General features: G+C 53.0%; 48 protein-coding genes, 3 tRNA genes and 1 pseudogene (1 of these 52 running past the window's edge). 38 read left to right on the top strand and 14 right to left on the bottom strand.

The features are described 5' to 3' along the window. The 3 genes in view from ACR0E2_RS07570 to ACR0E2_RS07560 are tightly spaced (at most 20 nt apart) and all read left to right on the top strand, a layout consistent with a single transcriptional unit that may run on beyond the window. Positions 1-296 carry the final stretch of a glycosyltransferase family 2 protein gene (locus ACR0E2_RS07570; protein ID WP_171228897.1) on the top strand. 619 nt of this gene lie to the left of the window's left edge, so the window shows 296 of its 915 coding nt (coding positions 620-915); the start codon falls outside the window, past its left edge; the stop codon is at positions 294-296. Between the two features lie 20 nt (positions 297-316). Beyond that, positions 317-1,303, top strand: coding sequence for a glycosyltransferase family 2 protein (locus ACR0E2_RS07565; RefSeq protein WP_480445942.1), 987 nt, complete (start codon positions 317-319; stop codon positions 1,301-1,303). Positions 1,304-1,316: 13 nt separating this feature from the next. Next, positions 1,317-2,228, top strand: coding sequence for a glycosyltransferase (locus tag ACR0E2_RS07560; RefSeq protein WP_480445941.1), 912 nt, complete (start codon positions 1,317-1,319; stop codon positions 2,226-2,228). Between the two features lie 394 nt (positions 2,229-2,622). Here ACR0E2_RS07560 and ACR0E2_RS07555 read toward each other — a convergent pair. Further along, positions 2,623-2,697, bottom strand: a tRNA-Thr gene (locus tag ACR0E2_RS07555). A gap of 83 nt (positions 2,698-2,780) precedes the next feature. On the opposite strand from ACR0E2_RS07555, the gene ACR0E2_RS07550 reads away from it, so the two are divergent. The 18 genes and pseudogenes from ACR0E2_RS07550 to ACR0E2_RS07465 all read left to right on the top strand — a co-directional run bounded on the left by ACR0E2_RS07550 (position 2,781) and on the right by ACR0E2_RS07465 (position 13,476). Beyond that, complete coding sequence (locus tag ACR0E2_RS07550; RefSeq protein ID WP_170346170.1) at positions 2,781-2,936, top strand: hypothetical protein; 156 nt, start codon at positions 2,781-2,783, stop codon at positions 2,934-2,936. Positions 2,937-2,942: 6 nt separating this feature from the next. Beyond that, a complete protein-coding gene (gene murA / locus ACR0E2_RS07545) occupies positions 2,943-4,211 on the top strand; it encodes a UDP-N-acetylglucosamine 1-carboxyvinyltransferase (RefSeq protein WP_480445939.1) in 1,269 nt (422 codons plus the stop codon). Next, entirely contained in the window at positions 4,208-4,684 is a 477-nt protein-coding gene (locus tag ACR0E2_RS07540; protein WP_152458869.1) for a DUF2948 family protein, read from the top strand. Before murA ends, ACR0E2_RS07540 begins: the two co-directional genes overlap by 4 nt. Then, positions 4,685-5,206, top strand: a complete 522-nt coding sequence (locus tag ACR0E2_RS07535) for a GNAT family N-acetyltransferase (RefSeq protein ID WP_480445937.1) — start codon at positions 4,685-4,687, stop codon at positions 5,204-5,206. It abuts the gene before it with no gap. Positions 5,207-5,267: 61 nt separating this feature from the next. Next, entirely contained in the window at positions 5,268-6,569 is a 1,302-nt protein-coding gene (gene hisD / locus ACR0E2_RS07530; RefSeq protein ID WP_480445935.1) for a histidinol dehydrogenase, read from the top strand. Positions 6,570-6,667: 98 nt separating this feature from the next. Then, on the top strand, positions 6,668-7,147 hold the full coding sequence (locus ACR0E2_RS07525; protein ID WP_152458863.1) for a UPF0262 family protein: 480 nt from the start codon (positions 6,668-6,670) through the stop codon (positions 7,145-7,147). 3 nt (positions 7,148-7,150) lie between these two features. Further along, positions 7,151-7,603, top strand: coding sequence for an arsenate-mycothiol transferase ArsC (locus tag ACR0E2_RS07520; protein WP_171118521.1), 453 nt, complete (start codon positions 7,151-7,153; stop codon positions 7,601-7,603). Positions 7,604-7,605: 2 nt separating this feature from the next. After that, entirely contained in the window at positions 7,606-8,004 is a 399-nt protein-coding gene (locus ACR0E2_RS07515; RefSeq protein ID WP_152458860.1) for a ketosteroid isomerase-related protein, read from the top strand. Next, positions 7,997-8,590, top strand: a complete 594-nt coding sequence (locus ACR0E2_RS07510; protein ID WP_480445933.1) for a GNAT family N-acetyltransferase — start codon at positions 7,997-7,999, stop codon at positions 8,588-8,590. Before ACR0E2_RS07515 ends, ACR0E2_RS07510 begins: the two co-directional genes overlap by 8 nt. 61 nt (positions 8,591-8,651) lie before the next feature. Continuing rightward, the gene (locus ACR0E2_RS07505; protein ID WP_152458857.1) at positions 8,652-8,921 is read left to right on the top strand and encodes a DUF4242 domain-containing protein; all 270 of its coding nucleotides are present in this window, start codon (positions 8,652-8,654) and stop codon (positions 8,919-8,921) included. Positions 8,922-8,988: 67 nt separating this feature from the next. Next, positions 8,989-9,864, top strand: coding sequence for a carbon-nitrogen hydrolase family protein (locus ACR0E2_RS07500; RefSeq protein WP_480445931.1), 876 nt, complete (start codon positions 8,989-8,991; stop codon positions 9,862-9,864). Positions 9,865-9,955: 91 nt separating this feature from the next. Further along, complete coding sequence (gene infA / locus ACR0E2_RS07495) at positions 9,956-10,174, top strand: translation initiation factor IF-1 (protein WP_005978431.1); 219 nt, start codon at positions 9,956-9,958, stop codon at positions 10,172-10,174. Positions 10,175-10,185: 11 nt separating this feature from the next. After that, on the top strand, positions 10,186-10,764 hold the full coding sequence (locus ACR0E2_RS07490; protein WP_480445929.1) for a Maf family protein: 579 nt from the start codon (positions 10,186-10,188) through the stop codon (positions 10,762-10,764). Continuing rightward, the gene (locus ACR0E2_RS07485; RefSeq protein WP_480445927.1) at positions 10,761-11,783 is read left to right on the top strand and encodes a ribonuclease E/G; all 1,023 of its coding nucleotides are present in this window, start codon (positions 10,761-10,763) and stop codon (positions 11,781-11,783) included. Before ACR0E2_RS07490 ends, ACR0E2_RS07485 begins: the two co-directional genes overlap by 4 nt. Beyond that, positions 11,780-11,962: a DNA gyrase inhibitor YacG gene (locus ACR0E2_RS07480; protein WP_152458850.1), complete on the top strand. Its 183-nt coding sequence runs from the start codon at positions 11,780-11,782 to the stop codon at positions 11,960-11,962. Before ACR0E2_RS07485 ends, ACR0E2_RS07480 begins: the two co-directional genes overlap by 4 nt. 79 nt (positions 11,963-12,041) lie before the next feature. Continuing rightward, positions 12,042-12,116: transfer RNA gene (locus ACR0E2_RS07475), tRNA-Phe, on the top strand. Between the two features lie 151 nt (positions 12,117-12,267). Beyond that, positions 12,268-12,513, top strand: a pseudogene (locus tag ACR0E2_RS07470) (Arm DNA-binding domain-containing protein); the annotation flags it as partial. Between the two features lie 12 nt (positions 12,514-12,525). Beyond that, positions 12,526-13,476 (top strand): tyrosine-type recombinase/integrase, encoded by a 951-nt coding sequence (locus tag ACR0E2_RS07465; protein ID WP_480446187.1) that lies wholly within the window; start codon positions 12,526-12,528, stop codon positions 13,474-13,476. 237 nt (positions 13,477-13,713) lie between these two features. Here the strand turns inward: ACR0E2_RS07465 and ACR0E2_RS07460 are convergent, their stop codons facing one another. The 3 genes from ACR0E2_RS07460 to ACR0E2_RS07450 all read right to left on the bottom strand — a co-directional run bounded on the left by ACR0E2_RS07460 (position 13,714) and on the right by ACR0E2_RS07450 (position 21,961). Further along, a complete protein-coding gene (locus ACR0E2_RS07460; RefSeq protein ID WP_480445926.1) occupies positions 13,714-16,926 on the bottom strand; it encodes a UvrD-helicase domain-containing protein in 3,213 nt (1,070 codons plus the stop codon). Positions 16,927-17,123: 197 nt separating this feature from the next. After that, a complete protein-coding gene (locus ACR0E2_RS07455; RefSeq protein ID WP_480445924.1) occupies positions 17,124-18,191 on the bottom strand; it encodes an HNH endonuclease in 1,068 nt (355 codons plus the stop codon). Positions 18,192-18,964: 773 nt separating this feature from the next. After that, positions 18,965-21,961, bottom strand: coding sequence for a DEAD/DEAH box helicase family protein (locus ACR0E2_RS07450; RefSeq protein WP_480445923.1), 2,997 nt, complete (start codon positions 21,959-21,961; stop codon positions 18,965-18,967). Positions 21,962-22,971: 1,010 nt separating this feature from the next. Here ACR0E2_RS07450 and ACR0E2_RS07445 point away from each other — a divergent pair. The 3 genes from ACR0E2_RS07445 to ACR0E2_RS07435 are packed head-to-tail and all read left to right on the top strand — an operon-like array spanning position 22,972 to position 26,310. Continuing rightward, a complete protein-coding gene (locus ACR0E2_RS07445) occupies positions 22,972-23,304 on the top strand; it encodes a type II toxin-antitoxin system RelE/ParE family toxin (protein WP_171616466.1) in 333 nt (110 codons plus the stop codon). Positions 23,305-23,331: 27 nt separating this feature from the next. Continuing rightward, positions 23,332-24,423 carry a HigA family addiction module antitoxin gene (locus tag ACR0E2_RS07440; protein WP_216597918.1) on the top strand — a complete coding sequence of 364 codons (1,092 nt, stop codon included), beginning with the start codon at positions 23,332-23,334 and terminating at the stop codon, positions 24,421-24,423. 21 nt (positions 24,424-24,444) lie between these two features. After that, positions 24,445-26,310 carry a DUF262 domain-containing protein gene (locus tag ACR0E2_RS07435; protein ID WP_480445921.1) on the top strand — a complete coding sequence of 622 codons (1,866 nt, stop codon included), beginning with the start codon at positions 24,445-24,447 and terminating at the stop codon, positions 26,308-26,310. A 369-nt stretch (positions 26,311-26,679) separates the two neighbouring features. Here ACR0E2_RS07435 and ACR0E2_RS07430 read toward each other — a convergent pair whose 3' ends face one another. Then, positions 26,680-27,711, bottom strand: coding sequence for a S1C family serine protease (locus ACR0E2_RS07430; RefSeq protein WP_480445920.1), 1,032 nt, complete (start codon positions 27,709-27,711; stop codon positions 26,680-26,682). 162 nt (positions 27,712-27,873) lie between these two features. On the opposite strand from ACR0E2_RS07430, the gene ACR0E2_RS07425 reads away from it, so the two are divergent. The 5 genes from ACR0E2_RS07425 to ACR0E2_RS07405 all read left to right on the top strand — a co-directional run bounded on the left by ACR0E2_RS07425 (position 27,874) and on the right by ACR0E2_RS07405 (position 35,319). After that, complete coding sequence (locus tag ACR0E2_RS07425) at positions 27,874-31,908, top strand: CHAT domain-containing protein (protein ID WP_480445918.1); 4,035 nt, start codon at positions 27,874-27,876, stop codon at positions 31,906-31,908. Between the two features lie 289 nt (positions 31,909-32,197). After that, positions 32,198-32,662, top strand: coding sequence for a hypothetical protein (locus ACR0E2_RS07420; RefSeq protein WP_480445917.1), 465 nt, complete (start codon positions 32,198-32,200; stop codon positions 32,660-32,662). A gap of 170 nt (positions 32,663-32,832) precedes the next feature. After that, positions 32,833-34,113 (top strand): hypothetical protein, encoded by a 1,281-nt coding sequence (locus tag ACR0E2_RS07415; protein WP_480445916.1) that lies wholly within the window; start codon positions 32,833-32,835, stop codon positions 34,111-34,113. Further along, a complete protein-coding gene (locus ACR0E2_RS07410) occupies positions 34,113-34,892 on the top strand; it encodes a COG3904 family protein (protein ID WP_480445915.1) in 780 nt (259 codons plus the stop codon). The genes ACR0E2_RS07415 and ACR0E2_RS07410 overlap by 1 nt, the downstream gene beginning before the upstream one ends. A 22-nt stretch (positions 34,893-34,914) precedes the next feature. Continuing rightward, the gene (locus ACR0E2_RS07405; RefSeq protein ID WP_480445914.1) at positions 34,915-35,319 is read left to right on the top strand and encodes a thermonuclease family protein; all 405 of its coding nucleotides are present in this window, start codon (positions 34,915-34,917) and stop codon (positions 35,317-35,319) included. Between the two features lie 138 nt (positions 35,320-35,457). Here the strand turns inward: ACR0E2_RS07405 and ACR0E2_RS07400 are convergent, their stop codons facing one another. From ACR0E2_RS07400 to ACR0E2_RS07385, 4 genes are all read right to left on the bottom strand, one after another. Further along, positions 35,458-36,099, bottom strand: a complete 642-nt coding sequence (locus tag ACR0E2_RS07400) for an alpha/beta family hydrolase (RefSeq protein WP_480445913.1) — start codon at positions 36,097-36,099, stop codon at positions 35,458-35,460. A 33-nt stretch (positions 36,100-36,132) separates the two neighbouring features. Further along, positions 36,133-37,140: a hypothetical protein gene (locus ACR0E2_RS07395; protein WP_480445911.1), complete on the bottom strand. Its 1,008-nt coding sequence runs from the start codon at positions 37,138-37,140 to the stop codon at positions 36,133-36,135. 104 nt (positions 37,141-37,244) lie between these two features. Continuing rightward, positions 37,245-38,228: a COG3904 family protein gene (locus tag ACR0E2_RS07390; RefSeq protein ID WP_480445910.1), complete on the bottom strand. Its 984-nt coding sequence runs from the start codon at positions 38,226-38,228 to the stop codon at positions 37,245-37,247. Between the two features lie 114 nt (positions 38,229-38,342). Beyond that, positions 38,343-39,035: a hypothetical protein gene (locus tag ACR0E2_RS07385; RefSeq protein ID WP_480445908.1), complete on the bottom strand. Its 693-nt coding sequence runs from the start codon at positions 39,033-39,035 to the stop codon at positions 38,343-38,345. Between the two features lie 272 nt (positions 39,036-39,307). On the opposite strand from ACR0E2_RS07385, the gene ACR0E2_RS07380 reads away from it, so the two are divergent. The 4 genes from ACR0E2_RS07380 (at position 39,308) to ACR0E2_RS07365 (ending at position 43,689) form a co-directional block, all read left to right on the top strand. Next, positions 39,308-40,468: a tyrosine-type recombinase/integrase gene (locus tag ACR0E2_RS07380; RefSeq protein WP_480445906.1), complete on the top strand. Its 1,161-nt coding sequence runs from the start codon at positions 39,308-39,310 to the stop codon at positions 40,466-40,468. Positions 40,469-40,486: 18 nt separating this feature from the next. Beyond that, complete coding sequence (locus ACR0E2_RS07375; protein ID WP_480445904.1) at positions 40,487-41,104, top strand: hypothetical protein; 618 nt, start codon at positions 40,487-40,489, stop codon at positions 41,102-41,104. A 64-nt stretch (positions 41,105-41,168) separates the two neighbouring features. Next, a complete protein-coding gene (locus ACR0E2_RS07370) occupies positions 41,169-41,360 on the top strand; it encodes a helix-turn-helix transcriptional regulator (protein ID WP_480445903.1) in 192 nt (63 codons plus the stop codon). Next, positions 41,353-43,689 (top strand): virulence-associated E family protein, encoded by a 2,337-nt coding sequence (locus tag ACR0E2_RS07365; RefSeq protein ID WP_480445901.1) that lies wholly within the window; start codon positions 41,353-41,355, stop codon positions 43,687-43,689. Before ACR0E2_RS07370 ends, ACR0E2_RS07365 begins: the two co-directional genes overlap by 8 nt. A 177-nt stretch (positions 43,690-43,866) precedes the next feature. Here the strand turns inward: ACR0E2_RS07365 and ACR0E2_RS07360 are convergent, their stop codons facing one another. Next, positions 43,867-45,252: an exonuclease domain-containing protein gene (locus tag ACR0E2_RS07360; protein ID WP_480445900.1), complete on the bottom strand. Its 1,386-nt coding sequence runs from the start codon at positions 45,250-45,252 to the stop codon at positions 43,867-43,869. 224 nt (positions 45,253-45,476) lie between these two features. Here ACR0E2_RS07360 and ACR0E2_RS07355 point away from each other — a divergent pair, with 224 nt between their 5' ends. The 5 genes from ACR0E2_RS07355 to ACR0E2_RS07335 all read left to right on the top strand — a co-directional run bounded on the left by ACR0E2_RS07355 (position 45,477) and on the right by ACR0E2_RS07335 (position 53,962). After that, entirely contained in the window at positions 45,477-48,227 is a 2,751-nt protein-coding gene (locus ACR0E2_RS07355; RefSeq protein WP_480445899.1) for a type I restriction endonuclease subunit R, read from the top strand. Beyond that, positions 48,224-50,047 carry a restriction endonuclease subunit S gene (locus ACR0E2_RS07350; RefSeq protein ID WP_480445897.1) on the top strand — a complete coding sequence of 608 codons (1,824 nt, stop codon included), beginning with the start codon at positions 48,224-48,226 and terminating at the stop codon, positions 50,045-50,047. Before ACR0E2_RS07355 ends, ACR0E2_RS07350 begins: the two co-directional genes overlap by 4 nt. Then, the gene (locus ACR0E2_RS07345) at positions 50,047-51,696 is read left to right on the top strand and encodes an AAA family ATPase (protein WP_480445896.1); all 1,650 of its coding nucleotides are present in this window, start codon (positions 50,047-50,049) and stop codon (positions 51,694-51,696) included. The genes ACR0E2_RS07350 and ACR0E2_RS07345 overlap by 1 nt, the downstream gene beginning before the upstream one ends. Before the next feature lie 503 nt (positions 51,697-52,199). Next, a complete protein-coding gene (locus tag ACR0E2_RS07340; protein WP_480445894.1) occupies positions 52,200-52,472 on the top strand; it encodes a hypothetical protein in 273 nt (90 codons plus the stop codon). A gap of 8 nt (positions 52,473-52,480) precedes the next feature. Beyond that, positions 52,481-53,962, top strand: a complete 1,482-nt coding sequence (locus ACR0E2_RS07335; RefSeq protein WP_480445892.1) for a class I SAM-dependent DNA methyltransferase — start codon at positions 52,481-52,483, stop codon at positions 53,960-53,962. A 46-nt stretch (positions 53,963-54,008) separates the two neighbouring features. Here the strand turns inward: ACR0E2_RS07335 and ACR0E2_RS07330 are convergent. The 4 genes from ACR0E2_RS07330 to ACR0E2_RS07315 form a co-directional block, all read right to left on the bottom strand. Beyond that, positions 54,009-54,084, bottom strand: a tRNA-Thr gene (locus ACR0E2_RS07330). 830 nt (positions 54,085-54,914) lie between these two features. After that, positions 54,915-56,156, bottom strand: a complete 1,242-nt coding sequence (locus ACR0E2_RS07325; RefSeq protein WP_480445890.1) for an RNA-dependent RNA polymerase family protein — start codon at positions 56,154-56,156, stop codon at positions 54,915-54,917. Between the two features lie 5 nt (positions 56,157-56,161). After that, on the bottom strand, positions 56,162-56,368 hold the full coding sequence (locus tag ACR0E2_RS07320) for a helix-turn-helix transcriptional regulator (RefSeq protein ID WP_480445888.1): 207 nt from the start codon (positions 56,366-56,368) through the stop codon (positions 56,162-56,164). Positions 56,369-56,519: 151 nt separating this feature from the next. Beyond that, complete coding sequence (locus ACR0E2_RS07315; protein ID WP_480445887.1) at positions 56,520-57,188, bottom strand: hypothetical protein; 669 nt, start codon at positions 57,186-57,188, stop codon at positions 56,520-56,522. Positions 57,189-57,671: the final 483 nt, after the last annotated feature.

The raw sequence follows: 57,671 nt of genomic DNA, 5'->3' as shown, positions 1-57,671 counted from the left end.
GTGGATTGTCCTCGAACCTTAATGCAATGCGCGCTGGGCGGGCCTACGCGGTAAAAACGGCTGCGTCATATGGCGTTTTCCCGTCGCGGTCGTCCGAAGCCGTCTATTTGCGATATCTCGCGCGCCGGGCATTGCGATTGGGGCATCAGAGCCAGGCTCTGTCCTATACACGCAACGGCCTGGGTTTGCATGCGCGTAGTTTCCTGCTGCCTCTGCGCCGGGGTCTGCCCACCGCGGCAGGGGCAACACTGGCCCCGATCCTGCCGCAAGTGATCAAACGCACGTTGTTTTCATGAGAATTCTGAAGGAGATCACCATGCCCACCGCATCTATCGTCGTACCTGCCTACAATGCCGAAACTACTTTGGCCGAAACACTCGCCTCGCTGCAGGCGCAGACCCATGACGATTTTGAAATTATCATCGTCGACGACGGATCCCAGGATACAACCCCGACGATTGCTCGCGCGCATCAAAGCGACCCGCGCGTACGACTTGTTCAGCAGGCCAATCGAGGGCTGGCGGGCGCCAGAAACACCGGCATCGCTGCCGCGTGCGGAACGTTCATCGGCTTTTGCGATGCCGACGATCTGTGGATGCCCGAGAAGCTTGCGGCTCATATTCACCATCTCAAGAAAGAGCCGGACGTGGGGATAAGTTACTCCGGCAGTGACTTGATCGACGAGGCGGGGTGTATGATAGGGATCAAACAAACACCCCGCCTGAAGAATGTGACCGCAGCCCATGTTCTGAACCGTAACCCGATTGGCAATGGATCGGCGGCCGTTATTCGTAAGACTGTGCTTGAGGCTCTGGCCTATCGCCCGACTTTTGAGACCGAGCGGGATTGGGTCTTCGATGAGACCTTCAGGCAGTCCGAAGACATCGAATGCTGGATGCGGCTGATGTTGACGACCGACTGGCAGATCGAAGGCGTTCCGGGGCTTATGACCCACTACCGGATCAGCGCGGGCGGGCTGTCGGCGGCTTTGGATCGTCAACTGGAGGCGTGGGAGAGGATGGTCGCGAAACTACGTCCGCTTGACCCTGAATTCTTCGCCCGGCACGAACACTCGGCCCGTGCTTATCAGCTGCGCTATCTGGCACGGCGGGCCATCACCACCCTCGACCGCGACATAGCTTGGGAGTTGTCTGAGCGCAGCTTCAACGAAAGCCTCCGCCCCGTGCTGGAAGAACCTTTGAAGTCGTTCAGTACTTTCGCCGCAGCCATTGTTTTGAAAACGTTTGGACCCGGCCCGATCAATCGAGTTGGGCAAATGAAATCCAAGCTTCTGTCGATCTAAGAAGGGCATCATCATGAAAAAGAAAAAGATTCTCCATCTGGTTGACGACACGACGGCGGGCGGAGTTATGCGGATGCTCGACCATCTTATGACGCAACCCGATCTGTCCGAGGCGGTTGAGCAAAAAGTTTTGAAGGTCAAACGTACCGCGTTTTCTTGGGGCAAACTGAAGGCGGATGTCATTGTATCCCATGTCGTGCCAAGCTGGAGAAGCCTGCCAGCGTTCTCAGCCCTTCGCGCCTTGCATGTCGACACAGAACTGGTCCATGTCGAGCACAGCTATACCCGGGCGTTCACCACCCTGAACGTCCCGCATAAACGTCGGTTTTTTGCGATGCTTCGCGTGATCTATTCCTTATTTGATAAGGTTGTCGCGGTCAGCCATACGCAGTCGGAATGGATCAAGGAACGTCGTCTGACAGAGCCGGAAAAGCTGGCCGTTGTTCCTCCTACCGTTGATCTTGAGCAGCTGGCTCGCAATACGACGCCCCCCAGATCCACGACCAAAATCGGTGCCATCGGGCGTCTGGAGCGGCAGAAAGGCTTTGACATCCTGATTCAGGGTTTCCGATCAACCTGCACGCCAGAGGCGCGTTTGTTGATTTTTGGTGAAGGCAGTCAGCGATCATACCTTGAACAGTTGGCAGGGGGTGATCCGCGCATTGAATTTCGGGGCCACGTGGATGACCCAGCAGAGGCCTATCAAGCAGTCGATGTCGTCGCGATCCCGTCGCGGTGGGAGGCGTATGGGCTTGTGCTGGACGAAGCGCTTGCAGCACAGCGGAACGTGATAGCCAGTAAAGTTGATGGCTTACGTGACCGTGAGGGAGATACGAGAGTCTCTTTCTGTAACCTTGACCCTCATGAATGGGGGCGTGCGATCAATGAATTCCTGTTTTCTGGTGGTATTGAGATAAGCAGCTGAAACAAAGCCTGAAATATAAATTTTTTGGGTTTCAACTGTTTTGGCATTCGAGGTTACAATAAATTTTTGAAGACAGAGGGGAAAATTCTGAAGTTTCAGCGATGGAAATTGGATGGTTTAGGTTTTGGGTTCGATCACCATTGGTACATGATTGTCTCAAATGATACGCAAGCCTGGCGAACAATCGCTCAGCCTGCTTGAGGGTTGCCGGGGGTGAGTGAGACGGGTTCGACTGCCTCGCCGAGTACGAAACCAATCATAGTTCAATAGTATTGTCTTGGCGCCGAATGCGTTGAGCAAACGAATCTTTTTGCGACTAAGCTTGCGCAGTGGTCGCCATTTGGTCGCCACACAATCATTTTACCACCAAATGCGTCGCGATTTTCTGAGAAGATGGTGCTGCTGGAGAGAATTGAACTCTCGACCTCTCCCTTACCAAGGGAGTGCTCTACCTCTGAGCTACAGCAGCGCTGTGGGCGGGTGATTAGACTCAAACGAAACGCGGCGCAAGGGTGTCTGGACGGTTTTTTTCGCCTCCTGTAGAGAAAGATCATGACGGATAAAAATTCACCCAAAAAACAAGGCAAATCCGGGGATGCGCGCGAAGAGCGGCTGAAAGCGGCGCTGAAGGCCAATATGGCGCGGCGCAAGGCGCAGGCCAAGGCGCGGGCGGCCTCTGGGGACAAAGCCGACAAGGACGAGGGATAAGAGCAGATGGATTCGATTCTGGTGACGGGCAACGGCCCGCTGAACGGTCAGATACCGATTGCGGGGGCCAAAAACGCGTGTCTGACGCTGATGCCCGCGACCTTGCTGAGCGAAGAACCGCTGACGCTGACCAACGCACCACGTCTCAGCGACATCAAGACCATGACGGCTCTGCTGCAATCGCTGGGGGCCGAGGTGTCGTCGCTGCAAGATGGTCAGGTGATCGCGATGTCGAGCCATAACCTGACCAGCCAAACGGCGGATTATGACATCGTGCGCAAGATGCGTGCCTCGAATCTGGTGCTGGGACCTTTGCTTGCGCGATTTGGACAAGCGGTCGTTTCTCTGCCCGGTGGCTGCGCGATCGGAGCCCGTCCGATGGACCTGCACGTGGAAGGGCTCGAGGCGCTGGGCGCCGAGATCGAGCTGAAAGACGGGTATCTGCACGCCAGGGCTCCGGGAGGGCTGAAAGGGGCGGTGCACGAGATGCGCTTTGCCTCGGTCGGGGCCACCGAAAACATCGTCATGGCGGCGACGCTGGCCAAGGGCACCACGGTGCTCAAGAACGCCGCGCGCGAGCCCGAGATCGTCGATCTGGTCGAATGCTTGCGCAAGATGGGTGCACAGATTTCGGGCGAGGGCAGCTCGACCATAGAAATTCAGGGTGTCGACCGGCTGCACGGTGCCACCCATCAGGTTGTCACCGACCGGATCGAACTGGGCACCTATATGCTGGCCCCGGCGATTTGCGGCGGCGAGGTCGAACTGCTGGGCGGGCGCATGGCGCTGGTTGAATCCTTCGCGGCCAAGCTTGACGCGGCGGGGGTCAGTATCACCGAAACCCAAAACGGCTTGAAAGTGGCGCGCAAGAACGGCCGGGTGCAGGCTGTGGATGTGGTGACCGAACCTTTCCCGGGTTTCCCGACCGACCTTCAGGCGCAGATGATGGCGCTGATGTGCACGGCCGAAGGCACCTCGGTTCTGGAAGAGCGTATTTTCGAAAACCGTTTCATGCATGCCCCGGAACTTGTGCGCATGGGTGCGAATATCGAGGTGCACGGCGGCACCGCCACCGTCACGGGTGTCGAAACCCTGAAAGGCGCCCCAGTGATGGCGACGGATCTGCGGGCTTCGGTGTCGCTGATCCTTGCCGGATTGGCGGCAGAAGGTGAGACAACGGTAAGCCGGGTCTATCATTTGGACCGCGGATATGAACATGTGGTTCGCAAGCTGGAAGGCGTGGGCGCAAAAATCGAACGGATCAAAGGCGAATGACGGACGCAAGTTTTGAAGACGGGCGCGAAGCCCCGCTGAATTTGGGGGCTGAGGATGCAGAAGATCTGAAGGTGATCTCGACCCTCGTGCAGGATGCGGTTTTTCCCGTGACCGAGATGAAATGGCAACCGTCGCACCGCCGCTTTGGCCTGTTGCTGAACCGCTTTCGCTGGGAAGACAAGGATGCCGCCGCCCGCCGTGACCGCCCGTTTGAACGGGTGCAGTCGGTGCTGGTCTTCGATTCCGTTCTGTCCGTGGCCAGCCAGGGCATTGATCGCAGCGAGAAGGACATGGTCATGTCGCTGCTGTCCGTCGAGTTCGAACCCGGCGAGGATGGCGCGGGCCAGGTCTTGCTGACCCTGGCGGGTGACGGCGCGATCCGCCTGAAGGTCGAGGCGTTGGATGCCACGCTCAAGGACGTCACGCGCCCGTATCGGGCCCCATCCGGCCGGGCGCCGCAGCACCCCGAATAGATGCAGAACAAGCGCGGCATTTCTCAGGCGTTTTCAAATGTGCCCGAGGGTATTGCCCTGCGTCCGGCGACGGTGTTCGATGTGTTCGACATCAGCCGCGTGCTGATCCGGTCGATCACGCAGCTTTGTGTGGCCGATCACAACAACGATCCCGACCATCTGGAACAATGGACCGCGAACAAAGACCCGGCGACCATCCGGGGCTGGTTCAAGCCGGGATCACAGATCTGGCTGGCCGAGCGTGAAGGGCGGGTGGCCGCGGTCGGTGGGTTGTTCGAAACCGGCAAGATCACCTTGCTCTATGTTGACCCGGATCACGTCGGCAGCGGGGTGGGGGCCGCGTTGCTCAACCGGCTGGAACGGCAACTAGCTGCGTGGGGCTGTACCGAGGTGCATCTGGACGGCACGAAAACCGCCCGGGAATTCTATTTGCGCCACGGCTGGAAGGTTACCGGTCAATGCAGCGACAGTCAGGATCTGACCTGCTTTGCCATGCGCAAATCGCTGCACCCCCAGGGCTGAGGGTTGAGGCCGCGCCCCGTGGGCGATATGTCCCGTGGCGCAACGCCCGGAGTGCCAGATCATGCCTGTTTTCCTTGACGCCACATCACCCGATTTCGAAACCGCCTTTCAGGCTCTGCTGTCCGCCAAGCGCGAGGACAGCCCGGATGTGGACGCGGTTGTGGCGCAGATCATCGACGATGTCCGCAACCGGGGCGACGCGGCGGTCATTGAATTGACCGCGAAATTCGACCGGCTGGAGCTGACGCCCGAAACACTTGCCTTCAGCGCGCAGGAGATCGCAGACGCCGTGGCGCAGGTCGGGGCCGAAGACCGCGCGGCGCTGGAACTGGCCGCCGCCCGCATCCGGGCCTATCACGAACGTCAGATGCCCAGCGATCACAGCTGGACGGATGAGGTCGGGGCCACCCTTGGCTGGCGCTGGTCAGCCGTTTCGGCTGCCGGGTTGTATGTGCCGGGCGGGCTGGCTTCTTACCCGTCTTCGGTTCTGATGAACGCCATCCCGGCCAAGGTGGCGGGGGTTGAACGGCTGGCCATTGTTGTGCCCACGCCGGACGGGCAGGTGAATCCACTGGTTCTGCTGGCCGCGCAACTGTCGGGCGTGGACGAGGTCTATCGCATCGGCGGCGCGCAGGCCGTGGCGGCGCTGGCCTATGGCACCGACACCATCGCGCCGGTCGACAAGATCACGGGCCCGGGCAACGCCTTTGTGGCGGCGGCCAAACGGCGGGTATTCGGCAAGGTGGGCATCGACATGATCGCAGGCCCTTCCGAGATTCTGGTCATCGCCGACAAGGACAACGACCCCGACTGGATCGCGCTGGACCTGCTCAGCCAGGCCGAACACGATGAAAGCGCGCAGTCGATCCTGATCACGGATGATGCCGCTTTTGGCCAAAGCGTCGCGAAGGCGGTCGAAAAACGCCTCGAAACCCTGCAACGCCGCGCCATTGCCGGGGCCAGCTGGCGCGACTTCGGCGCCATCATTACCGTTCGTGATCTGGATCAGGCTGCAATCCTGTCGAACCGTATCGCCCCGGAACATCTGGAGCTGTGCGTCGCGGACCCGGTGGCGCTGAGCGAAAAAACCATCCACGCCGGGGCCATCTTTCTGGGCCAGTACACGCCCGAAGCCATCGGCGACTATGTCGGCGGCCCCAACCACGTGCTTCCGACGGCCCGGTCCGCGCGGTTCTCGTCCGGGCTCAGCGTGATGGATTTCCTCAAACGCACCACGCTCAGCCGGATGACCCCCGAGGCCCTGCGCGCCATCGGCCCTGCGGCTGAACAGCTGGCGCAATCGGAAAGCCTCGAGGCGCACGGCCTGTCAGTCACGGCGCGTCTGAACCGCCTGAATGGCTGAAATGACGCAAAGATCGGACATTTATGGCGCTTCTCTGCGTTGCCGACGGGATTCCGTTGATATAGGTCTGTGCTGACACAAGGATTGTGACCGTAAAGATGACCCGCATTTCGCATATCGAACTGGATGACCGAAACCTGCCGCCGCCGACCCCTGAGATCGAGCAGGAACGCAAGGTTGCCATCTATGATCTGCTGGAAGACAACAGCTTTTCGCTGCCCAATCGGGATGACCGCGTCATTCCTGATGGGCCTTACCACGTGCAACTGTCGATCCGCGACAAACGGCTGGTCTTTGATATCGCGACCGAAGAGAATGAAAAAGCCGCCGAATTTCACCTGTCGCTTGGCCCGTTCCGGCAGGTGGTCAAGGATTACTTCCAGATCTGCGAAAGCTATTTCGACGCGGTCAAGTCGCTGCCTCCCAGCCAGATCGAGACCATAGACATGGCCCGCCGCGGCATCCACAACGAAGGCAGCCGCGTGCTACAGGAACGGCTGGAGGGAAAGGCAGAAGTGGATACCGATACCGCCCGGCGCCTGTTCACGCTGATCTGCGTGCTGCATTTCGGGGGCTGACGGGTGAAGCCTCTGCCGCAGTCGGTCCTGTTCTGTTGCGACCACAACTCGGTTCGATCTCCGATGGCCGAGGGGCTGATGAAGAAGTTTTACGGCACGGGCACCTATGTGCAGTCCGCAGGCGTGCACAACGATCTGGAAATTGACGGGTTCTGCATCGCGGCTTGCCACGAGGTGGGTGTGGAACTGTCCCGTCACCGCTCGCGGTCCTTTGACGAGATGCAGGAATGGGGCGACGATCTCAGCTCGTTCGATCTGGTGGTGGCGCTTTCGCCCGCCAGTCAGCGCCGGGCGCTGGAACTGACCCGGGTTTTTCACCTCGATGTCGATTATTGGCCAATAATGGACCCTACCGGGTTGGGCGAGACCCGCGAAGAAAAGCTACATCACTACCGACAGACCCGCGATCAGATCATCAAACATCTGAAAGACCGCTGGGGCGAACCTACGGAGTGACCATGAACCAGACCGTCAAAACCTATTTCGAAGCCTTCAATGCCGGTGACGTAGATGCCATGCTGGCTTGCCTGTCCGATGACGTGGCCCATCACGTGAACGAAGGCCAGATCCGCATCGGCAAGGACAAGTTCGCCGCGTTCTGCGCGCATATGAACCGCTGCTATAAAGAAAACCTGACCGACATCGTCGTGTTCGAAGCCGAAGGCGGCACCCGCGCAGCAGCCGAATTCATCGTCAACGGAACCTATCTGGAAACCGATGACGGCCTGCCGGATGCGCATGGCCAGACGTACCGCCTGCCTGCCGGCTCGTTCTTCGACCTGAAGGATGGCAAGATCACCCGCGTCACCACTTTCTACAACCTGGCGGACTGGACCAAACAGGTCTCGAATGGCTGAAGTCACCGCCGTCCGCCCCCTGACCGGAGCGGCACTGGAAGCCGCCCTTGATGACGTCGCCCGGCTGCGCATCAAGGTGTTTCATGCCTGGCCGTATCTTTACGATGGCGACCTGGAATATGAACGGAAATACCTGCAATCCTACCGCGACAGCGACAAGGCCATCGTGGTGGGCGCATTCGACAACGACCGTCTGATCGGCGCGTCAACCGGCGCCCCTCTGATCGACCACGCCGAAGATTTCGCGGCGGCCTTCGAGGGCACCGGGCTTGACCTGCATGACATCTTCTATTGCGCCGAATCGGTGCTGTTGCCCGACTATCGTGGGCAGGGTGTCGGCCATAAATTCTTCGACGCCCGCGAAGCCCACGCCCGCAGCTTGGGTTTCACCAAATGCGCGTTCTGCGGCGTGCAACGCCCGGCAGATCATCCGATGCGGCCCGACAGTTACCGCCCGCTGGATGCCTTCTGGCGCGCGCGGGGGTATGAACCATTGCCCGGTGCGATCGCACAGTTTTCGTGGAAAGATATTGGCGACGAAGGCGAATCGAAAAAACCTCTTCAGTTCTGGATCCGTGACCTCTGAACGCCAAACGCAAAAAATTCCCGAATCATGGTAGTGTTGGGTTTTCTGTGGGGGAAGTGCCATGAAACGCTATGTTATCGAACGCGATCTTCCGGGTGTCGGTTCCATGTCCGGTGACGAACTGTGCGGCGCGTCTGCGAAGTCGAACGAAGCGCTGGCGCAAATACCCGGCGTGCAGTGGGAGCATTCCTATGTTGCCGGTGACAAGACCTTTTGCATCTATCTGGCCGAGAGCGAGGACGCGATCCACAAGCACGCCGAGCTCAGCGGGTTCCCGGCCAACACGATCACCGAAGTGACCACGATCATCGATCCGACGACCGCAGGGTAATTGGGCTGTACTCCGATCCGCGTCCGCGACTAAGGTCATGCGAATTTGACCGCACGGGGACGCTGCCATGAAAGTCGCAACCGCCGCCTATGATCTCGACTGGCTCGACAGCTGGGCGCAATACGAAGACAAGCTGAACCGCTGGGTGTCTCAGGCCGCAGGACAGGGGGCCGAATTGCTGGTCTTTCCCGAATACGGCGCGATGGAGCTGTCGACGCTCGACGGGGCCGAGGTTGCCGGCGATCTGGAACGTTCGATCCGGGCCGTGTCCGACCGGATGGAGGATGTACAAAACCTGCACACCCGCCTCGCCAAGACGTACAAAACCTACATTCTGGGTGCGTCCGCACCGGTTGTTGATGGAACCGGGCGACCGGTGAACCGTGCCGCCTTCTACGCGCCGGATGGCAGTTTCGACCATCAGGACAAACAGATCATGACCCGGTTCGAACGCGAGGATTGGGACATCGCCCCCGGTGGTCCGCTCAAGCTTTTCGACACCGCGCTGGGCAAGATCGGTGTGTTGATCTGTTATGACAGCGAGTTTCCGTTGCTGGGCCGCGCGCTGAGCGAGGCAGACCTGATTCTTGCGCCATCCTGTACCGAAGCGCTTTCGGGTTACTGGCGCGTGCGGATTGGCGCAATGTCAAGAGCTTTGGAAAATCAATGCGTTACAGTCATGGCCTCGCTGGTCGGGAACAACGAATGGTCCGAGGCGGTGGATATGAACACCGGGACCGGAGGCGTCTTTGGCCCGCCCGACAAGGGGTTCCCGGCCACCGGTGTGCTGGCCGAAGGCACTTTGAATCAGCCGGGCTGGACCTATGCGGATGTCGACCTGTCAGCCATCGCCGAGGTCCGCGCAGACGGTCACGTGCTGAACCGAACCCATTGGGAGGAACAGGCCGCCCGAGTCGAATCGGTCACAATATCCGCTCTTTAGGTGATTCCGCCCTTGAAATAAGGCCGAAATAGGCTCATTTAAGCGCACACCCCCGCAGATTCTGCGGGTGCAACGCAATGATGGAGACAACATGGCCAAGGAAGATACGCTCGAATTTCCCGGTGTCGTGAAGGAACTCCTGCCTAATGCGACGTTTCGGGTCGAGCTGGAAAACGGCCATGAGATCATCGCACATACGGCAGGCAAGATGCGCAAGAACCGCATCCGTGTTCTGGCCGGCGACAAGGTTCAGGTCGAGATGACCCCATATGATCTGACCAAGGGTCGGATCAACTATCGCTTCAAGTAACGCCTGCCGCAATGGCGTTCATTCTCGGATCGGGCAGCCCAAGACGGCTGGACCTGCTGGCCCAGCTTGGCGTGCGGCCCGATGCCATTTGCCCTCCTGACATCGACGAAACGCCTTTGAAGGGCGAGCTTCCAGTTCCGTATTGCCACCGCATCACGCGCCAAAAAGTGCAGGCTGTTCAAGCGGATAGGGACGACGTTACCCTCTGTGCAGATACCACCGTGGCCTTGGGACGTCGGATTCTGGGAAAGCCCGAGGATGCGGGGCAGGCGGCGGAGTTTCTGCATTCCCTGTCTGGTCGCCGTCACCGCGTGATCACCTCGGTTGCGGTCCGGCGCGGAGACCGTGTACTACAGCGTGATGTCGTCTCACAGGTCAAGGTCAAACGTCTGTCGGATGTCGAGATCAACGCCTATCTGGCGACCGGAGACTGGCGCGGCAAGGCAGGCGCTTATGCGATTCAGGGCCCCGCAGGGGCTTTCATTCCATGGATTTCGGGGTCGTTTACCGGCATCGTCGGCCTGCCCCTGTCCGAGACCGCGGCCTTGCTGCAAGGCATCGGCTATCCACTGTATCGAGAGGCATCATGAAAGGTCGCACCATTGTTCTGGACCACATCCAAGGCCGCGAAGCGGCTGCGCTGATGGTCGACGGCAAGCTGGATGACTTCCTGATCGCCGCGGACGCCCCTGCGCCCGGCACCATCTACCGCGCCCGTGCTGACCGCCCGGTCAAGGGGCAGGGCGGAATGTTCCTGACCACGCCAGATGGCCCTGCGTTCTTGCGACAAGTCAAGGGCTTGGGTCCCGGCGCCCTGTTGTTGGTACAGGTCAGCGGGTTTGCCGAGCCCGGCAAAGCCATCCCGGTGAGCAATCGCATCCTTTTCAAAAGCCGCTATGCGATTGTCACGCCGGACGCTCCGGGCCTGAACATTTCGCGCAGTATCAAGGACGAGGACATACGTGATCAACTGCTTGAAATCGCCCATGAACAGATGGGTGACAGCGCCTATGGTCTGATCCTCCGCTCCTGTTGTGCAGGAGCAGATGCCGAGGATATCTCGGAAGATATTTCGGCCATGTTGGCGCAGGCCGAGCAGGTGATGAGTGACGACGGGTCCGAGCCGGAACTGCTCAGCGAAGGTGACAGCCCCCATATCCTTGCCTGGCGCGACTGGACCGACCCGGCCGAAGTCGTGACACAGGCGGGCGGGTTCGAAACCCACGGCGTTCTGGATGCGCTGGATACGGTGCGTGGAGCGTCCGAGCCTTTGCCGGGCGGGGGGCATCTTTTCATCGAACCCACACGCGCATTGGTCGCCGTGGATGTGAACACCGGAGCGGACACCTCGCTCGCGGCGGGCACCAAGGCCAATTTCGCCTGCGCCAAGATGCTGCCCCGTGCTTTGCGCGTACGTGGGCTGGCTGGTCAGATTACGCTGGACCTCGCGCCCATGCCAAAGAAGGATCGTCGCGGGTTTGAATCCGCTTTACGCGCCGCGTTCAGATCAGACCCAGACGAGACGATTCTTGCAGGCTGGACCCCGCTGGGCCACTTTGAGTTGCAGCGAAAGCGTGGTCGCGTTCCTGTGATGGAGGTCCTGAAATGAGCTGCCCGATTTGCGGTGCCGAGACCGAGCAGAAATTTCGTCCGTTTTGTTCCAGGCGGTGTGCGGACATTGATTTGGCCAAGTGGCTGAACGGGTCCTACTCGGTTCCGTCGCAGCGCGAAGAGGACCTTGAAGTTGAGGATGACACGCAGGACTTCACGCCAAAGCGACCACATTGAAAAAATGTGAAAAAGCCTCTGGACACCGCTGGTAGCAAGTCATAGAAGGCCCCCACCCAACGACGAACGTCGTTCCCGTGCCCGGGTAGCTCAGGGGTAGAGCAGTGGATTGAAAATCCTCGTGTCGGTGGTTCGATTCCGCCCCCGGGCACCACTCTTAAATCTAGAGACATTTAAGAACGAACAAAAAGCATTGATTTATCAATGTCTAGCGCTGATGCTGTGTCCAAAGCAGTCCAGTAAGATCCTGCTTAAATCAGTTTAGATGGGGGTATTATTGGGGGTATTTTCGTGAGGATGTTATTTTGCCGCTTAGCGATACAAAGATTCGGAACTTGAAGCCAAAAAACAAAACCTACAAGATTGCCGACCAAGGTGGGCTCTACATCTCAGTTCAATCCAGTGGCTCAAAGCTTTGGAGACTGAAGTACAGGTTTAAGGGTCGCGAAAAGACGATGTCTTATGGCCCATATCCTCTCATCTCTTTGAGAGAGGCTCGCGAGAAACGTGACCGAGACAAAAGGTTACTTCTTGATGGGCAAGATCCAGGTGCTCGGAAACAAATGCAGAAACGCGCTGCTTTCCTGGTGGAGGACGACACTTTTTCTGTGTTCGCAGCAGAACTCTTGGAGAAGAACCGCCGCGAGGGCAAGGCGGCTCAAACACTGAAGAAGAAAGCGTGGTTAATCCAACAAGCGAATGATCGGATTGGGCATCGGGCCCTCAAGACATTGCGCCCAGCTGATGTCTTCGCGACAGTGAAGCCGATTGAAGATTCAGGCAAACGAGAAACGGCTGGTCGAGTATTATCTGCGATAGGCGAGGTGTGTCGCTACGCAATTGCCACCGGTGTCGATGTTGATGACCCTACCTACGCTCTTCGCGGTGCACTCCAAAAAAAACAGGTGGTTCATCGAGCAGCCATCCTTGACCCTAAAAGGATGGGTGATTTGCTCAATGCAATTGATACATATGGTGGCCACATCCAAACGGCACTGGGAGCGCGGTTGCTTGCAATCGTCCACCTTCGCCCTGGCGAATTGCGTAGATCAAAATGGCACGAGTTTGATCTTGAGACTGCGATTTGGACCATTCCAAAAGATCGTATGAAAATGAGGCGAGATCATCGTGTCCCGTTACCAAGGCAAGCCCTTGAAATTCTAGAGCGCCTCGCGCCGTTATCAAAACCGGATGGGTACGTGTTACCCGGAGTGGCCGACTGGAGAAAACCGCTAAGTCCCAACACATTTAACAAAGCGCTGCGAACAATGGGTTTTTCAAGCAAAGAGGTGACCTCACACGGCTTTCGTTCCACCTTTATGACAATGGCAAGCGAAAGTGGTTTGTGGAGTTTTGATGCGGTTGAACGGGCACTTTCGCACGAAGAAGAGAACAAGACCCGTCGCGCCTATTTGCGAGGCGATTTCTGGGAAGAACGAGTGAGAATGGAACAGTGGTGGGCAGACAAGCTTGATGAATTGCAACTTGCCGCACGCGCTTCTTCCGACACATAACGCATCAGAACTGGCGTGCTGGTGGCGTGCCGTGATACGGCCCTGCCTTCATCAAGTTTCAATCTTCGGGAAATCCCAAAAGTGTTGGGTGTGAAATACAGGCGGCCCAGCTGCGTGCCCAGTTTCAAAGGAGTTGGCGAGGGACCTCGAGCCAGCTGGTGAAATCACAAGTGCCATTTTGTCAAAGTATCAGCCTGGCGATTCAAAGACTCGCGTACACCGCAAACCCACTATCGCTCATTCCTTTCGCGCTCGGCCGTGTTTCGATCTCGGAAGATAGGCAGAAGACGGGTCAAATTCAGTGCAAACACGGAAAATCTCGTATGGGGCCGTGCGGATACCAATCATGTAGCGTCCATCGGGTGCACGCCTCTTATCCCGCTTCAGCGACCATCCTCGAGACGAGACGTAGTCCACCAATCCCACAACATTCCGGATTTTCCCGCTGTCGAGTAGCTCCTGCAAAGCGACTTGATTGAGGTCATCGTTCGTGTTCGGAGGCCTGACAACCTCCTTCCCCGACCGAGTACGCTTTGACGGCTTTGGACTCTGCTTCCCTGTACAATCTGGATACTTAACACATCCAAGGAACATGCCCCATTTACCCTTTCGCTCAACCAACCATCCATCGGAACACTCCGGGCAGGCTGGAAAGGTGGCACCACAACTGCAGACTAGAGTTCCAGGATGGGCTTTGTCTTCAATCGGAAGGTCTTTGCCGCACTCGTTGCATGGTCGAAGCATCTCGCCACAGAGTTTTCGGTGTTCACACTGGAAGTACGGTTTTCCCTTCTTTGACGTTTGCGAGAGCATTCTGCCCCCGCATACTCCGCATCGGTGTTCGGAAATGCCCGCTTCACCGAGCTCGACCACTCCATAGTCGGGGTTTTCAACCAGCTCACGCGCGAAGACCGAAGGCCTTTGCCGATCTGCCAAAACCGTCACGGTTTTTCGTGCTCGCGTTAGGGCGACGTAAAACAACCGCCTTTCCTCGGCGTGGTCGTATTCCTCTGGTTTAGGAAGAACGAGATCCAACAAAGGATCATCCACAATCTCAGACGGGAACCCCATTCGGTCAGAAGCAGCTTTAAGTACCACCACGTGGTCAGCCTCCAATCCTTTGGAACGATGCACCGTCATGAACTTGAGAGAGAGGTTTGAATAACGCCTTTGCAGCTGAGGCAGTTCTTCTGGGCGCAGAAAGTTATAGCGACCAAGCAAGAGAACCGATGTTTCGCTTTCATTTGTGGCGGCTTCGATGTCTTCAAGTGCAGACTTGAGCGCATCAATCTCCTGACCCCACCCGTAGTGTGCAACCCTAATAGCCGGGAATTCGGATTTGCCTGCCGGAATAACCTGCTTTGTGATTTGCGACGGGTTCTGAAGAACGAATGTTCGAGCGGGTAAAGCGATTTTGTCGACGCTTCGAAATGTTCGCCCAAGATCAACCGAGCTGTGTACACCAGAAGTCCCAGCAAAGACGCCGCCAAACTCATCACCGAAGTCTCTCATCAGATGGATGTCTGATCCGGTGAACCTATAAATCGACTGCCAGTCGTCACCAACTGCAAAAACCCGGGCGTCCTGATGTTGCGCTTTGAGGGCCTTCAGTAGGCTGGCTCTTCCTTCGGATATATCCTGAAACTCATCTACCAGAAGGTGGCGGTAGGGGCTCTTGTACCGACCCGCATTCACATGTTCCGTCGCCCGAACAATCATGTCTTCAAAGTCGATGCGGTCGCCCAAGCGGTTTTGATAAGCTTCAAGTACTGGTTCGAAGATTTTTAAGAATGCAGCACCACGCGCCTTATCACGGGATCTGTTCGCCCGGCCTAGACAGTTCGAAATGCTTGTCCCAGAACTTTTGAAGTGCCGAAGGAAGGTGCCGAGGACTTGCGTAAAGGCGTCTACCTGACCCATCTCCGTCAGCTGTTCGAAGACCTGCTCAGTTGGGATTGGGTTGGGCGTCGCGTAAGGCGCAAGCTTTTCTTCCAGCGCCTCTGTCAGACGACCTTCAACACGTTCGTAGCTGAAGGTTTCGACCAGAGTTGTATCATGTTCGGCGTGGACCTTTCGTTTCCACTCTATGCCTTCAAGATATTCTTTACGGTCAACGTGAGGTGCCGTTGTTAATCTGGCTTCTCCGTTCGGTCCTTGGGACTTCCGAACGCCGAAATGCTCGATATAGACACCACTTTCATTAAGTCGGAAGTCCGGTTTGTAAGCAGTCCTGTCGTTCTCCGGAAGATCGTGTTCGTAGTCAGGCTCATACTCGTAGGCAATGCCGTTCAAGTAGAGCCAATTGGCGATTTCCCACTCTTCGAAGCTTTTCACCAGTTCGCCTTGGAGCGTCCGAAGCTCATGCGACTCAACGTACTGGTAATATTCATCTTTTGTCTTGAAGTCCCATTCGCTCTTGTAAGGCCAATAGAACTCCGAAAACCACTTCAGGAGTAGCCCTCCAAGCACCGGTAGCTTCGCAATGTCGTTGAAAAGAATGTCACGCAGAAGCACTGCAAATTGCTTGTCGTCGCTTGCATGGGCCGCTAACGCCGGAGCACTGCCCTCGACCTGGCGTATGATACTATTGCCAAGGGCGTGGAAGGTCAGCGCGTCTACCTTTGCACCCGCCCTCTCTTCGATGCGACTGGCCATTTCGGCGGCCGCATCTTTTCCGAAGGCCATTAGCAAGATTTCATCGGGCTGTCGGATCCCACTTTGTATCAGATATGCCGCTTTGGCGACGATCACGCTCGTCTTACCGGATCCCGCTCCAGCAAGAACAAGCGTAGCATCTTCATCAGCAACAACTGCTAGTCGCTGCTCTGGCGTCAGTGGATTTGATTCGATCGTGTTAAAAAAGTCTTCGAATTGGCCGAGCTCGGTGTCAGTAAAGGTCCTGATTGCGGCGTCGCGCAATCGCACTGGCTCTCTCTGAAACTTCCAAACCCGATCCAGGATTTTCTGTTGTTCAAGTGGCAGAACGCCTTTGGGTATCTCTGCTGGAAGTTTCTCAACCACTTCATTTGCGCGCTCTAAGAATGGTTGGAGAAGGCACGCTGATGGATAACGTTTCGGCCGATCCAACCGTCGAACTGCTTCAGCCAGAGCGCGGAGTTCTCCGTCAGAGCGGTCGACCTGCTCGACAAAGTGTCGCCGCCAAGCAGTGTTGGCCGATGTGACGAAGTCGGCCGCAACTGACTTCTTAAAACCGGCGACTTTGACCTCCTCACCGCCCTTGATGGTTACAATCACCGACGACTTACCAAAGGTCTTGGTTACTTGCAGGGGGTGCGTAATGTCAGTGAACGAAAATTGTCTGGGGGCTCTAGAAAGCAGCGTTACCCCAGAATTCGAAACCGCAATGCCTCTGTATCTGTGCCCCAGAAGGCCCAACACAAGGCCTGAAAGCCAGCTTCGCGCTATCTCTTTCTGCTCAGTTGGTTCCATAGTGCGAAATTGTTCCGGTTCCTTCCTGGGTAAGTTTCTACAGCAAAATCACAGAGTAGTAAGGCGTCGATCTGGAGAATCAAATCGAAAACCGAGCTCGCTATATGTCAAAAATCAGGTGCGTCAGACAAAGCGGCCTTTTTGGTCACCGCGGCGCTAACTGGCCGTTTACGAAGAATATCCTAAAAGACCGACGTTCAATGCGGCCAAATAGCAGGTCCTGAGTGCTCGCGACGATGGCAGTTCGGACAAAGCGCTACCGCGTTATCGACTGTGTCTGGACCGTCCTTTGACAGTGGAATCTTGTGATGAACTTCGAGATAGGGCGTCCCATCCAATAGCCGGTCGAACGGAGCTTGTTCAAGGCACGCTTCGCAGACGCCATTGGCTCGGTAAAGCACCTCAGCGATTACGTCAGGATTTCGCTTGAAAATCGTTGTTGTCGCCTTTTGCTTCTCCGGCTGACTGGGTGCTTCAGCCAGACGCCGCTGGCGCGCATCAGGGTCGAGCCTCAGCGACTGTTGAACTTCTTCCATCAAGGATGACTCTGCCGCCGCTTTAGATTGAAGCTCTCCCAAGCCGTTTGACCATTCAACAAGTTCAAACCACTTCGATCCGTCAGCCTCTGTGTGAATTGCATAGGGGAAAAAGCGGCCCCAGTAGGTGAAATCTTCCTTCTTTTTGTTGCGCACGAAGACAAGAACTGGGTTTTGTGGGTTGTTGATGATTGCAGCGTTGTCTTTGTAGATCTCCTTGAAACGCCCGCTAATGCCTTTCATGAAGTATTTCAGTCTTTTGCCGTTATCTAACCACTCATTGGGATAATCGCCGCCGCTTATAGTTGCCTTGATAGCTACAAACTTGGGCGATCCATCCTCTCTATATACGGGCAGGATTCCACCACTTCTAAGGTCATAGCTACCGCATATGGCGTGGATCATACGCGCGGGGTACGCTTCGCCAATTTGCAAACTATCCGGATTTAGACGATCGGCTAATTCATTTCGAAACCGAGCTTCGAAGTCAGATACAAGTTCGGTGATTGTCTTTAGTCCGAGTCTCGATTGGTTTGCGAATACTGTTGAGTCCGGAGATCCTTCAAGGAATTTAAGGAAGTCGAACAAATTTCCAGTATGCGTGAATGACCGCGCCCAGACTCGAAAGTTAATGGCAATGTTTCGTACTTTCTCGTCGCATTCTGGATGTTCAATCGTCGGATCGAAGAAAAACTCACAGACAAATTCGATGGCTTGGGAAACAGACATAGATGGCCCTCGTATGACCCTATTCGCATGAGCGGACTGACCATGCCGGCCAGCTGACAGAAAAATAAGCCGAAAATGTGGCCGTCGATCTACGTGTAGTAGCCGTGAAGCCGATTGTCACTGTAGATTCAAACGGATGCCTTAGGCTTCTGCGCCGAAAGTCGTGCGTAAGATCCACTACGTTAAGTTAGGCTCCACTGCACCTGGACACTTCCAACCGTCTCGCTCCCCCACCCCAAGCACGGCTACTGTGGCTGCAAGCGGCAGTCTCTGGATCAAAGCTGCACTCAAGGGTGAGAAGCCTCGACTTGTTTTGGCTTAGAGACGCCGGGATGACTGACCTCGACAACCTCCCAGAACCCGAACTTCTGGCTGAAGAGATTATGGAAAACCTTCGTTCAGCGCTCACGAGTTTTGAGGCGGTTTCAGGTCAAACTAGCTCTTGAATGCTTAAGGAATCTGGGGCTAATTTATTGATTCTTTAGAATTTCTAAAAATAGTGGTGCCGCTGAATGGACTCGAACCCCCGACCCCGTCATTACGAATTTTGAAGTCCAGGTGTAGGACATGACCCGACAGCACCTCCAATTCTCGGATAACACCTTAAGATAATTTGACTATCTTCAGAACGCACCTTTGACAGCATACGACAGCGCCGGAGAACGTTTGACGTACATCCCCTACTAATGACCCCACCCCATCGACGGGTCTCGAGACGTTCGGCCAAACTGGGTGTCCCGCTTCGATAGACTTGGAGGGCAACCTCGACGCTATCAGTGTTCGCCAGCACCCTCAGAAAAGAAGGCTACTGCAATCCGAGATGCTATTTCCGGTTCATGCCTTGCGGAGAGTTGCTCAGCTTCCTCGAGAACTGTGTGCATTTTCTCAAGGATAAGGTCACGATTTAAGTAGTCCGCCTCAAGCTTCTGAAGAACTTGTTCAAGAGCGATGTATCCCTGTGGAAGGCCTTCGTAGGCGAAACTCGTTCGTACTTCTTGCTTAACCTGTTCCCAAAATGGATCGATCAGTCGCCCCCAGCTCTCACCGATCATTTCGAGACTTTTCAGAGATAGATGTCCAAATAGCTCTTGGTCGGTTGATCCGATTTCGGCGCCCGCGACCAACTCGGGTTTGTGCCGAACAAGGAAAGCCGCAAGCGCCTTTAGCAGGCTCTCGAGCCGCGATGGCCGCAGGTCCCATTCCTTCAACTCATCAACATGAGATGCCAACGAAGCCAACGCTACAGTAATCTGTTTTTGGTCGGGAGTGTCGTTTTCGAGACCCAGGCTCAAAGTCCGCTCGTAAGCCTCTTCGAGTTCCTTCGCGCAAGCAATTTGATCACGAATGAGCACTGTCCCTTCTGAAACGCTTTGCCGGATCATTAGTAGCCGCGGAGGTAGGAAGCTGCCGTGGCTGTCTGCCCCCTTCAGATGCAACATAGTGAAGGCATCCCGACCCGAAATAAGTGCGAGTTCCGCTCCCCAGGTTCCTTCGATCTTCGCTTTTGACACGTCCGCAAGAGGCGTGGGGCGGATCTGCCTCGACAGCCTCGACAACAAGTCATGATAATTGTTGGCACGAAAAACTCGCGGTGCTCGGAGATATGAGATGACGCTTTCAAGAATCGCCTCTGTATCCTCAGTCTCTAGTCGGTCGAGCACCTCAGCAAGCTCTTCGCCGGAAAGAGCTCGATAGTTAGAAATGCGCTGTGAGATTTTCTCGTCTGACGCAAAATGGCCCACAGGTATATCTATAAGATGATAGTTTACTTCGTTAAATTGGCTATCGATCCGGTCAATGCGTCCGAGTCCCTGGATTAGTTCTTTGAGGTTGGAGGTAAGACCAAGCAGCACCAGCGTATCACCGGATTGTAGGTTGATTCCCTCGGCCATCTTGTAGGTCATAAAGATGGAGGCGGGCCCCTTCGGCGCTTTTCGACCACCTGGGCGGAAGTAGGATTCGACACTCCTACCATTTGCGATCCGTTCAAAAGACCCTGCCGCTTCGCCATATAAATCAGTGAGCGCGTTCATTTCACCCTTTGGGCGATTTCCTACGACATAATTCGTATGGCGACCCATCTTACTCATCTCTTCGGCAAAGATCTCAAGAGTGTCGGTTCTTTCGGCCAAGAATACCACGCGATCCTTCTTTTCTTGGATTTCGGCACAGGCACGATAGCGCTTGCGGTCTAAGTCCTTAAGCGGTCTGGATGCCAGCATCTTGGTAAGAGAGTCGCATTTTGGTGTCGGCGCACCATCAAGGGACAAATCATCAAACAATTCCAGCTGACCTGGAACGCTCTTCTTCTTTTTTACTGAGTTCCTAGCTTCAAAATCCCGAAGCCATTTCCCAATGACGCCGCTTTCCATTTCCCAGGCTGCTTGAGCGGAGTTTGCTCTCAGAATGTTCAACAGGTTGCGGATATAGAGCTGATCCTGGGTGTTCCGTCGGGTGCTGGTATTGCCAAACCGACTGCGTTCGACCGCCGTAATTGCCGATCCTGGTGCAAGTTCCTGACAAAGCTCTGCCACTTCCTCTAGACGTTCAATCTGAGCCCTTGTCGCCGTCATTGCTTTTGGGCGCCCATGGCTACGCAGCACCGGATATGCTTGTCTCCCGGGAACATTACCTTCACCAACGCAGTGTCTTTGTCTGCGAGTTAGAAAAGGCGCCATCATATCTGACAGCTCTCGTCTGGCAGATTGAGAAAGAGCGGTCTCTGGGCCCTCGATGGCTGTTAGTTGGTCGATAAGTGTAAATTCTTCGATGGGTCGCCGTGCCTCTCGATCGAATAGTTCACCCATACGCTGGATGTATTCCGGTGTCATGAAAATCGATGCCCGCTTCTCCTGCATGTGGGACAGCCAATCCACGTCACGATTTCCTAGGAGAGTGGCGCTCAAGCACACATTCCAACTTGGTGGAGCCAGTTCAATCGCAGCAGCCCGCTGCGATGCTTGTTCGAAACCCGGGGTAACGGTGTGGCTTTCATCGATGATCAGAACACCAAATTGATCGAGACGCAGACCATCCTGTTCATCGCTCCCAACGCCTCTAAGACTTTTCTTTGTAAGGCTGCTGTTCGCGATAATCGTCACTGCGTTCGTCTTACTCCTTTCCCAGCTTGGAACGACTCGAGGAGGAGCAATGACTGCAGCATTCTTTCTCGAAACCTTGTGGACAGGCGACGGAGGAACCACATCGCGAAAGGTATCCGAAAGCACCTCGCCCAAATGGCAGCCTATCTCCGTCTTCCCTGACCCGGTTGGCGCCTCTACGAATGCAAAACCATGTTCATAGGTAATGGATGAAGCTTCGTAGGTCAGCTCTTGCTGATAGTCGTAGAGCGAGTGGCCTGTGATTTCTGTTCGGTCGCCACTCAACCAAGGCGTAAATCCCTTTTGCTCGACAATCGTTCGGGCAACCGCTAGTTCGGCTGATACCGGCCGAATAAGTTTGTTCAAGATTTCCAGCGCTTCTTTGGTCCAGTCAACACTTGCTTCCCAAATCTGCTCAGCGGCTTTCTGGCGTTCTTCCTCGAGTTCATGTGACCCGGAACCCAGGCCATCTGCATATTCGATGTTTCTATATAACCCAGAACGCGAGAAGTTGGCTGATCCCGCAACAGCGCCGAGCGGGCTAGATACGATCTTGGCGTGCATTCTACGGTCGCCCGAGATTCCATAGAGCTCTTTTGCAAGGGCAGGGTCAAAAACACGAAGTTGTATTTTCCCTGCCGCTATTGCCTCACGTGCCAGCACAGCCATCAGATCAGAATGATCCTCGACCCTTAGGCCCGACCGCTCGAGCCAGAAGAGGCGCATTTCCTCGCTAACTGCGAGAGTGCGACCAATGCGCGACGTGTTCCCAGTGTCGACCCCGAAGGCGATCCGAATTCTAACTTGTTCCGCAGAATCACTCTCTAGAAGTTGAGGAAGTTCGGTCAGTAGTATTGAGAGTGACGAAAGGAAATCGTGATAGCCGGTTGCTATTAGACAATCTCCAGATTGGATGTGCGGTCGATATATATCGACTACTGGGCTATCTATGTTTGTTCCCACCGAATGAGAACTAGCAGCTCTCTCCACCGGTGCCTGCAATGGGTCAGAGACCTCGGATAATTTTCTTGGGCGCGTCAGCAACCATTTCGGCAGGTTAATCATTTAGGACCAATTAAAGGACGTTCGGAACCCTAATTTGTAACGCCCAATCACGTCGGCGCAAGTGAAAGGGAGGTGTCCAAGCCGATCAGTCAGCAGTAGTTTTTAGTCTCGGGTAACACGTTTGGCTTATGCCACCTTAGGTACGCGCCCTTAGGTTCTGTTGTGCTAATCGGCGCTACCTGCCGACCGGCCATTTAAACTTGCTAAGAAAGGAAAAGCGTAAGAGGCGGCTTTGGGCTGTATTTCGGGGGGTTTCTGTCTATAACTGCCTGAACGCGTGTGATTATTTAATTCTGTCGGAGAGCTTCATTTGGAGCAAATCAAGCGCTTAACACATATCGAAAAAGCTCTACTTGGAGACTGAGATGCGTCTGAAATCAGTTTGGATCAGTGAGAAAAAACCTAAACCCAGCAACCCAGCAACCCAGCAACCCCGCCCCATTGACGGCTCCTGAAACGTCAGGCTGGCAGTTCTCTCCAGGTCCACCCCTCTTTGAGAACGACCCTGACAACTCGGAGGAATCCAATTGCCCGGTACAACCGCATTGGATGATGTGTTACCTATTGCGTAACGAATCATAATACATTACCTAATAGGTAACACAGGTGCTACGATGCACATTGAGTTCTCGAGCAGTAAGCTCAAACGTCAGTTGGGATCTGCGGCAGCTATGCAGAAGGCGTACGGAAACCGGGCGAAGCGACTGCAAATGCGTCTCGGTGTCTTGAAGAGCGCCGCGTGCTTGGCTGATGTGCCAACCGATCCGCCCCCGCGCTGTCACCCGCTGTCTGGCGAGTATGACGGCTGCTACGCGGTCGATGTCACCGGAAACTGGCGCCTGATCTTTGAACCGGTCTCTCTGTCAGACAACAATGGAAAGAGCACTGCGATCAACTTGGCCGAAGTCACGGCCATAAAAATTCTCGACGTTGTCGACTACCATTGAAACGGCGCCGAGGGGAGAAGAAGCGATATGGCGAGCGCAATAGAGAAAAACGATACCTGGTCTCCCGATTGGGCTGTTCATCCAGGTGAACACCTTGCTGAGTACATTGAAACTCGTGGATGGTCTCAGGCGGAGTTCGCTCGTTTGGCGGGCCTAACCCCCAAGCTTGTGAGCACTATCATTCACGGAACCAATCCGATATCCGCTGAAACCGCGTTGAAACTTGAGCGCGTGCTCGGGATGAAGGCGGATATCTGGACCGGTCTACAAGCTGAATGGGATCTTCACCAGGCACGCTTCGCGAAAAAGCGAAAAGTGATAGAAGCGACTGAATTTGTCGGGCACTTTCCCTTGAGGGAATTGAAGGCACGAGGCGTCCTGCCGAAGACAAATGATCCGGTCGACCTATGCGACGGCCTATTGAGCTTTTTTCGTATCGGGGCACCACAGGCCTTTGATGCAAAGATGGCAAATCTGGCTGTGCACCATCGGCACTCGAAGAGCTTTGAGTCGAACGACTTCAGCGTTGTTTCGTGGCTCATGCTGGGCGAAGCCAAAGCACGGCAAATGAAGCTGCCAAGCTTTGACCGGAAGCAGTTCGAGGAAGCCATCATAGCAATTCGTGGGCTCACTTGCGAAAGCCCAGAAGTGTTTGAGCCACGCATGAAAGAACTCTGCGCTTCCTCTGGAGTTGCATTGGTTTTTGAAAAACCGCTTCCAAAAACCCGCCTGTTCGGCTCCGCAAGATGGATCGAGGGGGAGCGGGCGATCATCCAGATGTCGCTTCGCATGAAATCAAATGATCACTTCTGGTGGACGTTCTTTCATGAGGCTGGTCACATCATGTTGCACAAGGGAAAGGCCTTCGCCGATGACTACGGAGGAGAAGGCGATGGCTTCGAGAGCGAAGCCGACGCATGGGCCGAAGAGACGTTGGTGGGTTCAGACCGGTTTGAAGAATTTTGCAATACTGGGCCACGCTCGCAAGCTGCCGTTGTTGAATTTGCAGGCGAAATTGACCTGCATCCAGGGATCGTTGTTGGCATGCTCCAACACAGAGGAATTGTGAAATTTAGTCACCTAAATGGACTCAAAGAACGTTTCGAATGGGCCGTATGATTTTTTTGGAGGTTTTCTAGAATGGACGTTCATCGCAGCGCTGTTATGAACATATTTGAGGCAAAACAGCGCCTCGAGATCCCTCTTTTTCAGCGCCAATACGTCTGGAATGAAGAAAATCAATGGCTCCCACTCTGGGAAGATATCGAGCGAAAATTCTCCGAGTCATTGGAGGGCAACAATGATACTCCAAATCATTTTCTAGGCGCGATGGTCTTGGACCAGAAGCAAACGCCAACCGGGCACGTTATTGTCCGGCAGGTGATCGACGGACAGCAAAGGCTGACGACCCTTCAAATCTTTCTTTCAGCGTTCAGGGACTTCTGTCGCGAAGTCGACTGCACTGAAATTGCGGCCGAAGTTGAACAATCGCTGTTTAACAAGGGTATGATGGCAAACAAAGACGTTGACCAGTTCAAAGTCTGGCCAACCAAACTCGATCGCCAGCAGTTCACGGATGTTATAAGTGCAGGCACGAGGGAGGAGCTGCTCAAGCGCTACCCCACAACCCGCAGGAAGTATGCCAGGAAGCCCGATCCCAAACCACGCATGGTCGAGGCGTATTTCTATTTTTTTGACCTGCTAAAAGACTTTTTTCTAGGTGAAGAAGACACGCCACCTCTAGCTGCAGACTTTCCGATATCCGATCGGCTAGAACATTGCCTTCAAGTCCTTAAGAGTGCGCTTCTCGTTGTGGTGATTGACCTTGATCGGGATGACGACCCGCAGGTGATTTTCGAAACACTCAACGCGCGTGGACAGCCTTTGCTACCAGCGGATCTAATACGAAACTACATATTCCTACGCGCCAGGCGTGAAAACCTGGATACCGATGACATGTACGAACGTCATTGGAGCCAATTTGACAGTGAGTTCTGGCGGGAAGAAATTAAGCAAGGCCGCTTGAATCGCCCGCGAAGCGACATTTTCATCCAACATCTGCTCTCTAGCCGCCAGGCACGGGACGTCCCAATCAAACACCTATACGTCGAGTACAGGCACTGGAGCGAAAGCATTGAAGCGTCTCTGCCTGTTGCAGATGAGCTCAAGCTTCTTTCTGCGCAAGGTCAGAACTACAGGCGGCTTCTCGAACCTGAAGAGGATGATCCCGTCGCTCCACTGGCGCAATTCATCCGCACATTTGAGGTCAGCACACTATATCCGCTTGTACTCGCGTTCTTCGAAGCCAATCCAAACGACGACGAATGGAAGCGCCTCGCTGCCACCTTGGAATCATACATCATCCGCAGAGCAATCTGCGATCTCACCACAAAAAACTACAACAAGGTGTTTTTGGGAGCCCTCCGACGCCTTCGCAAGACTGGCTTTAGTGCAGACAATTTGTACGAGGATTTAAAAGCTCAAACCGGAGAATCGAGCCTATGGCCGGATGACGGGCGCTTTCGAGAAGGGTGGATGCGGACACAGGTTTATCGGCCGCTTGGTAGCAGAAGGCTTGTGCACATTCTTGGTAAGCTCGATGGCCGTTATGGAAGCTCAAAATCCGAGCAGTTGAAATTTTCGGAACAGCCAACCGTCGAACATATCATGCCGCAAAGCTGGGTAAAAAACTGGCCGCTGGCAAGTGGCGAGAAGGGCATGGATCCAATAGAATTGATGCTAGCGGATGATGACGATCAAAGGGCCAAGGAAACTCGCCACAGGTCTAATTTCATCAATCGGATTGGCAATCTCACGATTCTTTCTCAAGCTCTGAACGCCGCCGAAAGTAATTTGGCTTGGGGTGAAAAACGACCGAAACTGTTGGCTCACTCTCTACTCCCATTGAATCTCCAGCTTGGTCAATTGGAGCATTGGGATGAGGACTCCATTGAGAAGAGAGCGCGAGAACTCTTCGAGCACGCAAAAGGGTTGTGGGCTCGATGACAATCCATAGTCCATAGCACCATTTCGTTGAAAAACCGATCGAATGCTTGGCTAATCCAGAAAGAAGAGCAGCTGGCGCGGACCACGAACCGGAAATTGGAAAACGCATCTCTGTCGTCTTCTTTTTGGTGGGGGCGGGCGAAGACTGACCCCCATTCAGCGCATAAGCGCCCTTATGTTGAATTTTGGTTTTGCGCTCTGCAGGCGGCCGACCAAACCCTACAATCAAGGCAAACCCGGCGCGCAGAATAGTTCTGCCCCGCTTGGGAGCTGACTTCGACCATTCGCATCACTAGTCTTCTTGCCGGACAGGCCTACCGGTGAATTGGAATCTATCGATTCCAAGCATCACCCCGCATTTGGACCAAACTAGGATATCGCCCGATATCCAGACGGATCGATCCCTCCGTCTGCATGCAAGCCTTGAGTATCTGCCTCTCCATCACCAGTAGTGTCCCAAATTGAAGTATCCCACGACCCATCTCGATTTACGTCAGATACTACACCGTTTGGTTGTCCGTCTTGCTGATCATCAAAAACTATTCTGATAGGCTCATCCTCGTTATCGGGAACAATTAGCCAAGCGTCGGTTACCCCGTCGCAATTTCGGTCAAACTCTTGCATATCGGCCGTATCATCCGCAGAACGACCATCAAACAGAATTTCACCTTCGCACTTTTGGGGCGCAGCTGCTGAATTACTTGCCTCGTCTAAGAACGCGCGTACTTCATTGATTGCAACAGCAAAGTTCAAGGCTTGTCCTTCGCCATCTAAAAAGGAATTAACGCCGATCATTTCGCCATTGTCGTTTAGAAGAGGTCCGCCAGAATTGCCTGGATTGATCGGTGTTTGCGTCTGAATAACATCCGCTTCATGCTCAATTCCGCTTTCCGTAATCCATTGAAAAGTTGGCCTAAATGAGCTTACGTATCCTTTGGTATAGGTCCAGGCGTAGCTATGGGGATGTCCGATTGCGTGCGTATCGTCACCTATTTGCAAATTTCCAATTTCACCTAATTTCATCAACTTTGCATCAGGTGGTGGAGGGGATTTCAGCTTCAGCAAAGCCAGGTCTTTCGTTTCGTCCGTTACCGCCACTTTCGCAGGTAATACGACGTAATCTTCGGAGCTGGGCATTGTTTTAGTGGGGAAGAAAACCACAGAAACTTGGTCTTCACCCTCCACCACGTGCCAATTAGTTATGATTTCCCCAGCAGGACTGACTAATGAGCCGCTTCCAATACTTCCGCCATCGGTAGCAACCATTACGACTGCTGGTGCTCCATCGCGGAATATCCCCGCCTCCTTTGCTCCTCTGAATGTTATCTCTTCTGATCTGAAGTCAGAAACCAAAGAAGCGACAGTTGACGGCTTAGCACCAGCTATTACTTGTGCGCCCACCGACAAGCCAGTCTCGCTCGCTTGCCCAGCCTCCGGAACGACCGGGATTTCCGCCCTGACGGAAGCGGTTGACTGAAATAGAACTATTAGGCTCAGAATAGATGTAACGAAAAAGCTATGGTGGCTTTGCATCCGAGTTCCTTGGAGTTGACCGTGCGTTTCTTGAACTATGCAACATCAGTACTTGCGGTATGTCTATGCTTATTTGGTTCAAGGACCCTAGCTCAGACAAATCAAAGCGTTGCACTTATTGAACAAAATATTGAGGAACTTAGGAAATCTGGGCAATACATCGCCGCCCTTCAAGTCGCTGATGAGGCGCTTCAAAGTACCAACGACAACGTTGAACTTTTTATTTTGAACTTGAGTAAATTGAAAGTCTGTCGGGAAATCGAGGCATATAAGTGCTTTAGTGATCACCTCTCAGCAGCAAACAAGATCTTAGAAAGCCGATCAATTCCAAGCGAACTACAAAACCACTTTCTAAATCGGCTAAATATCTGGTTCAGCGTGGTAGACTGGTATTTCGATGACTACGAACAACTCGCAAATCGGGCTTCAACAATTGAGACCCTTGGCTACTACCAATTTGATCTAGAGGAATTCTTCGTAGCTCATCGTTTCGCCGCTGCAGGGTATCACTTATCGAACCGACCGTTCGAGGCTAGACGATCAATTTCCCGCATAGTTCAAGGATTGCTTGCCTCGCACACATACGCCGATGACCGGCCCGCGGCGGATGTCAACGCGCGCGGTTTCGCTCAGATCATCCATATGGCTCACATAATGGGAGATAATCTTTTTGCGCGGCGACTGATGTCATCGCTGGATGACTATATTCTATCGAACATCCCAAGAAACACCGTACCCCATTCGGATTACTTGGTTCACACGTCCGAAGTGTTGGCTCAATCAGACACTCGAGCGGACACGCAGGCTGCGATTGAGAGGCTTGATGAAGCCTATTCAATCGCCAAAGGCTTAGAGATTTCAGAGGAAGTTCGCCAGTTCAAACTCTCGTACATCAAAGTCCTTCAGACTGCCTACGCTCTACAAATCGGTGATACAGAAGCGGCACAAGCGTTTCATACCGAAAACCCGACAAAGTTCATTTTAGATCAGAAAAACACTGATCAAACGATAGAAAGCTCTTCCGAAGCTTTTCACGCAGTAGCAACAACCTTAATTTCCAAGCAGAAAGGTGAGCTGATTGACCTTCCTTGGATCAGGTTGTTTGCGAAGCCCACCAGCTTTGAGAGTGGTGGATCCCAAGACGACCGTTACTATAAACTCATTAGACTTTATGCCCTTGGAATAGCCAAAAACAGCAGAGACACTGAAGAGGGCTTAACTGAGATTTCTGCGGCAGTGCAGGAAGTCTTGAATTACGTAAACGATAGAGCTGCGGGTTTCTCAGGTCTGTTTCCACTTCCCAGGTTTGTTGATCGCTTTATCCTCGCGGACTTCGCAAAGAGTGCCTCGGGACGAGAAGACTTGATGCCGCTTGCTTTTCAGTCAGTTCAGCTCTTGCAACGTAACTCAAGGCATACAACTGGAGACTTCCTTTATGCGAAGTCGTTGCTCCAGGATGAGACTGAACGTCGGTTAGCGCATCAATGGCGTTCACTTAACCAGGGAATGCAAGAAGTAGAGATTAAGAGTCTTGTCCACCTAACAAAATCAGAGGGTTCTGAGGGACGCATAAAAGACTACAGATACGCGCACCAAGAACTGATAGAACTAATTGACATAAGCCGTTTTGGGCTCGAAAACCTAAACTCGTCGGAAAATGGAAAGAGCCTAATTCCGTCAATCAATGACGTTCAAGAAAGCTTGGAAACAGACGAAGCGTTTCTACTACAAACCCTGTACATAGATCAGTTGATTTCATTTTGCATAAGACAGTCGGGAGCCTGGTTGGCAACTCGAAAGTTGGAGCAAGAAGACTTTTTGGACTTCAAATTGCTGAGGCTATCGCTAACTGCCACGCACCCACCCAACCCTGAGCTGGACCGACAATTCCCGCTAGAAGCCAGTTTCAAGGCATACCAAACCGTCATAGCGGATTCCGCCCTCTGTCTCGCGGGGGCAACAAAGATTGCTTACATTCCTTCGGAACTCAGCTCCGGCGTGCCAATTGAAGTGTTAACAACGGCGCCGAGCTCATCAGAAAACGGTGAAAAGGGACTTAACGAACAACCCTGGTTTCTAAATCAAGCATCAGTAAGATATTCGGGCTCTGTTCAGGAATTCCTAGCTGGAAACCAAACAGCCAAGCCAATTGGTAATAAATTTCTTGGTATTGGCGATCCTCAATTAGGCGGCACTTATGAAGTCGCCAGCACAAGATCACCTGCCAAACTGAGTGCCGCCGTTAGCGAATTGGCATCTTTGCCTAACACACGGGACGAGTTGATTAGCGTCGCACGCTTTTTTGACCACTCGGAGTTGTTGCTTGGAGCGGACGCTACGGAGCAAAGTTTCAGGGATGTAACCACAACTGGCGTAGATGTAATTTCGTTTGCGACACATGGCCTTATTCCCGGCGAACTTACGGGCCTTGAAGAACCTGCTTTGGTGCTTTCACCACCTGTTAGTGAACAAGGGGGTGTATTTGCTGTAAACGACGGACTTTTGACTGGTTCTGAAATCGCTGCCCTAAACCTAGACGCCACACTTGCAATTCTGTCTGCTTGCAACACGGCCAACTACAACACCAGTGTATTTTCCAGTGGCCTCAGAAGCCTATCAAATGCGTTTTTGATTTCCGGAGTTGAGAGCGTTTTGGCTTCGTTATGGCCAGTGGAGACTTATTCGAGTGAATACCAAGTCACCCAATTCACAAAGTACGCACTCGCTGACGGTGAAGCTCTAGACGAAGCACTTCGACTAGCCAAGACTGAGCTAATGAACTCAGGTGACGGAGAATTTTCTCATCCTAGGTTTTGGGCTCCATTCGTTCTGCTGGGTAATTCCACTCGATCACGCGCCGAAACCCCATATGGACAACAATTGGAATTACACAGTCTAGACAGAGAGAATGATCCAGGCAGCGAGTTTTTGTATGTCGACGTAAGTGATGGAGGCGCGCTCGCAACTTCAAAGATCGGGCGATGGAACGGAACACGCTTTTCATCAATTTTCGAAGCATCCTGGCCAGGGAAAAATGCAGTCGAAATGGTATCAGATAAGAAGGGTGCCGGGACCGTTGCCATAACAGATCAGTTCCTCGCAACTGCAGGATACACCTCGGACGCATCAAAAACTACGACGGCCCACATAGGCCTTTACGACACCAAAGGAGAGCCTCTTTGGGACTGGTCAACATATCCTGTCCCAGGGAGCTTTTCCCATATACTTGACGCACAGATATTAGAGTCGGATGACGGCAGCCCACTGATTGCAACTTTAATCCGGCGCGGCTGTTGTAGAGACAGAAAGATCAAGGAGCTGCTGGAACTGTTCTGGTTGTATGATGGCGAAGTACTGCGCCAAGATGTCTTGGACGAGAAGGCAGTAGACTTTTCTCAGAGTTTTGGATGGGTATTTCAGAGACAAGACGACTTTTTGATCATTCATTCGCTAAGGTCTCCACCCGCCACAGAATTCGTTGGTTCTAGCGATTTGGCAGGGATTGCAGATCCTTGTGCAGGAAATTTTGAGACGCGTGTCTTTAGCATTCGCAGAGACGAGCATGCAGAAGTCGATTTGACTATTTCCCCGGGTATTCGGGTGAGTTCAGCCGTACAAAAAGGTGATAAAATATTGTTGGCAGGAGCCAGGTTTTCTCGGTGTGAAAGCACCAGCCAAGCATTCGTTGGTGAGATTCAAGACCATCATCGCGACATTCAATCACTTTGGATTGACCCACAGTTGGTAAACTCCAACGCCGTATATGCCAACGAAATCGACGATCAGCTCATTGTCGTGAGTGACTGGACAAGGAAATTCTCCAGCAACGTATTGGTTTCCGGAGAAAAGTCTCTAGGCTTCGACCCCAATCAGCCAAGGGCAGAGAATTCCTATCAATTCACTGAGACAGTAGTAAGTAGAATTGCTGATGGCGGCGGTATCGAACGCGCATTCATCTCCAGTGCGTCCTCAGTTCATCCGCTCGCAGCCCGTACTGAGGATGGAAAACTTTTCGTCTACGGAAGCTATTCTAACAGCGCGATGGTTGGTGAGTTTCGGTGGTAATTTTGGGGGTTGGCACGACGTACCGAAATTTGGACGGTGATTGAGCGTTAAAAAACATCGATCGTGTCAAATCACGGTAACAACATTTGGCCTAACCGTTTTGGTTCGTATCGGTTTGGTGTGCTGGCTGCCGCAGCCTTCAACAAAACTCTTTATGTACAGCATCAGAAGACAAATCCATGAAAAACATATGTTTCTGACTTCAAAGAACATACTTCTGGCAGAAAATCACAAGCACTGAAAACCGGGCAAACATAGTTCGTCACCAAGAAACTTCAGGAACTAGGTTATGCTAAACAATATTGGTCTTCCCGGCTTGATACTGGTCTTCATCTTCCTTGGACTACCGGTACTTCTGGCGTTTTTTGGCCATCGCAAACAGATTGGCACCAAAAAAAGCTTCTATACCGCCTTATTTGGGGGAATAGGCGCGAACGTTCTGTCTTCGATTGCATTTAGCGAAAGCAGCGAAGGCGCATTGGTATTTGGGCTTATCCTTTCAATTTCCTCGGTCGTTGGGATACTTGCCGCGTGGTTTTTTGCGGGCGGTATAGCTCGTCGAAACGGTCGCGAGTGGAACCACGTTCTATGGATGTTTATCCCCTTGGTCGGCTTCTTCTATCCTTACATCGCAGAGCGTACCGAGCCAAGCGCAGCAGTTGTTCCGCCTGAAAACAAGTCAAAAGATAAAAGATCTGCGGAGCTTGTAGAGCTGTCTTTGAAAGACCCTGCTTACAAGTACATTACACACTAGCAAGCATTCATGAGCCTGTCGCACTAATGTGCGGCAGATCTTAAGATCTCAAACATAATTTTCATTGGGGAGTTTCAGCAAATAACGTCTTAACTGCTCTCGATGTAAATTTTGCCTTCGGATGATTAAGTACGTTGCGTCGCGAATAAGAGTTTGGAGTACGAATTTTCATGACTGAAAATAAGGACCGCCTCACTGCCGAGGAAGCAAAGGGCCTTCGAACGGCAAGGGAACTCGAAAGTCATCTTGCTTGGTTAGATACGTTTACACCCGCAGCACTGGGCGTTCTGGCAATTGCTTCCGGTATCTACACCTACCTCGGCGTGTCATCGCTGCTCGAAGAAAACGGTGCAATCTCATTCTTCGCAGCCGTCGCATATTCCATCGCCGTCTCGGTCGGCATCTTCGTATTCTGGAGTTACATGCTCCGCCTACTACCCTCGATGCGCACCACCAGCGGTTTCATCGGCTTGACCATCTCCACGATGGTGGGCTCCGTCGCCATTATCGCCATGTCCAGCTGGCTTAACGCGGCTGCTCTCGCTGGCTCAGCAGCGGTTGAGCAGCATCTGGAAAACACGGTGCGTGACTACCAAGCCGCGCTCGAACAAGCTCACGACATAGCTTTGAGTGGCCAGGCACTTGGACGCGAGGTCGAGCGCGCCCGTCAGAGTTTTGAAGAACTGGCTGAACTTGAGCAATCTGGCGACCTTTCTGGTACTGCCGGTAGAGGCGCGGTATTCCGCGTCCTGACACAGAAGGCCGAGGAGCTTCGCAACCTCGAAGACCAGATCGCCGCCCAGCAGGAGCCTATCGAGGAGGCGTTCCAGCAGGGCAATGAAATCCTAGCTAAAATGCGTGAGCTGACCGTGGCTCCGGGCCCTGTGGATCGTCGATCGGTCCAGTTTTCTGAGGAAAGCGTAAAGCTTGCCGGTGTTATCTCACGCCTCAACCAATACAGTGTAGCACCACTTGTCGCTCGTGCGGCTGAGGATCTGCCGTCCTCGGTCGTACTACCAGAGCTCGACGGTCGCAGCTCTGACGTGCGGGACGCTCAGTCGTCCACCATTAACTCTGTGCTGAACGCACTGGACCAACGAAGTAAGACGCTCAAGAACGCCGCCGACGAGGTTCTCGACATGGAGCCACCCATAGAGACGGCCTATAATCCGATCTCTAGCGCCGATGCGGTCATCAAGTACGCCCACAACTTTGTCCCATCCTGGGCTGGTGCTATCGCCATCGACCTGCTGCCAGCTGTCCTGGTGTTCGTGCTGGCGATCACCCAAGCCGCTATCCGCAGCGGCAAGGACGGCATGAGCATTGAGGACACTCTGACCTTGTCCGACCTGCGAGCCGCAATGAACGCCATGAAGGACGTCGAGGCAACGATGGGAGTGGCAGACGCAGCGATCCTCGAACGCACTACACCCAAAAAAGACGACGCGTGATGGGCTTCCTGTCTCGTCTGGACCCTCGCGCAGGGCTGCGATACGTGCTGATATTTCAGTTCGTCATCGCTTGTTTGTTGATTGCATCTGATGTCGCTGGTGTTGTCTCCGTCCCCTTCAGGGAGAGGGTTGAGCTGCCCACCGGACCCGTGTCACCCGGCGACCAGCGTCGCGAATACCGAACCGACCGCACCGATCCGACGCTCTTGCCACAGGACGGACCACTGGATTTGCCGGTGCCAGAGAACTTTTCTGACAGGCTGGAGTTCACCGAGCATGAGCTCGATGGCCTGGGACAAGTTCTGCTGCTGAGCGGTCAGATAGAAGTGGGCGACGCAAGTCGTTTCGCCACACATCTATCCGAGATGCAGGACAAGCCCGACCTCGTAGCCCTTCATAGTCCAGGGGGTATCGTGTCCGAGGCGTTGTCGATCGGTAAGCAAGTCCGCGAAGCCGGGCTTTCGTCAGCCGTTCTCGCTGGTGCGGTTTGCTTGTCGTCGTGTCCATACATTCTGGCTGGCGGTCAGGAGCGCGTTGTCTCGCTCAGCGGTATTGTAGGCCTTCATCAGCATTACTACGAGCAGCCCCGCCTTATACCGGTCGTCTTCGCAGTCGAGGGCATACAGAAAGGCCAAGGCGAGACGATGCAGCATCTGATCGATATGGGCGTTGACCCAGCCCTGATGCTGTATTCGTTGAACACGCCGCCCGAGCAAATCTACGCGCTGATCGAGGATGAATTGGCGGATACCCGCATAGCCACACAAATTATCGATTGATACCTAATTCCGAGGACAGACCTTGCTCCTGCAAATCACAATTATCCTGGCGCTCGCCGCCACAGCAGCCACAGCAGCCACAGCAGAAGGCCTGCACGTTCGCGATGCAGACACTATTGTTGTCGACGGAACCCCGGTTCGTCTAAACGGTGTAGATGCGCCCGAACTCGGCACTCCATCCGGGCAGGACGCAAAGCGCTGGATGGTGAATTTTCTTCGAGGAAAGTCTATTTCCTGTGACTTGAATGGCGAACGTACTCATGACCGATGGGTAGGTGTATGTTTTGCTGATGGCGAAGACGTAGGGGCCGCTGTAATCGCCGCTGGACATGCGTTGGACTGTGCTAGGTACTCCGGTGGGCGCTACAGGCATTTGGAGACACCAGCGGCCAAGTCACGATTAAGGCGAGCAAATTATTGTCGTTGAACGTTTTTACGACTTTGTTTGTCGCTTTGAAGCTCCAACCAGAGACGACAGCTTAAGCCAGTTAAAAGTTACCAAAGTCTGCCCCGGCGTACCATCTGCCATCAGCAAAACAAAAGTATCCTCACCAAAGCCAGCGCTTTAGCAGCTGATGCCCTTGATCCACTTTGACACAGTTGCGGCCATAGAATCGATATGATCTGCATGAGTAAAGCCTGACACGCGTTTGCGGGGCTTCAGATCATGGTCTCCGTCTTCTAACCAACTCATCTGGATTGCTGGCGAAAGCTCGTAATTGCTGACTTCTTCCCTAGTACCAAATTGATCGCGCGTTCCCTGGCAGATCAAAGTGGGCGTTCTTAGCTTTTGTAGGTGCGCAGTACGAACTTTCTCAGGTTTTCCAATTGGGTGAAACGGGTAGCCTATGCAGAGCAAACCAGCGATGCGGTCTGAGTCAAATAGTTCATCAGAAATCATACTGGCAACACGGCCTCCCATGGATTTACCGCCTATGATAAGAGGGCCATCAACTTGAAGCGCTTCGATCGCGGCTTGGTACTCGTGGTTCAATTTGTCAGCGCGAGGCGGGGGTTTCCTGGTGCCCTCGGTTCGGCGATTGGCCATGTAGGAGAACTCAAACCGAATGACTCTGAGTTGTTGTTTCGCAAGTGCTTCCGCGATTGATGTCATTCCGGGAGAGTCCATTGGGGCACCAGCACCATGCGCTAGCAGAACGGTCGCACTGCTTGCGGCAGGGCCAAGCTCCAGGAATTCGATGGGCATAGTCTCTTTCACTACCATTCCGCTAGTTACTAACTACTCAAACACCTGACCACGAAGAGCTTCCGACAATTCTTCGACAGACGTTTCGTTATTCAGCGGAATAGAGAGTTCCATCTTCGCCAGATCCAAATAACGAAGACCAAAAATTCCACCGGAACTGATTTTTCGGATTTCAGTCTCAAACAGTGAGCCAAATAGATAGAAACGCATTGGTTCTTCCGTAAGATCGTAGTAGTCGGTTTCCGCAACCACGCGTTTGATCAAGTCTCGCTGTTCGTCGTCAACAGTGCCAAATTCTGTTGAGATTGTAAGCGCATCATCGCACCACTTCGTGACAGCTATTGCCGCAATCTCACCGATCAACTGCACACACTTGTTTTTGTAGATTCCTATAAACCGGTAAGCGCCCTTGCTTCGCCTGTTCGCCGGCTCGTAGTACAGTCTAAAACGCTTATTCTCTTCAAAAGATGTGCCGCAAGGAATAATTGGTAGCCTTTGATTTCTTGTCTCCAACAATTCCTCGTTCGCAAGGTAGTCCTCAAAGTCGTCAACAATCGCTGAAAGATCCCTCTCGTATGCCTCGCATTCGCTTGTAAGCACATCGAGTAGCTGTGAGAACGTGGTCGCCGAAAACACCACACCATTTTGCGCAGCCTTCGCCCGAAGCCGGTTCGCTTGCTCGGCTGGGATTCCTTCCTGCGTCAAACCAATTAGGTAATTGCCGCTTTTTTCGGGTGCATGCTGTTTGATGGTATCTAGGTGCCGCTCAATTTGGTCGTCGTCGAGCGCATCCCCACGCTTTGTTTCAATAAATAGGTTAAACGCCGGTTGGGAAATCAGTGCGTCTGGTACACTAGCGCTTCCGCTCACTTGTTGCTCAAACTGGAGGCCTATGCCGAGCTCGTCTTCTATCAATGCTGAAAGCACTCTCTCCAGTTTGAAAGGAGACTCATCGTAGAAACGTCGCAGGATAAGAAGCGTGTTGTTGGTCGCGTGGTTCTCGCGCTGAGAAAACCTCTGAAAATAGGAAACCTTTGTCAAAGTCTTGTGCCTCTACTTTCACTTTCGATAGGACCAGACCCTAAAGTACTTCTAAGACTCGGGTATCTTATCATTAGATAGAGCGACACTCCGCAGCAATAATTTCACTGGTATTCATCGCTTGTACAAAGCCGCTGAATCCAAGTGGTTGTCGCAGAAATGCATAGTTCTGGATAGTCTGGATAGCTGAATTCACTTGGGGACGCCGCAAAGATATGTCGCATAACAAAGTCGGGATTAGCCCCCATCTCTGACACATAATTTTCGATAAGATCGTAGACCGGATCGTCAAACGGTACTTCTTGTTCATTTGGGCGTGAAACTCTGTGAAAAGCTAATTTAGGATAAGGCGACCATATCGTCCGACGAACGCCACCCAGAAAAGCGAGTGGGCATGCTGAGTAGCAGTTCGCAGAAAGCGTTGTTGAAAGACCCTTTTCCCTAATAAGTAGCCCCGCCAGAATAGCGTCCCTAACACTTCCTCCTCCACTTCCCAGTATCACGCGTTGCACCTGAGGATTATCTAAAATTAACTGTTCAAACCGCTCATAAAAGCCAGGTTCAAAATCACCAAGAACACGAATGTCAGAGCCTTCGACAACTAAATTAGCCGAAGAGTCTTTAAGGCCAACAAACAAATCTGGTGGTATTCCTTGCTTGCCCACGCAGTCCAAATTCCAAATCTGTTGCCTATCCTGGTCACTAGCGTCGACCAAGCTTCTGGCTACGAAAACCCAGTTGCCTAGAAACTGCGAGTGATACATGAGATTCTGTATTTCATCTTCGGTAAGGTCGTCTCTAATCTCTGGGTCTTCGATTTTTTCAAGATGCTGAATGTAATCAGCGAATCCGAGCATCCTGCCCAAAATCGCGCACTTGTGTTGCGGTATACCGATTTCGTTGTACGCAGTTCCGAGCATTGTAAACGCGCCTCGGCTTTTGCCGTATTCCCAATAGAAGTCAGATTTCGTTTCGACTTCTTCGATGGCCTTATCCCAACTTTTGGCCAAAGCGGTGGAACCAAACCCACAGACAACCACTAGTGTGGCAAGTGCCCAATTTTGTGCCTTGAATAATAACTTTTTCATCGGTTTGTCGCTGTTTGCAAAAAGAGTGCATTGTGACAGGAACGAGGATCGCTCATGGTCGCACTCGGGATGTTTGATCAATTGGTGTCGGAAAACTAACCAAAATGCCAGCACCTACGACTGCGCTCTTGGTTGATAATCTGGAATATCCCGATCCGGCCATATACGTGCAACGGGATCATGGGGTCCATCGGTATTCTTGCGCAACCAAGCCGCAAAATCAGGCTCTATTAAAGGTAGTTTGCGGTAAGTGTCGATGTTGGGTGAATCCGAGTTTCGAAATAGCAACTCGTGCCATTTGTCTGGCGACTTAAAACGTCTATGCAGCGCCATGTGACAAGGAAAGCAAAGTCGAGCCATGGAAAACGGATCGAAGTAGTCCTCACCGTGAAAGTTCACGCGTTCGGTCTTGCCGCAAATATCGCACTCTTTCGGTCGCTCAATAACCCCGTTCTTCATGAGCACTTGCACGACCTGCATTCCACGCCGACGCTCTGCACCGGTGAACCCGTTGTAGCTATTGATACCGTCATAACTAGGTCTAGGAAGCCGCTTAATTGGAACATCGTTTTTGAAGTTCTTTGGCCGAAGCTTGTGAGACCACCGCTGACAAATCGAATGCAATTGAGAAAGATCATAATCGCTCATGCCTCGACTTCTTATGCCCAAAGAGGGCGGAAATAGGGCCGCGCAGGAGAAAACAAGTTCCTTCTCAAAAATAAGTGGTTGGCTGCCAAACCATTCAATTCCAGTGGTGTCGTCCTTCGGTAAGACGAATGTGGCAAAAGGTGAATTGCTACCAGGCATCTTAGCCACCCCACCCTATGACCGGCGATTTACTGTGCCCACACCCTTTGGGCTCGCCGTTCGATGGATCTAAGGCGCTTTGGTGGACTCACTGAAACAATGGTGACTGCCATTTTCGACGAAAGACTATTCTTAAAGTGGCCGATCATCTTGTTCCGCGCTCACGCATGCGCGCGTTCGATCAAACCGGACGAAGTATGATAACATCTTGAAAATGATTGCTTTTTCACGATATCGTGCTTAGGTTGAGTTGAGGCCAAAAGGAGGTCTCAATGCCTACTCTTCGTTTTACAAAACGCTCTGTCGCAGAGCTTCCCCATCCCGCAGTCGGACAAAAACTGTATCGCGATGAGATCCTTCGCGGCTTCGGTGTGCGAATAGGATCAAAGTCCAAAGTGTTTTTTGTTGAAGGGCAGGTTGCCGGGCGAACACGGCGAACCACAATTGGCCGTACCGATGTGGTGTCCGTTGATGAAGCAAGAAAACGCGCCCTTGGCATCCTGTCTGATATGGCCACTGGGGTCGATCCGAACGCCGAAAAGCGGCGTATTGCCCAAGAAAACATAACTCTTGCTCAAGCCTTTGAACGTTTCTTTTCCATTCGAAGCACCTTGGCTGAAAGCACCTGCGACCGTTACCAGCGGACGGTTTCTCTGTATCTGAAAGACTGGAAACAAACGCCGATAACAAGCATTAGCCGTCAAATGGTGCTCAAGCGCCATCAACGTATTGCGGCAGCACATGGTCAGGTGACCGCCAATACGGTCATGCGCCACTTACGCTCAGTCTACAATGTAACTGCTGCTGAACATGATGAGTTTCCACCAAACCCCGTCGCGATCCTTACTCAGGCACGCGCCTGGTACCCGGAAAAACGTCGTCGCAGTGCGGTTTCGGCACACGATCTTCCGGCCTGGTGGGCTGCTGTTATGGAAGAGCCTGAGTATTCACGTGATTTCCTGTTGATCGCGTTATTCACAGGTATGCGCCGGAACGAAATTGCTTCTCTTCGTTGGGAAAACGTTAACTTGAGAGAGCGGGCACTTCACATTCCAAAGACAAAGAACGGAGATCCGCTCGACCTACCTCTGTCAGACTTTCTTGTGGGCTTGTTTAAGGAACGTAAAGCGCAAGTGAAATCCTCGCCTTGGGTCTTTCCAAGTACAGGTCGGACGGGCCACATCGTTGAGACAAAGAAGTTTACGGCACGCGTGAGCGAAAAGAGCGGCGTGGCATTTACGCTTCACGACCTGAGGCGCACATTTATTACCATCGCAGAGAGCCTTGACGTGCCGCACTACGCGCTGAAACGTTTGCTGAACCACCGTCTGTCTGGGGACGTGACCGCCGGCTACATCGTCAGCGATGTCGAACGGCTCCGTGCACCGGTATCACTTGTTGCCGCCAAGATACTTGAACTTTCGGCGGGCTAATTTTCGCAGGAGAGTTCCATGACAGAAGAGTCTTCAAAATGGTGGGATGATTTCACCATTGAAAACTACGATTGGCGAGATGCAGATCCGCTCGCCAATACGTTCGTCGATCTTTTTCTTCTCGCTCTTATCCGAGCGCATCCCATGCAAACAGGGAATAAGCAAACAGACTTGGAACGCCTTCGTGACGCAAAGAAAGCTGTTTTTGGCATCAAGCCACGAGATGACCTAAAGCAGAGTCGCGACTTTCCTTTGTTGGTCGAAATGGCAAAGGAATACATAGCGGATCGAGGTGGCGCACAATACCTTCGAGAGGAAGGAAGGATCGTTTGGGGCGATCATGACGAAAAAGCCTGCAGAGGGAGGAAGACAATCGCACGCGATGTCCTTCATCGCCTCAAACACCAAGGCATAGAATTTTGCTCAATGGTCGAAGAAAACAGCGTCGTGGCCAGACTGGCGCGGAAGTTTGGCGAGAACAAAAACGAATTGGTCGAGCAAGTGGCGTGCTACGGAAACATTGAGACTGAATTTATGTCGGGCTGGATCGTCCAAGCTAAAGAGCTGTTTGGTCCGTTTTTTATTCCTGTTTCCGGTCCCGATGATCCTGTGCGGGATTTGAAACGCCTATTTTGAATGATTAGCGCCGGGTAGATTTGTGTGAATATTGGGAAACCTCTTTGATGAAAGGAGGTTTCCTATGGAAATCACAAATGAAGAACTTGTTTGCACAAAAGCTGCAGCAAAGCGCCTCGGCCTGAGCCACCAAACACTTGAAAAACGGCGCTCTCAAAATCGTGGCCCACGTTTCGTGAAGCTCGAGAACAAAATGGTTCGCTATCAAAAATCGGACTTGGACGCCTTTGTCGCAAAGGGGGTCCACAATGTCTAAGAACCATACTTCAGACTTTGAGTTCGGTCGCCTCTGCGCAGACGTGCCTACATCTCAGCCTGAGGAAGCAATGGCTTTCCTCGGCTGGATCAACCCTGAAGCAGATATTTACCTTGAGCGCATGGAAAGCCGCGGACGCGCATCGCCTGTTTCGAAGCGCTATCGCGTAGATAAATACCAAGCTGCCTTTAACTTTGTCGCAACAAACAATGGCACCGACTTTCGCCGCAATATTTACTTCGTGGCAAATGCCGAGCACTTGGTCGGTGAACGCAACAAACGGAATGTTAAAAAGGTTCGCTATCTGCATGTCGACCTGGACTTCAAAGACTATCCTGGCGATGAGTTTGATCAGTCCAACCGTCCTCAGTCGCTTTTGTTTGATCCAAAAACACGTCCTGAAGGGGTTCCGGAACCATCGGCGGTATGGCTCACGGGGGGCGGTTACCAGGCACTATGGCGCTTGTCTGATCCGATCGACCCAGACCAGGCTGAAGAGCTTAACCAGGGCCTTCTGCAAGCTTTAGAAGGTGGGCCAGGAACGCATGATATCAGCCGTCTGCTTCGTTTGCCCGGCACAGTGAACTGGTTAAACGACAAGAAGATGGCGGATGGCCGCAAGCCTGCAACTTCCGTGTTGTGCCATCCGCGTGATCTGTCGGTGCCACCAGTCGAATACAAATATTCGGATTTCGATCTGCCTAAACCGTTAGCATTTTCGAACGTAAAGGCCGATAAAAAGCCAACGACAGCCGATAAGGTGATATCCCCCACCGGCCTTCCAGACGACCCCTTGTCGGTGTTGCCGAATGATGCAGGTTGGAAGAAGGCAATTGAAACGGGCACCAACCCGCCAGGTCGCGAGTATAAGAGCCGCTCAGAGCTGGTTTTTGCAGCAACAATATGGATGCTAAGAAATGGCGTTTCGCCAGGGCACGCCGTTTCGTTGCTTCTGGCGCCGTCGTTGCAAATCGGTGCACACGTTCGTGAAAACTCGGATCCTGCTAAGTACGCCAGCCGCCAGGTTGCCCGGGCACAGGATGCAGTCAATGCACGCTTGGAAGCATGGCCAGCTGTCGACAAGAACCTGTCCCCACTAAAAGGGGATCCAAAGAACGTGCGCCATGCTCTTGCTCAGTTAGGTGTCACTGCTCGCAGGAACGATTTCACCCAGTCGGATGAAATCACAGGCGCCGGTGTGGATGATCGCGACTTGAACGATATTGATGACATCCTTTCAAGCAAGTTCAGTATAGAGCTTGATTTCAAGGCGTCGCCAGAAAGCGTGAACCGTGAACTTGTCGCACTGGCCCACGAAAACCGCTATCACCCGGTGATCGAATACCTAGACTCGGTGAAGTGGGATGGAAAATCTCGCCTCGATACGTGGATGATCGACTACTGCAACGCAGAAGACACACCGCTTAACAGGGAATTTGGCGCCAAAACACTGATCGGTGCCGTAAAGCGCATCCGCAAACCAGGGTGCAAGTTCGACACTATGCTTGTGCTAGAAGGTCGTCAGGGTACTGGTAAGTCCAGTCTTTTGAGAACCTTAGCGATAAACAGCGACTGGTTTGTGGAAAGCTTAAACCTGAAAAGCGATGAACGTACACGGGCTCAGATTTTGGACCGCGCGTGGATCGCCGAGTGCCAAGAACTCGAAGGTATGAGCAAAGTTGGCAGCCAAGAACTGAAAAAGTTCTTGAGCGAAAGCACGGATACCTACCGTCGCCCCTATGACAAGGTAGCTCGCAGCCACAAACGCCACTGCGTTATCATTGGTACGACCAACGAAACCGATTACTTGCGTGACCCAACAGGCAATCGCCGCATCTGGCCGGTCACTGTAGGCGCAATTGATTTGATTGGGTTTGCAGCGGTCGTAGACCAGCTGTGGGCAGAGGCCGCGGCGCGTGAAGCAGCGGGCGAAGCTCTCACGTTGTCTCGTGATTTGCGCAAGGCCGCTGCCGACACCCAAGCGCAACGCCTGGCAGAAGATCCATATGCTGACGATTTGATGTCTGCTTTCGAGGGTGTTGATGGTCGTGTTTCTGTAGAATCGATCAAAAAGCTTCTGGGCATCAAAACGGCGCGCATGAGTAATACTGACTCGCAGCGGATAAAGAGGTTAATGGGTGAGATTGGATGGGTGAGCGGCATCTATCAGTTCAACAACTCAACTTCCGGCAAACGTTGTGCACGCCGCGGCTTCAAAACTAAGGGCGGTAAAGCTGAAACCGAATTCGAAGTAAGACTTTCCGAAACCGGCGAACCCAAGCTCATGCCATACTCCGAAACGACCAAAGGTGTGGACACGCCGTTCTAGACTTCGATCTACGCCGCCGGCGGGCCTACCGCCGGCTGCAACTCAACTTACGTTAGTGGCGCGACCCTCCTAGCCCACGTGCCTGGGTATACCCACCCCCACCTATGAAGCAAAAGTTTAATCTACTGTGTTGTGCGTTGCGGACGCGTGGACTTCACAGTCACGCATCTCATCCAATCATTTTTTTATTTGGGCTGCATCACACTTTGACCTGAACCACGTTTTGATTTCTTCAAGTTCGGAAGAATTTGCTTGGTTAGGATCTATTTCATCGAGTTCGGCAATCGCGTCCTTAATCGTACGACCTGCCTCAACACCATCGCGTCCTTGCATTCGGTTATAGAGCCATGTCTCAAGACCTTTTCTTCGACTCGGTTCCAACGCATCCGGTTTTTCGAGAAAAACGAGCCTCCGACCAAGCTCACGCAAGCGACTATCTGCGAAGGTTTCGACCAGTTCCGCCCGCTCTTGCCATTTAGCTAAGTGAAAGGCCTGCATGCGATCTTGGTCGGCTCGCGTTGGGAACCCTTCATAAATCCGCGCCTCGACCACCTCTGCGGCCTGCCAGGGCGGGTAGCGTTGTTTAAGTGCTTGCCCAACACGCCCAGCGAACTGACCATCCTGGACGACCTGAGAAGCCCTACGGGCGATCTCGGTTTCAGACACACCTAAATTGGGTCCAAGGTTAATGTCGACCACTGCCGGCATCTTGTTCGACGTGACGATACGGATCGCCCTATCTGGTCCCTGCATGGCTTTCACCAAGTCGTCGACATCCATTCGTAGAAATGGTTCGGGGTCCTTGGTCAGATCGAAGACCCCAAGCATGGTGGGGTTGTCTGGGCTCTGACCGCAGCCCGCCACCGGCAATACGGTCGGTCGACCCATGTGATAGTGAACGAGGCATTGGGGCTGACCCGAAAGCACGCGCGCCTGTACCTCCAACTTGTCGACCAACGGCATCAGAGAATCCCACACTTCCGGCGCGCCGTCGCGGATCAGGCGGGCCATATAGATGGTTGCCTCCACATCCGCCAAAGCGTCATGGGCGTTCTCATGTGAAAAGCCATTCGCCGGGGCCAGCATGTCGAGTTTCAGTGTAGGCCGTTCGTTGTGGTTGATTGGGACCGTAATGGCATTTGGCGCCAGCGCCGCCGTTGCCTGCGCCAGACGAAGCACGTCTGCCCTCTGATTACCGTTCGTGTTGGTCAGGTAAATCGGCTGCAAGGTCTGATAGAACGCCTGACGCATCATCGGTTCGTCAAACGCTAAAGTGTTGTACCCTGCGAAGATCGCCGGGGACCATTCACGCAGCTTTTGGGCAATCGTCCATATGGCGTTGTAATGGGTCGGAAGGCTGGGGTCCGTCAGCATTGCCGGCGTCACGCCTGTCACCAACAGAGCGCCCGGTGCCGGAACGACATGGGGAAGCAGGCGGCACCGGATTTCGAAGCGATCCAATTCGTTCAGATCAGCATCAGTGAGGATAGCTGCGAACTGCAGAATCTGGTCAAACGTGGTATCAGTACCAGTGGTTTCAGTATCGTAGAAAGCGTATTTCATCGGTGCATGAGTCTTTCTCGAGATCGACTTCTTAACTGGTGTTTTCGGCTGGTAGATTTCATCTCACACGTTATGCTGACCCCAAAATACAACAGGCAACCCGCATGATTGCGGTCATATTGAAAATCAATAGAACAGAACTGACGAGCAATGATAGTTCCGACCTTTCAATTTACTGGTTTTATTAAACTTTCTAGATCTGGTTTAAAGCGAAACTACTAGGTATGTCGGTTGAAGCTAACAAGACTCCTGAACAAATTGCGAGAGACCGCATTGACGAGCGGCTAACAGCGTCAGGTTGGTTGGTTCAGGACAAAAATTCCATAGATTTCAATGCAGGCTTGGGTGTCGCGGTGCGTGAATACCAAACTGACATTGGACCCGCCGACTATGTCCTTTTTGCAGACAGGCAGGCTGTTGGTGTCGTCGAGGCTAAACCTGACAGCTGGGGGGTAAAGCTAACTTCGGTAGAAGAACAGTCGGAGGGCTATGCCAACGCAAAGCTCAAGTGGGTAGCTAACGCTGAGCCATTGCCTTTCCTCTACGAGAGCACGGGACAAATCACGCGTTTCACGAATGCGAGAGACACAAATCCACGTTCACGCGAGATATTTACGTTTCACCGACCTGAAACCCTAAAAGCTTGGGCGCAGGCACCACAAAGCCTGCGGGCTGGGATTTCTGCACTTCCAAACCTCATTCCCGAAGGCCTCCGCGACTGCCAGATCAAAGCGATCACAAACCTTGAAACATCGCTGAAGTCAGACAAGCCCCGCGCTCTTGTCCAAATGGCAACTGGGTCAGGTAAGACCTTCACTGCGATAACTCAGGTCTACCGTTTGCTTAAGCACGCCGGCGCCCGCCGGATCTTGTTTCTAGTAGACACCAAAAACCTAGGAGAGCAGGCCGAACAGGAGTTCATGACCTTCATCCCCAATGACGACAATCGCAAGTTCACCGAGCTCTACAACGTCCAGCGCCTCACCTCGCCCTCCATCGCGAATGACAGCCAGGTTGTCATCTCCACGATCCAGCGAATGTATGCCACGCTCAAGGGCGAGGAACTCAATCAAGGCGCGGAAGACCAAAACCCGGCCGAACAAAAGTGGCGCCGCAAGGAACCTCTTCCGGTTGTCTATAACGCAAAGCTCCCGCCGGAGTACTTCGATGTCGTTGTGATCGATGAATGCCACCGATCAATCTACAATCTTTGGCGCCAGGTTATCGAGTATTTCGACGCCTATTTGATCGGCTTGACCGCCACCCCTGACAACCGAACTTATGGTTTCTTTCAGAAGAACGTTGTCAGCGAGTATACCCACGAAAAGGCCGTGGCCGACAAGGTCAACGTAGGCAACGAAATCTACCTAATCGAAACCCAGATCACCCAGAGTGGAGAGACTCTCAAGTCTGAGCAGTTGGTCGAGAAACGCGAGCGTGAAACACGCGCAAAAAGGTGGGAGACGCAAGACGAGGACGAAGCCTACGCAGCCACCCAGCTGGACCGCTCCGTCGTTAACCCCGACCAAATCCGCACGGTTATACGCGCTTTCTACGAAAAGTGGCCCGAGATCTTTCCCGGCCGGAAGGAACTGCCGAAAACCTTGATCTTTGCCAAGACCGACAGCCACGCCGACGACATCATCCAGACCGTTCGGCAGGAATTCGGCGAGGGCAACGATTTCTGCCGAAAGATCACCAATGGGGCGAAAAACCCGAAATCCTCACTTTCAGCATTCCGAAACGATTACTACCCGCGCATTGCCGTTACTGTGGACATGATCGCCACCGGCACCGATGTGAAACCACTCGAATGCTTGATCTTCATGCGTGACGTAAAGTCAAAGAACTACTTCGAGCAGATGAAGGGCCGCGGCACCCGCGTCCTGAAACCCGATGACCTCAAGAAGGTTACGCCTTCTGCACAGGCCAAAACCCACTACGTAATCGTCGATGCGGTCGGCGTTACCAAATCACTCAAGACATCGAGCCAACCGCTGGATACCAAACCGTCGATCCCCTTCAAAGATCTCGCCATGGGGCTGATGATGGGCGATCGATCCGAAGAATCGGTAAGTTCGCTTGCCGCCCGTCTATCGCGGCTCGACAACAAGCTCGGAACCGAGGAGCAGGAGAAGATCGCCACTGAGGCCGGCAAGCCCCTTACCGCCATCGTGCGCGACCTATTCGACGCCATCGACCCCGACAAGGTGGAGGCTGACGCCAAGGCCGCGGGCCACCCTGAACCCGACGACGCCGACATGCAGGCAGCGCGCGAGGAACGGATCAGACAGGCTGCCAACGTCTTCACCGGCCCGCTTATCACCCTGATGGACACGATCCGCCGCGACAACGAACAGACCATCGACCATGAGAATCTCGACACGCTCCTGCGCGCCGAATGGGCGGGCGATGTGGCCGAGAACGCCAAGCAGATCGCGCAGGAGTTCGAGGAGTACCTGACCGAGAACAGGGACGAAATTGAGGCGCTGTCGATCTACTTCAACACTCCCGCCCGCCGGTCTGAGGTTACCTACGCCATGATCAAGGACGTGCTGAAGAAACTGGCGGAGGATCGGCCACGCCTCGCCCCGCTCACCGTCTGGCGCGCCTATGCGCATCTTGATGACTACAAGGGCAGCAACCCCGCCAGCGACCTGACCGCACTCGTGGCGCTGATCCGCCGGGTCACTGGGCTCGATGACACGCTCACCCGCCATTCCGAGCGGGTGCGGCGCAACTTTCAGAACTGGATTCTGAATCGCCATTCGGGCGCGGGCGAGAAATTCACCGAGGAACAGATGAACTGGCTGCGAATGATCCGCGACCATCTCGCCACGTCGTTCACCATCGAGCGCGACGATCTGGAAATGGCCCCCTTTGACAGCAAGGGCGGCATGGGGCAAATGTATGCGCTCTTCGGCGACGGCATGGACGCCATCATGACCGAGATGAATGAGGCGCTCTCCGCATGACTGATCTGCCGCCCACTTGGGCCAAACCACCACTTAGCGATTTGATTGCTTTCGACGGCGTTTTCTCCGACGGCGACTGGGTCGAAAGCAAGGATCAAGACCCAAATGGTTCTGTCCGGCTGATACAATTGGCTGACATTGGCGATAGCTATTTCGTCGACAAGTCATCTCGCTTTCTAACCCGCGACAAAGCGGATGAACTAAACTGCACCTTCCTTCGGAAAGGGGATCTGCTAGTCGCACGTATGCCCGACCCTCTTGGTCGATGCTGCATGTTTCCTTTGGAAGGCGAAGAGCGGTTCGTAACTGTCGTTGACGTCTGCGTAATAAGACTTGGGACCGCTGACATCGATAGCCGCTACCTAATGCGAGCCATCAACTCGCCCGAGGTTCGCTCCCAGATTACCGCATTGCAGTCCGGATCCACTCGAAAGCGCATTTCACGAAAGAATCTGGCCAAAGTCTCTATTCCAATTCCTCCGCTGAACGAGCAACGCCGCATCGTGGCGAAGATCGAAGCGATGGTCGACGAGATCGATAAGGGGGTCGAGAGCCTGCAAACGGCACGCGCCACCCTCAGCCTCTACCGCCAGTCCCTACTGAAATCCGCTTTCGAAGGCCGCCTCACCGCCGGCTGGCGCGCTCAGAACGCCGACAAGCTGGAAACCCCCGAAACCTTGCTTGAGAGAGCCGAGTACGAGCGGGACGGCTGGCATCGCACAGCATTCGAGGAATGGTCCGAAGTCGTTGAGGCGTGGGAAGCCGCTGGTTCCAAAGGGCCAAAACCGCGAAGACCTGAGGTCTACAAACCATCAGCGCCACTCACTGCGGAAGAACGCGCTGTGCTGCCGACGATTCCTGAAGAATGGATCTTCCTTAGGCTAAACGATGTGGCGGCGATAGGCTCCGGAATGTCCGTCAGCAAATCCCGCAAATTTGAGGACCCAATCGAAGTGCCTTACCTTCGTGTGGCGAACGTTCAGCGCGGTTATCTCGACCTCGAAGAAATCAAGACTATGCAAATCGAGAGATCCCAGGCCGATAGCTTGGGCCTTGCGACGTGGGATATCTTGTTCAATGAGGGCGGAGACCGAGACAAGCTTGGACGTGGATGGGTTTGGGAAAGCCAAATCCCAAAATGCATTACGCAGAACCACGTTTTCCGCGCTTCGCCCTACAGGCACGACCTGACATGGTCGCAGTTCATCTCGCATTGGGGTAACAGCTTCGGTCGCGACTATTTCGAGAAAGGCGGCAAGCAAACAACGAACCTAGCTTCGATCAACAAGACGGTTTTGAAGGCCTTGCCAGTTCCTTACTGCTCCCCCGCCGAACTATCTGAAATCATCCGCCGCCTCGACGCCCGTCTCGAAGCCGCCGACGCGCTCGAAACCGAGATCGACGCCGCCCTCATAGGCGCCGACGCGATGCGCCAATCCATACTGAAAAAGGCTTTCTCCGGCCAGCTCGTCCCCCAAGACCCGGACGACGAGCCCGCCTCCGACCTCCTGGAGCGCATCAAGGTTGAAAAGGCCGAAAGGGAACAAGCTGCCAAACGCGACCGAAAACCCGCGCCATCCCGCAAGCCTAAGGCAAGGAGGCCGACATTGACCGACCTAATCGAAGTTCTGGAAAAGCAGAAAGACTGGATCTCAGCCTCGAAGGCTGCTGGAGAGCTGGGAATTGGGGATGGTTCGTCATCAGACGATGTCGAAGCTTTCTACCTCCAGCTCAAAGAATATGTCGAAGGCAATTCAATCCAGGTTGAGCGACGCGGCGACGAGGATTGGTTGCGCCTTGCGAAGGCAGAGGCAACCTAATGCGCATCGATTGGCTTTGGGTAGACCAGTACAAGAACCTCAAGGACGTGACGATTGATTTTTCTCAGGACCACTTGATCACAGTACTGATCGGTCGGAATGGCACCGGTAAATCCAATGTTCTGGAAGCCCTAACTGAGATCTTCCGCGATCTGCTCATGGGGGCGGACAGGCACGGCAAGAAGAACGTACCATCGATCAAGTATCGTATCGCTTACGAAATCCAGGACCGTTGGGTCTTCATCGACGCTGACCCCGAACGAAAGGAAGCCTATCAAGCAAAGACCGTCAGCAAAGACAAGCATCCCGAGCCCTATCCGGTGGGCGCCTCCTTTGATGATCTAGAGGGAGCAACGGTCAGCAGAACGCAGCTCTTGGGTGAAGACTCCGAGCACCTGCCACGGTTCTTGTTCGGCTACTACTCTGGCGAAAGCGAGCGAATGAAAGAGGTCTTTCGCGCCTATCTCAGGAACTATGATGACAAGCTGATCAAGAACAATGATCCCGGCCTGAAGCGTATGTTCTTCGCTGAGCCCGTGCATAGCAACTTCGTTCTGTTGTCCTTCCTCGTGAACAATAAAGAGCGGACCAACACATTCCTTCAAAAACAGTTGGGCCTTGAAGAAGGCGGTATAGAATCCGTTCTTTTCGTTCTTAAGCAGCCTTACTGGTACAGTAAGAACGCGACAGGCGGCGATCATAGATTCTGGAATTCAAAAGGGATCGTCCGCGACTTCTTGGCCAAGCTATACGAAATCTCGCTCGCCCCGATCCGCATCAAACGCCGAGAATTGTATGATGTTCGACGGACCAGAACGCGTGAGTATTTGTATCTTTACGCCAAAGATATTGATGCACTCCGAGAATTAGCAAAAGGAAAAACATCAGCCGAGTTTTTCCGCGACCTAGAGAGTACGCATGTTTCGGACCTGATCGACGAAGTCCGGATCAGGGTTAAACTTAAGAAAAATGACGGGTCCGTGACCTTCCGGGAGTTGAGTGAAGGAGAGCAACAACTGCTCACGGTTCTAGGGCTGCTGCAGTTCACTTCTGCGGAAGAAAGTCTTTTTCTTCTAGATGAGCCCGACACCCATCTCAACCCGCGCTGGAGCGTCGAATATATTCAGCACATTCGAGATTTTCTCAAAGATGAGAACGACAATAGCCAATCCAGCCATGTCCTCCTTGCTACTCACAACCCAATTGCTGTCGCCGAGTTGTTGAAAGAACAAGTCCAAATTTTAAAGCGCGATGACGAGACTTTGAATATTTCTGCAGAAGAGCCCAGCATGGATCCTATGGGAATGGGCTACGCTGGTGTGATTACGAGTGAGATGTTTGACCTCAACGCTGCTGTGGACACCACAACTCAAAACCTTCTGGAAATTCAGCGAACGCTTTCTAGCAAAGGGCAACTAACAGATTCAGAAAAGGACGAGCTTGAAAAGGCTACGACTAGGCTTGAAGATTTTGGGTTCCATTACCAAATGCGCGATCCGGTCTATACAGAGTATCTGCGCGCGCGTGCAGAACGCACAGCATTAGAAACTGCTGACGCAGGTCAAGGCACAAAGGGGTTAGACCCAGAGGAAGCTCGCGAGCTTGTGGAAGCCGCTCTGATCAGATCATCGAGAAAGGCAGAAGAGTGAGGTTCATTGATCTTGCATTTGTTGGTAGACCCGACGACTTCGATGAGCGAGCGATTACGGCTCTTGCTGATGGGCCAGATAGAATCGAGAATCACTCAAGCGTGTGGCGGGACTGCAAAGACCACCTCAAGGCGGCCTCATACCAAAAATGCTTCTACTGTGAATCCAAAGACATCCGTTCCGACGGGGCTGTGGATCACTTTAGGCCCAAATCAATTTATCCTTGGTCCGCGTTTAACTTTGCGAATTTCCGGTTCGCTTGCACGTTCTGTAACAGCCTTCGCAAAGACAAAGAGACCGGAACTACCGGAGGTAAAGGAAACCAATTTCCTTTGTTTGAGGACGCCGCAAGAGCGACTTGTGATGCGGAGGAGTGTCACGAACGGCCGAAGCTGATTGATCCATGTAATGCAGGCGACCCTTTGGAAATTGACTTTTCTTCGGATGGCCGAGCAGTTCCAGCATACGCTGAAGAGGGAGATGAGCGGTGCGAACGCGGTAAGGTGTCGATAGTTGCATATCACCTGAACCACTCGGCGTTCGTCGAAGAACGCAGAAAGCACGCGATTATCTTGGAAGAGAAAGTGCTGGCCGCATCCAGTGCCCATGAAAGTTACGCTGCGGGCGATCTGGACGCAAAGACACGGCTCGACGATGCCATCTCAGATCTACATAGGGCGATCCAACCACAAGCACCCTATTCGGTATTCGCGAAGCGAGTCCTGAACTGGCATCGAGACAACCCACTTATCGAAGCTGTTCTAGCAACGGCATAGGACTGAAAATGAACACTGCACCAATTGTATCGAAAGTCTGGAGTTTCTGCACCACGCTGCGTGACGATGGCGTCGGCTACGGCGACTATCTGGAGCAGCTCACTTACCTCATCTTCCTCAAGATGGCAGACGAGTATTCGAAGCCACCCTACAATCGCGACATCGGTATTCCGAAGGGATACGATTGGACTAGCTTGACGTCCCAACGCGGTGCCGATTTGGAAGCGCACTACGTCAAGCTTTTGCGCAAGTTGGGCGAACAGAAAGGCATGCTCGGCCAGATCTTTACGAAAGCGCAGAACAAGATCACTGACCCTGCCAAGCTATTCCGGCTGATCGACATGGTCGACGGTACGAAATGGGTAACATTGGGCGCAGACGTTAAGGGCGACATCTACGAAGGGCTACTGGAGCGAAATGCCGAGGATACTAAGTCTGGAGCAGGCCAGTACTTCACCCCACGTGCCTTGATCCGTGCGATGGTCGAATGCGTCCGTCCCGAACCCAAGAAAACGATTGCCGACCCTGCTTGCGGGACAGGTGGCTTCTTTCTTGCCGCCCATGATTTCCTTACTGATCCCGAGAACTATGCACTCGATAAGGAACAGAAGGCGTTTCTGAAAAGCTCAACGTTTTTTGGCAACGAGATTGTCGCAGGAACCAGGCGTCTGTGTCTGATGAACATGTACTTGCATGGCATTGGAGAAATGACCGGCGAACCTTTGGTGTCCTCTACTGATGCGCTGATTTCTCCGCCTTCTCAGACCTTTGATTACGTGTTGGCTAATCCACCTTTTGGCAAGAAGAGCTCGATGAGTTTTACCAATGCAGAGGGTGAGCAGGAAACAGATGATCTGACATACAATCGCCAGGATTTCTGGGCGACGACGTCGAACAAGCAGCTCAACTTTGTGCAGCACATCCGGACGATGCTGAAGACAACGGGCCGTGCCGCCATTGTCGTGCCGGACAACGTTCTCTTTGAGGGTGGAGCTGGTGAAACCATCCGGCGCAAGCTTTTGCAGACAACCGACTTGCACACGATCCTAAGGCTTCCGACTGGGATCTTCTATGCACAGGGTGTGAAGGCGAATGTGATCTTCTTCGACAACCGTTCTGCAAGCCCCGACCCGCAGACCTCCAAGGTTTGGTATTACGATTATAGGACCAACGTGCATCATACCTTGAAGCAGAAGCCCCTGACTTACGCGCATCTTGAAGACTTCGTGTCTTGTTACAATCCGGGAAACCGTCACCAACGTACCGCCACTTGGACCCAAGAAAAGCCAGAGGGGCGCTGGCGCTCCTTCCAACGGGAAGAGCTGCTAACCCGAGACAAAGCAAGCCTTGATTTATTTTGGCTTAGGGACGCCACAATGACCGACCTAGACAACCTTCCAGAACCCGACCTGCTTGCCGAAGAAATCATGGAGAACCTGCGTTCGGCACTGACCAGTTTCGAGGCGATCTCTGGTCAAACAAACTCATGAATTCTTTTGGGATTTTTTGTCCAAATCATTGATTTTTAGAAACTAGTGGTGCCGCTGAAGGGACTCGAACCCCCGACCCCATCATTACGAATGACGTGCTCTACCAGCTGAGCTACAGCGGCTTCCTGGACCCTACTATGGCCCTACTAGTTCTACTCCTTTGCCGCGAACTCTTTGGTTTCACAAGCCATTTTCGCGGGGACCCGCTAATTACGAAGGACCTGCTCTACCAGCTGAGCTACAGCGGCTTCCTGGACCCTACTATGGCCCTACTGCCAATTCAGATCAGCTTGCGGTGCCATATGAATTCGGTACAACACCATAATTGCTTTATTGCGCTAGCTTTCAAATGAAAGTTTCGATCGCAGTTCCTCTATCTGATTTATGTCAATGTCGTATTCCTTAGTCAGGAAACTGAGCGCATGCCGCAATGCATACTCGGGGCTCGTCTCGCCCTCACAGTACCAAGGTGGATCTGACAGGTTGATCCCATATCGTAGTCGCGAACGAGAGTCGCGGTCGCCAATATGAATCTGCCCGGCGCGAGGTTGAAGGTAGCCTGGCGGGTAATGCGACTTGCCTGGTGTGAAGAACAATCGGGCATCACCAAAGTCAACCGTACCGCGACCTTCAACTAAAATTCGTACCATTTTGATCTCCAAATAATGTGTTTCGAGCGGCCTCAGTAAGCGTCGAGCGGCAGGTATTTGTTGAATTTTTCGCTGACCGAGGAAGGTACGGTGATGCTTTTCAAAATTTCAGCTAAGTCAAGTAAAATGTTATATATCAAACACTTGTAGCATTCAGCGAGTTGCGGACTTGAAACTCAAGTGTACTTTTGCACCTGGGTTCAACGTAGTTCAGCCTTAAAGAGGATGGAAATGAACCCGGGTTCAAAAAATACCGGCACACCATTGTACCGGTATCGATTTGTTAAGGTTGTCTAGGAAGTTCAAGTCGCGGTGTACCGTAAGTCGAAAGGGCTTTCTGAAGTTAGATCGTAGTCCAGAAGCGTCTCGACATAGTAATCCCACCATTCATCTAGATCGCTGGCCATGGAGTGACCGCCGAGTATTGCGCGCAACTTTGCACATGCGGAATATGGGAATTCCGACCCACGAAGGCGATCAACCTCAACTAGTTGGGGCAAAACTCGTTCAAGCTTGCTGAAAGCGGCCTCGGCTAAACGGGCGTCGGCAAGACCATCTTCACAATCGTAGGATATTTCATACCCAAGAAACTCGAATGCCTGACCAATATTATAGTCAATTTGGGTCAATCCGAGCGGCCCAGCGGGGCAGTCCTGTAGGAACTGAACTACTGCGCCTGTTATCTCCCTGCGACCTGCCTCAGACTTCGCGACAACGAGGATGTCATCGACGTAGACGTGTACGAACCCGACATTTTCGTCGATCGTCGGCAGATCTTTCCAGACCCATCCGAGGATAGGCCAAGAAGCAGGGGACCCTTGCATTAAACCCGTGGGCGCACCCGTATTGTTCATGTCCTCCCTATATAAGGGGGAGAGAATATTCTCGTCTTTTGCCTGGTTACAGATCTCCTTTCCGTATTTGATTAGTGGTGTCGCGAAGTTCAGGTTTTCATTTCGCAGCGAGTGGGAAACAAAACGTTGGTGGACCGGTAGACGGTCAAGAACACCTGGATTTATACTGGCAAAGCAGTTTTCGATGTCCAAGGTAGACGCATAACAGTGTCCATCATTAATTCGCCTAAGCGCGTCTTGGATCAAAGCATTTCGCCCTTGCCCTTTCCGTGAGTAGACGTTGTTCGAATGAATGGTTTGCGCGTCGATTAGCGCGCCGATCAAATGATGTGTCGCCATGAGAAATGTCCCGGGGACGCAAATCTCACGGTATCCTCCTTGCGGCTTTCGCTTACGATACCGTTGGATCGGTTCATTGAATGTCCCATCAAGGTCGAATTCCTCCGCAAGTGCGTTCAACACTTGTAAGGGGAGGTGATATAGACCGCTTTTCATAAGGCCAAATAGCTTAGAGTTGTGAGTTCTGAACAAGTCATATGTCTCTTTGCGTGCGCGGCCCCTGTGACCTAGAACGGCCATCAAACCGATATTCTGTATGCTTGTGTGAGTTTCTTGATAGATGCCTTGTTTGATACGAGTTTCTTTTTTGCTCGTCGGCGTCACAGCTGTTTCTATTGTGGGGATGTTCATAAATACTACCCTTCAGCTTTAAACGAACGAAGTTCGATTGCGGGACGGGCGTTTAGCCATTTGTCGACATCGGCCTCACGCCAACGGACACTGCGGACACCTAACCGAAGGGCTAGTGGGAACCTGTTATCAGTCATCATGTTGTAGATGGAAGACCGACTTAAGCCGGTTTTATTAATCACTTCTGAAAGACGGAGATAGCGTTCGGACATTGTGTCACCTCTTACGAAACTGTGTTGAGGCGCCAGTTTTGAAATGATTCGGATGTGCAGAAAAAGTCGGTGAAGCCTGCCAAATGTATGCCAAAACTGACAAAAAATGGGGCTCAAAAACTGTGAATTGTTAGAGAGCGGGAACTTTAACCTACCATCCGATGTCCTGCATGACGCGATAAAACGTGCGCTTACTAATGCAGGTGCGAATGTTTGGGTTGCTGCGCAGCGCGTCATTCACTTCGTCCAGCAAAACTTCGACGGTTTCCTCTGGTCGTCCATTTGGGTAGCGTTGCAAAAGTAATCGCTTACATTCCCGGCTTGCTGTCGGTGGACGTCCGGGAGTTTTGCCGCCGGTGAGTTCTATCTGCATTGCAAAAAACTCTTCGGTGGAATGGTCTAGGTATCTATTGAATTGTCGCGTATCTGGGACTTGATCCTCACGAAGAAGAAGATGAGGAAAGCACGAGTTGAGGATACTCACCACATCGTTGCGTCTGAGGTCTCCCAAGTGTCTTTCAAATTCATCTGTTCTTTGTAACGTCCAGTTCTCTGTGTTCCAGTAGGGGTACCTTGACTTGCAGTTTTGAACAAAGGTTTGGAGCAAATCTACAAAACATCCGAGATCATCAGTTGGGATTTCGACGCCATTCTCAAAACGATCCACTGGGCCGTCTAAAAGCGACCTACTTATCGCAATGGGTTCTAAATTCTTACGACAAAGGAATAGCTGTGTATCTTCTTCCAGCAGAAAACGCTCAACCAAATAAGACGCAAGCAGGTGTTGTAGCGTTGTCGGATGTATCCAGTCTTGGACCATTGGTAGAATATCTACTTGTGTGCTTCGACCCGGTTCAGGTCGATCGAAATCGGGTTTCCTAGAGGTAAATCGTTCGCCAGCTTGTAGGCGTCGCATCAACGCACTTGTCTCAGCAAATTGCAGCGCGTAGCGCTGAAGACCATCGACGAAAATATATCCGAGAGGGCAGGGCATTGGCATCCATGTTTATGAGAGTAGAGCTTGTAGTCTACACTTCTTCGTTTGACGAAATCTTGTCACACATGTGGCGTTGAGTTGAATAACTTTCAGAGGTCGCCGTCTTTGTCTTTGGATCAAGAAATCAGATATGAATTGCGATTTGACGGTTTGAAATTTAGTTGTTCGACTTGGTTTCGCCCACAACTTTGAGTGTTAAGGCGATCTCAAACAGTCTTGTTTAGTTTTGCACCCAGGTTCAAAACTGGATTGTAGGGAAGTCTTGCTCGCTGCCGGGCGTCCATTGAACCCGGGTGCAACGCGCTT

Source organism: Ruegeria sp. A4, from assembly GCF_056543025.1.
This window is presented reverse-complemented; position numbering and strand designations above follow the sequence as displayed.

Bases quoted from the DNA above. Each gene is read 5' to 3' on its own strand.
- ACR0E2_RS07565 (WP_480445942.1), top strand. From the start codon at position 317: ATGCCCACCGCATCTATCGTCGTACCTGCCTACAATGCCGAAACTACT.
- ACR0E2_RS07560 (WP_480445941.1), top strand. From the start codon at position 1,317: ATGAAAAAGAAAAAGATTCTCCATCTGGTTGACGACACGACGGCGGGC.
- ACR0E2_RS07550 (WP_170346170.1), top strand. From the start codon at position 2,781: ATGACGGATAAAAATTCACCCAAAAAACAAGGCAAATCCGGGGATGCG.
- murA (WP_480445939.1), top strand. From the start codon at position 2,943: ATGGATTCGATTCTGGTGACGGGCAACGGCCCGCTGAACGGTCAGATA.
- ACR0E2_RS07540 (WP_152458869.1), top strand. From the start codon at position 4,208: ATGACGGACGCAAGTTTTGAAGACGGGCGCGAAGCCCCGCTGAATTTG.
- ACR0E2_RS07535 (WP_480445937.1), top strand. From the start codon at position 4,685: ATGCAGAACAAGCGCGGCATTTCTCAGGCGTTTTCAAATGTGCCCGAG.
- hisD (WP_480445935.1), top strand. From the start codon at position 5,268: ATGCCTGTTTTCCTTGACGCCACATCACCCGATTTCGAAACCGCCTTT.
- ACR0E2_RS07525 (WP_152458863.1), top strand. From the start codon at position 6,668: ATGACCCGCATTTCGCATATCGAACTGGATGACCGAAACCTGCCGCCG.
- ACR0E2_RS07515 (WP_152458860.1), top strand. From the start codon at position 7,606: ATGAACCAGACCGTCAAAACCTATTTCGAAGCCTTCAATGCCGGTGAC.
- ACR0E2_RS07510 (WP_480445933.1), top strand. From the start codon at position 7,997: ATGGCTGAAGTCACCGCCGTCCGCCCCCTGACCGGAGCGGCACTGGAA.
- ACR0E2_RS07505 (WP_152458857.1), top strand. From the start codon at position 8,652: ATGAAACGCTATGTTATCGAACGCGATCTTCCGGGTGTCGGTTCCATG.
- ACR0E2_RS07500 (WP_480445931.1), top strand. From the start codon at position 8,989: ATGAAAGTCGCAACCGCCGCCTATGATCTCGACTGGCTCGACAGCTGG.
- infA (WP_005978431.1), top strand. From the start codon at position 9,956: ATGGCCAAGGAAGATACGCTCGAATTTCCCGGTGTCGTGAAGGAACTC.
- ACR0E2_RS07490 (WP_480445929.1), top strand. From the start codon at position 10,186: ATGGCGTTCATTCTCGGATCGGGCAGCCCAAGACGGCTGGACCTGCTG.
- ACR0E2_RS07485 (WP_480445927.1), top strand. From the start codon at position 10,761: ATGAAAGGTCGCACCATTGTTCTGGACCACATCCAAGGCCGCGAAGCG.
- ACR0E2_RS07480 (WP_152458850.1), top strand. From the start codon at position 11,780: ATGAGCTGCCCGATTTGCGGTGCCGAGACCGAGCAGAAATTTCGTCCG.
- ACR0E2_RS07465 (WP_480446187.1), top strand. From the start codon at position 12,526: ATGCAGAAACGCGCTGCTTTCCTGGTGGAGGACGACACTTTTTCTGTG.
- ACR0E2_RS07460 (WP_480445926.1), bottom strand. From the start codon at position 16,926: ATGGAACCAACTGAGCAGAAAGAGATAGCGCGAAGCTGGCTTTCAGGC.
- ACR0E2_RS07455 (WP_480445924.1), bottom strand. From the start codon at position 18,191: ATGTCTGTTTCCCAAGCCATCGAATTTGTCTGTGAGTTTTTCTTCGAT.
- ACR0E2_RS07450 (WP_480445923.1), bottom strand. From the start codon at position 21,961: ATGGCTGTGCTGGCACGTGAGGCAATAGCGGCAGGGAAAATACAACTT.
- ACR0E2_RS07445 (WP_171616466.1), top strand. From the start codon at position 22,972: ATGCACATTGAGTTCTCGAGCAGTAAGCTCAAACGTCAGTTGGGATCT.
- ACR0E2_RS07440 (WP_216597918.1), top strand. From the start codon at position 23,332: ATGGCGAGCGCAATAGAGAAAAACGATACCTGGTCTCCCGATTGGGCT.
- ACR0E2_RS07435 (WP_480445921.1), top strand. From the start codon at position 24,445: ATGGACGTTCATCGCAGCGCTGTTATGAACATATTTGAGGCAAAACAG.
- ACR0E2_RS07420 (WP_480445917.1), top strand. From the start codon at position 32,198: ATGCTAAACAATATTGGTCTTCCCGGCTTGATACTGGTCTTCATCTTC.
- ACR0E2_RS07415 (WP_480445916.1), top strand. From the start codon at position 32,833: ATGACTGAAAATAAGGACCGCCTCACTGCCGAGGAAGCAAAGGGCCTT.
- ACR0E2_RS07410 (WP_480445915.1), top strand. From the start codon at position 34,113: ATGGGCTTCCTGTCTCGTCTGGACCCTCGCGCAGGGCTGCGATACGTG.
- ACR0E2_RS07400 (WP_480445913.1), bottom strand. From the start codon at position 36,099: ATGCCCATCGAATTCCTGGAGCTTGGCCCTGCCGCAAGCAGTGCGACC.
- ACR0E2_RS07390 (WP_480445910.1), bottom strand. From the start codon at position 38,228: ATGAAAAAGTTATTATTCAAGGCACAAAATTGGGCACTTGCCACACTA.
- ACR0E2_RS07385 (WP_480445908.1), bottom strand. From the start codon at position 39,035: ATGCCTGGTAGCAATTCACCTTTTGCCACATTCGTCTTACCGAAGGAC.
- ACR0E2_RS07380 (WP_480445906.1), top strand. From the start codon at position 39,308: ATGCCTACTCTTCGTTTTACAAAACGCTCTGTCGCAGAGCTTCCCCAT.
- ACR0E2_RS07375 (WP_480445904.1), top strand. From the start codon at position 40,487: ATGACAGAAGAGTCTTCAAAATGGTGGGATGATTTCACCATTGAAAAC.
- ACR0E2_RS07370 (WP_480445903.1), top strand. From the start codon at position 41,169: ATGGAAATCACAAATGAAGAACTTGTTTGCACAAAAGCTGCAGCAAAG.
- ACR0E2_RS07365 (WP_480445901.1), top strand. From the start codon at position 41,353: ATGTCTAAGAACCATACTTCAGACTTTGAGTTCGGTCGCCTCTGCGCA.
- ACR0E2_RS07360 (WP_480445900.1), bottom strand. From the start codon at position 45,252: ATGAAATACGCTTTCTACGATACTGAAACCACTGGTACTGATACCACG.
- ACR0E2_RS07355 (WP_480445899.1), top strand. From the start codon at position 45,477: ATGTCGGTTGAAGCTAACAAGACTCCTGAACAAATTGCGAGAGACCGC.
- ACR0E2_RS07350 (WP_480445897.1), top strand. From the start codon at position 48,224: ATGACTGATCTGCCGCCCACTTGGGCCAAACCACCACTTAGCGATTTG.
- ACR0E2_RS07345 (WP_480445896.1), top strand. From the start codon at position 50,047: ATGCGCATCGATTGGCTTTGGGTAGACCAGTACAAGAACCTCAAGGAC.
- ACR0E2_RS07335 (WP_480445892.1), top strand. From the start codon at position 52,481: ATGAACACTGCACCAATTGTATCGAAAGTCTGGAGTTTCTGCACCACG.
- ACR0E2_RS07325 (WP_480445890.1), bottom strand. From the start codon at position 56,156: ATGAACATCCCCACAATAGAAACAGCTGTGACGCCGACGAGCAAAAAA.
- ACR0E2_RS07320 (WP_480445888.1), bottom strand. From the start codon at position 56,368: ATGTCCGAACGCTATCTCCGTCTTTCAGAAGTGATTAATAAAACCGGC.
- ACR0E2_RS07315 (WP_480445887.1), bottom strand. From the start codon at position 57,188: ATGGTCCAAGACTGGATACATCCGACAACGCTACAACACCTGCTTGCG.